Below are 57,011 nucleotides of genomic sequence, written 5' to 3'. Positions count from 1 at the left end.
GACCTGATTCGCGCGCATCACCTCTACCCTATCCTGCTGCCCCTGATCCTGATCGGCGCCCTGAGCAAAAGTGCGCAATTCCCCTTCCACTTCTGGCTGCCCCACGCGATGGCGGCGCCGACACCGGTTTCGGCTTATCTGCACTCGGCGACCATGGTCAAGGCCGGGGTGTTTCTGCTCGCGCGGCTCTGGCCGTCGTTGTCCGGCAGTGAAGAATGGTTCTACATCGTCAGCGGCGCAGGGGCTTGCACCCTGTTGCTTGGCGCGTACTGCGCGATGTTCCAGAACGACCTCAAGGGTTTGCTGGCCTACTCGACCATCAGCCACCTCGGCCTGATCACCTTGTTGTTGGGACTTAACAGTCCGCTGGCCGCCGTGGCCGCCGTGTTTCACATCCTCAACCACGCCACGTTCAAGGCCTCGCTGTTCATGGCCGCCGGGATCATCGACCATGAAAGCGGCACCCGTGACATTCGCAAGCTCAGCGGCCTGATCAAGCTGATCCCGTTCACCGCCACCCTGGCCATGGTCGCCAGTGCCTCGATGGCCGGTGTGCCGCTGCTCAACGGCTTCCTGTCCAAAGAGATGTTCTTCGCCGAAACCGTGTTCATCAACGCCACGGCCTGGGTCGAGATGACCTTGCCAATCGTGGCGACCATCGCCGGTACTTTCAGCGTCGCCTATTCGCTGCGCTTCACCGTTGATGTGTTCTTCGGCCCGACCGCCACCGACCTGCCCCACACCCCGCACGAACCGCCACGCTGGATGCGCGCGCCGGTGGAGTTGCTGGTGTTCGCCTGTCTGGTCGTGGGGATTTTCCCGGCGCAAGTGGTCGGCCCGTTGCTGTCCGCTGCGGCCCTGCCGGTGGTGGGCGGCACCTTGCCGGAGTACAGCCTGGCGATCTGGCACGGCTGGAACGCGCCGATGATCATGAGCCTGATCGCCATGTCCTGCGGCATCGTGCTTTACCTGCTGCTGCGCAATCAGCTCAAGCGCGGGCGTTTCAAATACCCGCCGATCATTGGGCGTTTCAACGGCAAGCGCCTGTTCGAACGCAGCCTGGTGGTCATGATGCGCCTCGCCCGTCGGCTGGAGCGGCGAATCAACACCAAGCGCCTGCAAACCCAATTGTTCCTGGTGGTCCTCGCGGCGGTGTTCGCCGGATTGATTCCGATGCTGCACAGCAGCCTGAGCTGGGGTGACCGGCCGAAGATTCCGGGCTCGATCGTGTTCGTGACCCTGTGGCTGCTGGCGATTGCCTGTGCCCTCGGCGCGGCTTGGCAGGCCAAGTATCACCGGCTCGCCGCCCTGACCATGGTCAGCGTCTGCGGCCTGATGACCTGTGTCACCTTTGTCTGGTTCTCGGCGCCGGACCTGGCATTGACGCAACTGGTCGTGGAAGTGGTGACTACGGTGCTGATCCTCCTCGGTCTGCGCTGGTTGCCACGGCGGATCGAAGAGGTGGCGCCCCTGCCGAGCACCCTGCGCAAAGCGCGCATCCGCCGGATCCGCGACTTGCTGCTGTCGAGTGTCGTCGGTGGCGGCATGGCGTTGCTGGCCTATGCGATGCTGACGCGCCAGACGCCCAACCACATTTCCTCGTTCTACCTCAGTCGCGCTCTACCCGAAGGCGGCGGCAGCAACGTGGTCAACGTGATGCTGGTGGACTTCCGTGGTTTCGATACCCTCGGTGAAATAACTGTGCTGGCCGCCGTGGCCCTGACCGTCTTCGCCCTGCTGCGCCGCTTCCGCCCGCCGAAAGAAAGCCTGCAATTGCCGGCTCAGCAACGCCTGCTGGCACCCGACGTCGTCACCGACCTGGTCAACCCGCGCCATGCCAGCGACACCGCGCTCGGTTTCATGATGGTCCCGGCGGTGCTGGTGCGCCTGCTGTTGCCGATTGCGGTGGTGGTGTCCTTCTACCTGTTCATGCGCGGGCACAATCAACCGGGTGGCGGTTTTGTCGCCGGGCTGGTGATGTCGGTCGCCTTCATCCTGCAATACATGGTTGCCGGCACCCAGTGGGTCGAGGCACAAATGAGCCTGCGACCGTTGCGCTGGATGGGCACCGGCCTGTTGTTCGCCACGATCACCGGGCTCGGCGCGATGGCAGTCGGGTATCCGTTCCTGACCACCCACACCTGGCATTTTGAACTGCCGGTGCTGGGCGACATTCACATCGCCAGTGCGCTGTTCTTTGATATCGGCGTGTACGCGGTGGTGGTCGGGTCGACGCTGTTGATCCTCACCGCCATCGCTCACCAATCGGTCCGGGGTCACAAGACCGCTGCCCTGCCCAGATCCGTCGCCACCAAAGGAGCCGTCTGATGGAAGAAGTCATCGCAATCGCCATCGGCGTGCTCGCCGCGTCCGGCGTCTGGCTGATCCTGCGGCCACGGACGTTTCAGGTGGTGATGGGCCTGTGCCTGCTGTCCTACGGCGTCAACCTGTTCATCTTCAGCATGGGCAGCTTGTTCATCGGCAAGGAGCCGATCATCAAGGACGGCGTGCCCCAGGACTTGCTGCATTACACCGACCCCTTGCCGCAAGCGCTGGTGCTGACCGCGATCGTGATCAGCTTCGCCATGACCGCGCTGTTTCTGGTGGTGTTGCTGGCCTCGCGCGGCTTGACCGGGACCGACCACGTCGATGGCCGGGAGCCTAAAGAATGAATGCGATGACGCACCTGATCGCCGCACCGATTCTGCTGCCGCTGCTGACCGCCGCCCTCATGCTGATGCTCGGTGAGAAACACCGCCCGTTGAAAGCCAAGATCAACCTGTTCTCCAGCCTGCTGGGCCTGGGGATTTCCGTGCTGTTGCTGCAATGGACGCAAGCCACTGGCGTGCCCGGTTCGATCGGCGTCTACCTGCCGGGCAACTGGCAGGTGCCATTCGGAATCGTGCTGGTGGTCGATCGCCTGTCGGCGTTGATGCTGGTGCTGACCGGGATCATCGGCGTCAGTGCCTTGCTGTTCGCCATGGCCCGTTGGGACGGCGCCGGTTCGAGTTTCCACGCGCTGTTCCAGATTCAGATGATGGGCCTTTACGGCGCGTTCCTGACGGCGGATCTGTTCAACCTGTTCGTGTTTTTCGAAGTGCTGCTGGCGGCCTCCTACGGCCTGATGCTCCACGGTTCGGGCCGGGCGCGGGTGTCCTCGGGCTTGCATTACATCTCGATCAACCTGCTGGCGTCGTCGCTGTTCCTGATTGGCGCGGCGCTGATTTATGGCGTCACCGGCACGCTGAACATGGCCGACCTGGCGCTGAAAATCCCGCTGGTGCCGGAAGCCGATCGCGGCCTGCTGCACGCCGGCGCGGGGATTCTCGCGGTTGCGTTCCTGGCCAAGGCAGGGATGTGGCCGCTGAACTTCTGGCTGGTGCCGGCCTATTCCGCCGCCAGCGCACCGGTGGCGGCGATGTTCGCGATCATGACCAAGGTCGGCGTCTACACCTTGCTGCGCTTGTGGACCTTGCTGTTCTCCGGCCAGGCCGGGGCGTCGGCGTACTTTGGTGGCGACTGGCTGATTTACGGCGGCATGGCGACCATCGTCTGTGCCGGCGTGGCTATCCTCGCCGCACAACGACTGGAACGCATGGCCAGCCTGAGCATTCTGGTGTCGGCGGGGATTCTGCTGTCGGCCATCGGCTTTGCCCAGCCGAACCTGATCGGCGCGGCGCTGTTCTATCTGGTCAGCTCGACCCTGGCGTTGAGCGCGTTGTTCCTGTTGGCCGAGCTGATCGAGCGCTCCCGTTCGGCCAATGAAATGCCGCTGTTCGACGACGGCGACCTGCTTCCACGGCCGATGGAATCCCTGCAACCGCCCAAAGGCATCAACCTCGATGACGAACAGAAAGCCGTGGTCGGCCAGGTGATTCCCTGGACCATGGCCTTCCTTGGCTTGAGCTTTATTGCCTGCTCGCTGCTGATTATCGGCATGCCGCCGTTGTCCGGGTTTATCGGCAAACTCAGCCTGTTGAGTGCCCTGCTCAACCCGTTGGGGTTGGGCAATAGCACCGATGTGCCGATATCGAACGCGGCGTGGGGCTTGCTGGCGTTGCTGATCCTGTCCGGGCTGGCGTCGTTGATTGCCTTCTCGCGGCTGGGCATCCAGCGTTTCTGGACACCCGAAGAACGGCCATCACCGTTGCTGCGACGCTTCGAGTGCGTGCCGATCATCGTCCTGCTGGGGCTGAGTGTTGCGCTGACCTTCAAGGCCGAATCGCTGATGCGCTACACCCAGGCGGCCGCTGATGCCTTGAACAATCCGCAGCAATACGTGATGGCGGTACTGGGCACGCGTGTGGTGCCGAGCCCGGAAGCCAGGGCGGCGATGCTGGAGGTGCAGCCATGAAGCGTCTGTTTCCGGCACCGTGGTTGTCCCTGGCATTGTGGCTGTTGTGGCTGGTGCTGAACCTGTCGATAAGCCCCGGCAACTTGTTGCTCGGCGCGGTGCTGGGGTTCTGCGCGCCGCTGATGATGCGCAAGCTGCGGCCGCTGCCGATCCGCATTCGTCGACCGGGGGTGATCCTGCGTTTGTTCTTCCTGGTCGGTCGTGACGTGCTGGTGTCCAACCTCGTCGTGGCCTGGGGCGTGCTCAATGCCGGTCGCCGTCCACCGCGCCCGCGCTTCATCAAGGTCCCGCTGGACTTGCGCGATGCCAACGGCCTCGCGGCACTGTCGATGATCTGCACGGTGGTCCCCGGGACGGTCTGGTCGGAACTGGCGCTGGACCGCAGCATTCTGTTGCTGCACGTGTTCGATCTGGAGGATGAAACGCTGTTTATCGAACACTTCAAGGCGACCTACGAGCGCCCCTTGATGGAGATCTTCGAATGAGCGAATTGCTGTCGAACGCGATCCTGCTGAGCCTGTTCATCTTTTCGCTGGCGATGATCCTGACCCTGATTCGCCTGTTCAAAGGCCCGTCGGCCCAGGACCGGGTTCTGGCACTGGACTACCTGTACATCATCGCGATGCTGATGATGCTGGCGCTTGGCATTCGGTATGCCAGTGACACTTACTTCGAGGCGGCGCTGCTGATCGCCCTGTTCGGCTTCGTCGGCTCGTTTGCCCTGGCCAAATTCCTGCTGCGTGGCGAGGTGATCGAATGAACGCGGAACTGTCTCTGTGGGTTGAAATACCCGTGGCGATCCTGCTGGTGCTCGGCAGTCTGTTTGCGCTGATCGGCGCCATTGGCCTGGTGCGGATGAAGGATTACTTCCAGCGTATGCACCCGCCGGCACTCGCCTCGACCCTGGGGGCGTGGTGTGTGGCGCTGGCCTCGATCATATATTTTTCGGCGCTAAAGTCCGGGCCGGTGCTGCATGCCTGGCTGATTCCGATCCTGTTGTCGATTACGGTGCCGGTGACCACATTGCTGCTGGCGCGGGCGGCGCTGTTTCGCAAGCGCATGGCGGGGGATGATGTGCCGGCTGAGGTGAGTAGTCGGCGCACAGAAAGCGGGAGTTAGTTCGGAAGATTTGTGTTGGATGTCAGGGCCTCTTCGCGGGCAAGCCTCGCTCCTACAGGTTTTGGTTCGATCACACGTTGGTGATTTCCCACGATCCTGTAGGAGCGAGGCTTGCCCGCGAAGCTTTTCAGATCCAGGCAACAGCCAACAACCCGGCCCCCAACACCACACACAGCGGCGAATAAGCCCAGGTGTCGAGTCGGGCAAACTTCGAATCCTTGACCTGCTTGAAAAACCCAACCAGATTCGAATCGCCGATCGCCCGGGCAAACATCAGCATCGCAATGGCGCTGATTACCCATTGCAGCGACCAGTGATGCACCGTCGGCAAATACAGGCCGACCCGCAGGCATACCAGCATCGCGATCAACAGCAATCCCACCGCGACCAGCAACGTGGCAAACCCCGACGGCTTGAAGGCCGGCCTGGATTCCCCTCCCCCCTCTGGCGATATTCGCGGGACCGCCGCCTCGCTACCTAACTTGCCACCTGCCGCCCAGTACAGGTGGATCAGGCTGATCAACAGGAAGATGGCAGCCATCCATTGCGCGATCAATAGGCTCATGTTCAGACATCCAGCGTGAAATGTCGCAGCAGGATGAACTTCATTGAACGATTTTGTAAGGGTATTCGTCATCGACGATGATAAAGTGCCGCTCCATGAAACTCGCCCGAACTGATCGCACATTGATGGCATGGATGCTTTATTGCTGCGTCCTGTTCAATGTGTTCGCCTGCAGTATCGGTCACGGGCAAATGGTCGGGATGCAGCTCAACGGCATCGGCGGCCCGTTCTGTTCGGTTGATCCGGCGACCCAGGCGCCAGTTTCCTCGAACTCCTCGGACGACAACCTGCCGACCCTGTCCAAAGCCTTTGGTTGCCCGCTGTGTTCCACCGGTGGCATGGGCCCGGCGCTCAACTCCAGCCTGACCCTGGCGATACTCCCGGAGCAGCACAGCCCGCCTCTGGCTGTCATCGCCAACGCTGACCTCCCCGCCCGTTTCACCTGGCCGTCGGCCAATCCTCGCGCTCCGCCTGTCGCCTGAATTTCTTCGCCTTTCCCGATCAGCCCACTGCGCCAACGCGTGGCGTTCGCCCGTGCGCTGTTTCTTAGCCAGGAATTCAGGATTCATCGATGAAACATGCTTCTTTGTTAGTAAGCCCTTTGCTGGCCAGCCTGTGCGGCTGCCTGTCTGTTAACGCTTGGGCGCAATCCACCGTCGACCTCGCACCGATTACCATTGATGGCGAAGCGACGACCGAGCCAGGGCTGAGCCTCGATCAGTCCAGCGGCATGGCCTCGCGTCTGGGCCTTAGCGTGCGGGAAACCCCGGCATCAGTCGCCATCGCCAACCGCCACGACATCGAGCGCCACGGCGCGCAAAACTTCCAGGACGCCGCCAACACCTTGCCGGGTGTCAACGCCAGCGCACCGCCGGGTTTCGGCGGGTTCGTTTCCTACCGCGGTTTCACCAGCGGTCAGATCACACAGATGTTCAACGGCATCAACGTCTCTGGCGGCCTCGCCCGGCCAGTGGATGCATGGATATACGATCGGGTCGAACTGGTGGGTGGCCCGTCGTCGCTGATCAATGGCGCCGGCTCCGTGGGTGGCTCATTGAACTACGTGACCAAACTTGCGACCCGAGAAGAGCAGGCGGTCGAAGGTCGTGTCAGTTACGGGACTTATGACACGACCGAGACCGCGTTCGGCCTTAACCACGCACTCAGCGAGGCCGGGGATGATGTGCAGCACTACGCGCGGCTCGACGTCAGCCACAACACCGGCAATGGCTACATCGACCGCCAGGAGCGCGATGCCTGGAGTGTCGCGTTTTCGCTGCTCAGCGACCTGACGCCCAACCTGTCCCACACCCTCGCGCTGGAATATCAGGACGAACACGAAGACAGTCCTTACTGGGGCACACCCGTGCTCATTCCCAAGGCGGGCGAGCTGAAAATCGACAAACACAATCGTTTCAACAATTACAACGTTGAAGACGGGCGGTACGAGCAGCGCACGATCTGGGCTCGCTCGATCATCGACTACCAGATCACCGACAGCACCACCCTGCGCAACACGCTTTACCACCTCGACAGCCAGCGCGATTACCGCAACCTGGAAACCTATCAGTACAACGCCGACAACAGCGCGGTGAATCGCTCCACGGCGTATCAGGTCCGGCATCAGGGCGAACAGAACGGCAACCAGTTCGAACTGCGCCACGACAACACGCTATTGGGTCTGGAGACCACCTGGTCTGGCGGTTTCGAGTACAAGGTCAACCAGACCACCAACTCGCCGTTGAACGTCAAAGGCGCAAGCACCGTTGACCCGAATAACTTCCAGCCGGGGCACTTCTACGACATTCCCGGCACCCGACCGGGATTTGTCAGCGACAAGACCAACGAGGTCACCACCAAAGCCCTGTTCGCCGAAAACCGCCTGGCGTTGACCGACAAACTGGCGTTGCTGACCGGCCTGCGTTACGACGATATCGACCTGGACGTGACCAATCACCGGCAAGTGACCGCCAGCAATCCCCGCCATTTGAAACGCAGCTGGGAGCCGGTGACGGGAAGGGTCGGCCTGACCTACCAGTTCATTCCTTCCGCCAACGTCTACGTGCAATACAGCACCGCCGCCGAACAACCCAACGGCACGCAGGATTTCGACGTGTCCACCGGCAAGCAATGGGAAGTCGGCAGCAAGTTCGATTATCTGGACGGGCGCGGTTCGGCAACGGTGGCGGCGTACACGATTGAGCGCAAGGATTTCGCAGTGACCGATCCGCTGGACCCGACCCTCAGCATTCCAGTGGGTCAGCAGACGTCGAAGGGGATTGAATTGGCCAGTTCGTTGCAAATCACCGACAAGCTGTTGGCCGAGGGCAACTTCGCGTGGGTTGACGCACAGTACGACGCGTTCACCGAGAAAAATGCGGCGGGCGTGGTGGTATCACGCAAGGGCAACACGCCGACCAATGTGCCGGACCGGGTCGGCAATGTGTGGCTGACCTATGACTTCGCACCGCAGTGGCAAGGGGGTGTCGATGCGCGCTATGTGGCCTCGGTGTTTGCCGACAGCGCCAACACCATGACGGTGCCGTCGTACACGCTCTACGGCACGTTTCTCCGTTACGAGGTCGACCGCCATACCACCGTCACCGGCCGAGTGCGAAATCTGACCAACGAGGTGTATGCCGAGTTTGCGCATGTATCGCCGGCGTATTACCTCGGAACACCGCGTACGTTTGAGCTTGCGGTGCAAACGCGTTTTTAACCCTGTACATCTCTTGTGGCGAGGGAGCTTGCTCCCTCACCACAATAGTCACTGGAGACTGGCGGAGACTTTATCCGCCACATCCTTCGGCACCCATGCCTGCCAGACATCAGGATGCGCCTTCATGAACGCCTCCGCCGCTTGCCGTGGCGGGGTGTGTTTTTCGCTCATTTGGGCCAGTGCCTTGTTCAAGGGGTCGATCGGAAAATCGACCTTGCTGAAGAAATCGGCAATCTGCGGGTACTGCTTTTGAAAAGGTGTGGACACGCCAATCGACAGCTTCGAGGCCAGCGAGCGAGTCGGTTTCGGATTAGGGTTATCAGCGTCCGTCAGGGTTTTCCAGGCTTCGGCATCAAAGGGCGGTTCCTCCAGCTGAATCAGCTTGAAGCGCCCAAGCAACGGCGTCGGTGACCAGTAATAAAACAGCACAGGCTTGCCACGACGGATCGACGAACTGATCTCTGCATCCAGCGCTGCACCGGAACCGCTGCGGAAATTCACATAGCTGTCGTTCAGGCCATAAGCCGTGAGTTTCTGCTTGTTCACCACTTCCGATGTCCAGCCAATCGGGCTGTTGAGGAAGCGTCCCTTGCCCGGGCTTTCCGGATCGCTGAACACATCCTTGTACTTGGGCAGGTCGCTGACACTGCGCAGATCTGGAGCCAGTGGCTTGATGCCCTTGGCCGGGTCGCCCTTGATCACATATTCCGGCACCCACCAGCCTTCAGTGGCACCCTTGACCGTGTCGCCCAGGCTCACGACCTTGCCCTCGGCTTCAGCCTTGACCCAGACCGGGCTGCGACCGGCCCACTCCTCGCCAATGACCTGAATGTCATTGTTGGCCAAGGCGGTTTCCAAGGTAATGGTGGTCCCGGGCAAGGTGTCGGTCGGCAGGCCGTAGCCCTTCTCGACGATGATCCGCAGGATGTCGGTGATCAGGCTGCCACTTTCCCAGTTCAGGTCGGCAAAATGGATCGGCGCCTGGGCAGCGGATACCGGAATGGGTGAACTCAATACACCCAATGCGGCCAGTGCACCAACCAACAACCGTCGAAATCCTTTCATGCTTTTGCACCTCGTGCTGTTCACAGCAAATAGCAGGATGGCCTGACAGAAGACCGCAAGCCTCTGAATACTCAGTCAACTGACTGTAGTAGAGGTTCCTGCTTTCGAGAGGGGCGATTCAATTTTCGGAAGTTTCCTGCAAGCGTGCCAGCTCTCTTCTGACCATGCTGGCGTAAGCCGCCGGGCGCAGCGTGTAAATCTGTGACGCCACCCACGTCAGCCAGCCTCCCTGCAGAACAGCCTTGTGCTCGAACAGCCGTCGGGCTTCGAGGTGCGCACTGGCCTGGTTCTGTTCGTGGAAGTCGGCGCGGGTCAGGGTCATTACTCGCTGGCCTTGAACGTGATCAGTTCGCCTTTGCGCCACTTGGCGGCTTTGGCGGTCACGGCTTTCAGGGTTTTGGTCAGGCCTTCCTGCAGCTGCTGGTGGGCGGCGAAGACCATCACCACGCTATGGCCTTCCTTGAACACAATCGCGTGACCCTCTGCGGTGGTGACAAAGGCGTAATCGCCCAGCCCGTAAACCGTCAGTTTGATTTCACGGAACTTGATGTCGAGCTTGCCGCCTTCACGACTGGGCAGAACCGAAGCGCTGAAATGATCGCCGACCTTGAGCTTCAGCCCTGGCTTGTCGTCGACCACCAGCGCCTCTTCGGTGTCGATCTCGGCAATGTAAATGCCTTCAGCGTTCTGTTCGGTGATGTAAACGAAACGTGACTGAAACTGTTTAACCAGCTTTGCGCGCAAATCACCCAGCACGAACAAAGCATGCATATCGAGATTACTTACTGCCAAGGAAACATCCCCACATCTGAAATGATGCCGCACGCAGAAAAAGCGCACAGCAGAAAAAAGCGGCCATGCCGAAGTGTTGCCGTAAGACCCGGGTTGAAATCCTGAGCCGAGCAGAGCGCTCATGCCTCGCGAGGTCAGTGAGATTACTGGAATATCACTCGCGCCGTCCTCTGTGAAAGTCGTCAGATGTTGAAGGAAAAAGCCCTTCTCACAGCCAGAGGAAACCGGATTACCAACTTTAGGGAAAAAACTCTTTAAAAAAAGCACTTTTCCGACATATCGCAAATAAAAAATTGCTTTAGATGAACACCGTTCGCTAACCAGTGCGGGTGATTCTAGAGCAGCGATGCTCACCGAGACTACCCAAAACGATGTACACACGTCGGTAAAACAATGAAAAGGACTTCACATGTGCACCATGACCCACTTCGCTTCCCCCCAAACAACGCGCGCAAACAGTTACGCCCCGTTGCACCCGGCGGTGTTCCAGCCGCATGAATTGCAGCCTGAAAGCCTGCTGCTGCCACGCTTTCAGGTGGTGCTGGCCGGTAATGCCTTCTTCCATATCAAGGAAATTTCTACGGGTCGTGTAAGAGGTTTCCGTGGCTGCCATAACGAAGCCTGCGCACTTGCCCGCTCACTTGAGTCTCGCATCTGACGCGTTCGCCTGCCTTCATGCCTATAGACGTTTCGTCATGCCGGCGACTTAACTCAGCCGCCGGCAGGCAACTACTGCCATACTGCCCGACCAATGAAATTCGTCCCCAGGACGGACGGCATTCAACACAACAATATATTTCCAAGGGAAGGCAGCTACGTGACGGAATTTGATATCGGTGAATTTTTTATCCGGGGCGAAGCCAGAGAGGTCGAAGGCGAATTCCAGGCAGTCATTGTCATGCGTGCCAAACCACCGTTGACCACGGTGACGTATCACCAAGTCGAGAAGGATCGCTGGTTCAAGACCTCGGACGTCGCTGCCATCGCCGCCAAAGAAGCTGCCCAGGCTCTGAAAACGGCTGTCGATGAAGGTGCATTGAAAGCCTGATCGTCGGATTTGCCGTCTATGCTCTCTCCTGCTTCCCCACATCGCAATCGAACTCCTGAAGCGCGGCCCGCTCAGATGCCATGAAGCCGCACCTCAGATCGCGACCCGCAAGGAGATGAAGATGGATTCACCTATACACGACTTGAAAGGTTTGTTCGACCAGCTCGGTCTGGACTCCAGTCAGAAAGCCATCGATGAATTCATCGCCAGCCATTCACCTTTGGCCGACGACAAGAAACTCATCGATGCGGAGTTCTGGACGCCGCAACAAGCCGGCTTCCTCAAAGAACAATTGCGTGAAGACGCCGATTGGGCGCGGGTGGTCGACGACCTGAACCTGCGCATGCATCAGATTCACTAGCCCGCCTGTCTTCCGTCAGCGATAAACTTGTGGCGAGGGAGCTTGCTCCCGTTGGACTGCGCAGCAGGCCCATCTTGGGGCCGCTACGCAGCCCACCGGGAGCAAGCTCCCTCTCCACAGTTGAGTTTCAGGCTTGCTCACCGGTTATCATGTTGAGCATCTAGCGAGGACTTTGCGGTTTGTACCCCAACCGCAACCCACCCCAATGCCGCCCCTTGAGCATGATCGGCACCGAAAGGTCGTGCATCAGTTCGCCTGTGTCGCGGGTGTAAGTCTGCAACAACACCGGCTGTTGATGGCTGCCACAGCGGATGCCGGTGCGGTCGGCAAATTTGCGCTTGGTGCGGTTTTGGACCGTATCGACCTGCGCATCGCCGGTCAGCGGTTGGCTGAAGATTTTGTTATGGGTGGGCACGTAACCCTGCTGGGTACAGGCGATGGCAAACACCAGGCCTTCATGGCGCGGCAGCAACGGTTCCTGGATGGCGGGCAAGACCTGATCGGTGTAACGATCAAAACGCGTCTGAAACTTGGCCGGGCTGGTGTTGGGGATCGCCTGGTAATTGCGATCAAACAGATCATCGAGGCTGACACGGCCCTGATCAATATCCGCTTCGAAGCGCGCGGCAATCTGGCTGGCGCCTTCGCGGGCAAGGTCATAGATGCGTTGGTGGTAGTCATCCAGCCCGACTTCGGCCAGACGCTCGCTGATGGTTTCGGCCTGACCTTCCATTTGCACCGCAGCCTGGGCCAGGCGCTGGGTCTGTTGGTCGCTGATCGCCAGGTCGCTGCGCATCTGTTCAATGGCATGGAACAGGCTGTCGAGTTGTTCGCGGTTGGTGTCCGCCCCCTTGGCGATTTCCCCAACCTGATGCTCGACGCCGGCAGCCAGGCGCGCGATGTTTTCCAGGTGCTGGCCGGTGTGCTCGACCTGCTTGACGCCGATGTCGAGGTCACTGGACAGTTGGCGGATCTGCTCCACCACCTGCGCCGTGCGTTGCTGGATATCGGCGACCATCTCCCCGACTTCGCCAGTCGCCGTCGCCGTGCGCGCCGCCAGTCCGCGAACCTCATCCGCCACCACCGCGAACCCGCGACCATGTTCCCCGGCCCGAGCCGCTTCAATCGCGGCGTTCAAGGCCAGCAGGTTGGTCTGACTGGCGATGGACTGAATCACCAGGGTGACCCGTTGAATATCGTCGCTGCGCAGGCTCAGGGCTTCGATCAGTTCACGGCTGTTATTGGCGCGCTGACTGAGCTGATGCATACGGCTGATGGACTCGATCAGTTCCGTGCGCCCTGCTGCGCTGCTCTGATGAGCTTCGCTGGCGGCACTGAGGGCTTCGCGGCTGAGTTTCGACGTGGCTTGTTCGGTCCCGATCATCACTTCGGCGTTGCTGACGATTTGCGCCGCCGCGTCGAGTTGCGATTGCAGTTTGTCCGCCAGTTGCTTGACCGAAAAGGCCACGCCTGCGGCCGACAAAGCGTTATGGCTGGTGGTGTAGGAAAGATCGCGAGTCAACTCGGCGATGGCGCTGGCGCCGTCGGCGGGCGCTGCTTCGGGCGTGGCGCGCGAGCGCAGGCGAGGCAGCCAGATCACCAGCACCGCCAGTGGCAGGCAAAGGTAAAGCGACCAGCCACCCAACGCCATGCCGCACAGCAAGAGCATCAGGGCGATGCTTTGCAGCGTTGGCGTCAGCCAAAGGTTTTTCGGCAAAAACACTGGTGCAGGCACTGCCGCAACCAGAGATCCGTCTCTCGTCATCTTCGTCACCCCAAGGCTCTTCTAATTGTTGTGCATGCATTAAACGCCACCACAAGGCCATTATCTATGGTCCATTAGTAGTGGGCGTTGCAGCAGATCAATAGAAGTGCCTGAGGTTTTCGCAGACGGCAAAAAGCATCGCGGGCAAGCCTCACTCCTGCAGGTTCATCGTGAACCGTGGGAGCGGGCTTGCCCGCGATGCGGGGCGCTACGAAATCAGGCCTGACGCTGGTGCTTGTCGATCTGTTCGTGACGCTCTTGAGCTTCGATGCAGTACTTGGTGGTCGGGCTGATCAGCAGGCGTTTCAGACCGATGGCCTCGCCGCTGTCATCGCACCAGCCGAAGCTGTCTTCTTTGATGCGTTCCAGAGCCTGTTCCAACTGAGGCAGCATGCGCTGGTCGCGATCGATCGCGTTCACCAGCCAGGTGCGCTCTTCTTCGACAGAAGCAGCGTCGGCCGGATCGGCTGGAGTGTCCAGGCTCTCGATGGCGATGCGGTTCTGTTCGATGCGCTCATGGGTTTCGACTTTCATGTTCTGCAACAGCTCATAGAAAAAAGCATGTTGCTCGGCATTCATGTAGTCATCCGCCGGCATGGCCAGCAACTTGTCCTTTGTCATTGATATCTCTATAAAAAAACGTGCATTAAGGCGAATTAGGGAGCGTTCCGGTGGACCAGGTCTGGCCATCGGAAAGGCGCCGTTTATTCCAAGCGCCACCCGGCACTCAATTTACGAGGGCCGGCAGTCTAAGGCCGACTTGAGGCCTCAGCAACTGAAAAGACAGCGAATTTGTCCGACAAAGCCCGGAAAGTGCTCTATGGCAGCCTCTGCGGTGGTTATCGGAGTGCGTTTATAGCAAGAAATTCAATCGAGCGGCTGTATAGAGAAGACAAATGGTTGCGCCACGCGGGTCAGGCGTGGCGCATTGGCTGTCGGTTCTACGACTCAGCGCTTGAGTTTACGCTTGTTGCGGTATTGGTCGATCACCACCGCCGCCACAATAATCAGTCCCTTGATGATGTCCTGAATATACGCATCAACACCGACAAAGGTAAACCCACTGGCCATCACTCCGAGAATCAAGGCACCGATCACGGTGCCGGTAATGCGCCCGACGCCACCGGCCAGGCTGGTGCCGCCGATGACCGCCGCGGCAATCGCGTCCAGCTCATAAGACATGCCCATCCCCGCCTGCCCGGTCGCGGCACGCGCCGAGGCCACGACGCCCGCCAGGCCGGCCAGCAACCCGGCGATACTGTAGACGATCACCAGATGACGCTTGACGTTGATCCCCGAGGTGCGCGCCGCCTGCATGTTGCCGCCGATGGCGTACGTGTACTTGCCGTACTTGGTGTAGCGCAGGGCGATGTGAAAGATCACCGCGACCACCAGGAAAATGATCACCGGCATGGCGCCATGACCGATGGCCGTGTAGGAATCCGAGAGCATGCTCACCGGCTGGCCTTCGGTGTAATAACGCGCCAGGCCTCGCGCCGAGACCATCATGCCGAGGGTGGCAATGAACGGCGGAATCCCGGTGATGGCAATGATGCTGCCGTTTATCGCGCCCGCCAGCAGCCCGACGCCAAGCCCGGCGATCACTGGAATCCACACGGGCAAGTCGGTCAGTGAAGGAAACACCGCCCGGGCGAAATCCGAGGTCTGGGCCAGACTCGCAGCGATCATCGCTGACAGCGCCAGCACCGAACCGGAGGACAGGTCGATCCCGGTGGTGATGATCACCTGGGTCACGCCAATCGCCAGCAGGCCGATGATCGACACTTGCAGGATCATCAGCACCAGGCGCTGGGAGTTCATCAGGAAGCTCTGGTCGCGCACGATCCAGCCAAAGACTTCGAAGACCAGGCCGATGCCAATCAGCACCAGGAAGATACTCAACTCGGTCGGAAAGCGCCGACGACTCTTGACCGGTGCCGTTGCTGGCTTGTTTTCCAGTATCGCGTTCATAACCATTCACCCTTCTAATGAATTCCGGCATCGACTACATACCTGTGGCGAGGGAGCTTGCTCCCGCTCGAGTGCGCAGCGCTCGCCAGTTCTACGGTATGTTCGAGACATTGGGGCCGCTTCGCAGCCCAGCGGGAGCAAGCTCCCTCGCCACAGAATCCCGGTTCACCCTTGGACCCTGCTCACCCTTGGACTCTGTTCGCCCTTGACTCAATGGCGTACGGACATGCCCGAGGCCAGTTGCATGACTCGTTCCTGGGTCGCTTCGCTGCGGTCGAGGGTGCCCATCAGGTCGCCCTCGTGCATGACCATCACCCGGTCGCTCATGCCGAGCACTTCCGGCAGCTCCGAGGAAATCATGATCACCGCCATGCCTTCGCTGGCGAGGTAGGAGATCAGCCGGTAGATCTCGGCCTTGGCGCCGACATCGATGCCACGAGTCGGTTCGTCGAGGATCAGGATGCGTGGATTGGTCATCAGCCAGCGCGCCAGCAAGGCTTTCTGCTGATTGCCGCCGGACAAGGTGTCGATGCACTGCTCAAGCGACGGGGTTTTGACCCGCAGCTTCTTGCACATGTCTTCGCACAAGACCCGCAGGGCTTTCTGCTGGATGAACCCGTGGCCGGCGTAATGCGGCAGCACCGCCATTTCCATGTTCTCCAGCACCGACAGGCACGGGAACAGGCCGCTGAGCTTGCGATCCTCGGTCAGCAAGGCGAAGCCCTTCTCGATCGCCATGTGCGGATCGCTGATGCGCACCACCTGGCCGTCGAGGCGAATCTCGCCACCGTCGCTCGGAGTGATGCCAAAAATCGCTTCGGCAACGTTGGTGCGGCCTGAGCCCATCAGCCCGGCGATGCCGAGGATCTCGCCCGCATGCAGGTCGAAGGACACCCCTTTGAAAATGCCGTCGAGCTTGAGGTCGCGCACCGACAGCAGCAGATCGCCAATCGGTTTTTCGCGCACCGGGAACAACTGGCTCAACTCGCGGCCGACCATCATAGAAATCAGGCTGTCGCCGTCCATGCTGTCAGCCCGTTGCAAGCCGATGTAGGCGCCGTCGCGGAACACCGCTACTTCATCGGCGATCTCGAACACTTCGTTCATTTTGTGGGTGATGTAGATGATGCCTTTGCCCTGGCTCTTGAGGTCGGCAATGATCGAGAACAGGTGGGTGACTTCCTTGTCGGTGATGGCCGAGGTCGGTTCGTCCATGATCAGGATGTCGGAGTCGTAGGACACCGCCTTGGCGATCTCGACCATCTGCCGCTCGGCGATGCTCAGGTTGCCGACCTGCTCCTCCGGGTCGAGGTTGATCCGCAGGCGTTCGAGCAGTTTCGCAGTGCAGCGGTGCATTTCGCGGTGGTCGATCATGTGCAGGCTGTTGAGCTGCTCGCGGCCGATCCAGATGTTCTCGGCGATGCTCATGTGCGGCATCAGGTTGAGTTCCTGGTGGATCATTGCGATCCCGGCCTGCAGCGCGGCCAGCGGCGTATCGAACACCACCGGCTGGCCGCGAAGGCGCAGCTCGCCGGCGTCCGGCTGGTAGATGCCGGCGATGATTTTCATCAGGGTGGACTTGCCCGCACCGTTCTCGCCCATCAGCGCCAGGACGGAGCCGGGGCGCACCCGCAGTTGCACATCCGACAACGCCACCACACCGGGAAAACCCTTGCTGACGTTTATGATCTCCAGCAGGTACGGCTCATCGACAGGTGTTGCGGTTGGCTGGATACCCACCAACGGGGTGCTCGAAGCAGTCGCTGAAGCGAACATGATCAGGTACTCCATCAGCAAGGTCGCGGTGGCAACCTTGCGTGCTTATTGTTGTTATGGGGCGGACGGGCTATTTGAACGTGTCGACGTTTTGCGGCGTGATCAAGCGGTATGGCACCCACACGGCCTGTTCAACCGGCTCGTTTTTGGCCATTTTCACTGCCGTGTCGATGGAGCCGTCGGCCTGACCTTTCGCATCCTGGAACACCGATACCGCCAGACTGCCTTTCTTGATTGCGTTCAAGCCGTCCGGCGTACCGTCGACACCCGCGATCAGCACACTGCCCTTGTCGACGCCGGCCTGTTGCAGGGCCATCGCGGCACCAATGGCCATTTCGTCGTTGTTGGCCACCACTGCATCGAACTTGCGGCCCTGGGTCAGCCAGTCGTTGACCAGGGTCATGCCTTTATCCCGCAGCCAGGTGCCGGTCTGTTCTTGCTCGATCTTGATGTTCGGGTATTTGGCCAACACCTCTTTCACGCCCTTGGTGCGGTTGGTGGTGGAGTTGTTCGCGAGGTCGCCCAGCAGAATCACGATGTCGCCCTTGCCGCCCATTTTGTCGGCCAGGTATTGCATCTGCATTTCACCGGCTTCCAGGTCGTTGGAGGCCACCGTGACCACGCCTTTGGGCAGTTTTAAGTCATCGGGACGACGGTTGACGTAGACCAGCGGGATGCCGGCCTTGACGGCGGCTTCGGTGATTTTTTTGGTGGCGGCGGTATCCACCGGGTTGACCACGATGGCATCGACTTTCTGGCTGATGAAGCTTTCGACCTGGCTCAACTGCTTGACCACGTCGCTGCGCGCATCTTCGAATTGCAGCTGCACGCCGTCGGGGTAGGACTTGGCTTTCTTGTCCATGGATTCGCGCAGGTAGGTCAGCCAGGTGTCATCGAACTGGGACATGCTGACGCCGATCTTCATGTCGGCGAGTGCAGCGCCACTGGCGAACATCAGGGACAAGGCCAGTGAGGCAAAACGGATCTTGGTCTTCATGAAAAGTCTTTCTCCACATTCTTGTTGGTTTTATGGATGAGGCGTGACGATTTTCAGTAAGCAGGCAAGCGGGAAAGCTGTGAAAACGAGCGAGAGGCAGTTCGCTGGAAATGACTTTATTGGAATATTATTTCTATATCAACTCATTTTAGAATTTTATTCTGATTTTGTTCCATGGCTCTCAAACGGGCTCAATTCCACGACCTGACGCCGTTCGAAACTCAAGCGCGCAGCGTCTAGAACGCGGGTGGTCGCCAGTGCATCACGGGCTTCGACAGGCAGTGGGCCACCGCTCTGTAACGCGGTTTGTAGCTGCAAATAGAACTGATTCCAGCATCCGCGTTCCGACGGCACCCGCTCACGCACTTCGCCCTGTTCAAACCAGCCCCAGCGGCGATGCTCTTCCCCGCCCCAGCGCGCACCCTCGGATTTCGGCGATAGCCCGGCGAGCGCTGAAGCTTCCTGCCCATCCAGGCCATCGACGCTGTAACAACCTTGGGTGCCGGTCACGCGAAAACGCGGGCCTGGGGTGTTTTGCAGGCAACTGCCGCCCAGGTGCGAGATCACTCCGTTGGCGTGGGTCAGGGACACAAAGAAGCCGTTGTCGAAGGCCTGGTCTTTTTCCAGGTAATCCAGTTCGGCGTACACCCGGGTCACCGGGCCGAACAGCAGCAACGCCTGATCCACCAGGTGGCTGCCCAAATCGCGCAGGAAGCCGCCGCCACTGCTGTTGTTCACCGATTGCGGCGAGTAACGCTCGATCCGCGACTCGAAACGGGTGACACGGCCCAGAGCGCCGGACTCGATGAGTTTGCGCACGGTGAGGAAGTCCGAGTCCCAGCGACGGTTCTGGTAGACGCTGAGCCGCACGCCCTGGCGCTCGGCCATGGTGATCAGGGTTTGCGCTTGCTGCGCATCGGCGGCAAACGGCTTGTCGCTAACCACCGCCACGCCGTGTTCGATGCCGTCGAGCACCAGCGCCGGTCGGCCCTTGAGCGGCGTCGACACCACCAGCACATCGATTCCGGCTTCGACCAATTGGCCGATGCTGTCGAAGGCCGGCACGCCGGGGTGTTCGGCCGCCAGCAATTGTCGGCGTTCCGGGGAACGGGTGACCACGCCCACGAACGTCGCCGCCGGCAGGCTGCTGATCAGCGGAGCATGGAAAAACCGGCCGCCGTGGCCGTAACCGACAAGTCCGATGCGCATGAAAATGTTCTCCTTATAAATAGCTGCCGGATATACACGCCCCCTGTGGGAGCGAGCCTGCTCGCGATAGCGGAGTGTCAGCCGACATTAATGTTGAATGTGCTGGCGCTATCGCGAGCAGGCTCGCTCCCCCAGGCGACGGTGCTCAACCGTAGAAGCGGGGGCGGTCAGGGAGTGTGACTTTGACGATCGCTCCGCTGTTTTGTGCTTCGATGCAGGCGTCGGCAGCGACGGCGGCAGCGAAGCCATCCCATGCTGACGGGCCTCCGACCTGCCCCGCTCGCACGCCATCGATGAACGCCTGCAACTCCACGTCATAGGCCGCGATGAAGCGATCCTTCCAGTCCATCAAAATCGCGTTCGACAACTTCGCGCCACTGCGCAGTTGAACCTGCGAAGGCTCCGGCAGTTTGGCGATGCCGGTCTCCCCCACCACTTCGCACTGGATGTCGTAGCCGTACTGGCAATTGACGAACACTTCGACGTCGATGCGTGTGCCCTTGGCAGTCTCCAGCAGGACGATTTGCGGGTCTTTCAAATGCGCGAGGGCCTTGCTGCTCTTGCGTGGGAACACCACTTGCACGGACACGTAATCGTCATCGAGCAACCAGCGCAGCACGTCGAGTTCGTGGATCAGCGTATCGGTGATGGCCATGTCGGTCTTGTAGTTCTCGCCCACGGTCGGGTTGCGGTGCGCGCAATGGAGCATCAACGGTTCACCGATCTGACCGCTGTCGATCACCGCTTTGAGTGCGCGATAGCCTTCGTCATACGGCCGCATGAAACCGACCTGCACCAGGCGCTTGCCGTGGGCCACTTCGGCCTCGACGATGTTGCGACAGCCTTCGGCGGTGACGGCCAGGGGCTTCTCGCAGAACACCGGTTTACCCGCCGCAATCGCCGCCAACACAAACGCTTCGTGGCTCGGGCCCCAGGAAGTGACGAGGATCGCTTCGACTTCTGGCGCGTTGATCAGCGCCAGGCCGTCGGGGTAGACCTCGGCGGTCAGATTCAGGTCGGACACGACTTTGGCCGCTTGCTGCAAATTGATGTCGGTGACGGCGACCACCTGGCTGTTGAGCAAGGTCTGGCTGCAACGACGGATGTGGTCCTGGCCGATGGCCCCGGTGCCGATGACGCCTAACTTTAATGACATGTAAGGACTCCTTATTGTTCGATTCAGGGCAATCAGTACTGACGGGCCTTGGCCAGTCGTTCATTGAGGGTCTTGGCTACCGCGTTGGTGCGGGCGCTGGTGGAGACTTGCGCCACGCCGACCCGCCACCACGACAGGTAGCCATGAATCATGGTCTTGGGCAGGACCTTGATGTCGATCAGCGTCGACACGGTCTGCAAACGCGCATCCGCCAGCGCGGCTTTCAGCTCGTCAGCGGTGTTCACTTTGTAAGTCTTGCAGCCATAGGCCGCCGCGCTCATGGCGAAATCCACCGGCACAAAGCCGCCATCGAGCTTGCCGGTGTCCGGGTTGCGGAAACGGAACTCGGTGCCGAAGCTGTCCATGCCGTTGCCCATCTGCAAGTTGTTGATGCAGCCGAAGGTCATGTTGTCGAGCAGGACCACGTTGATCTTGCGGCGCTCCTGGATCGAGGTCGCCAGCTCTGAGTGCAGCATCATGTAAGAGCCGTCGCCGACCAGCGCATAGACCTCGCGCTCCGGCTCGGCGAGTTTCACGCCCAGTGCGGCGTTGACCTCGTAACCCATGCACGAATAACCGTACTCGACGTGATAGGTGTTCACGCCCTTGCTGCGCCAGCTGCGCTGCAAGTCACCGGGCAGACTACCGGCGGCGGCGACGATCACGGCGTCATCGTCGAGGGTTTCGTTGAGCACGCCGAGCACGCGGCTCTGGGTCAGGCACGAGCCGGTCAGCTCGATGAATTCGCGCAGGACCGCCGGGTCCATGTGGTCGTTGATTTCCGGGGAGAAGTCTTGAGTCTGGTACTCGATCTGATAGAGACGATCGACCTCCTCATCCAACTGAGCCTTGGCCTGACGCGGTTGATCGCCCCAGCTGGAACGGTAATCGCCCAGTGCTTCGGTCAGCGCCAGCAAACCGGTTTTCGCATCCGCCAGCAGTTGCACGCCATCCAGTTTCAGGGCATCGCACGGGCTGATGTTGAGGTTGAGAAACTGCACGTCCGGATGCTGGAACAGGGATTTCGACGCGGTGGTGAAATCGCTGTAGCGGGTGCCGATACCGATGATCAGATCGGCGTCTTTTGCCAACAGGTTCGCCGCCAGGCACCCGGTTTCGCCAATCCCGCCGACGTTCAGCGGATGGCTGGACACCACCGCGCTCTTGCCGGCCTGGGTTTCGGCGAAGGGAATGTCGAAGCGCTCGGCAAACGCCTGTAACGCAGCGTTGGCCCCGGAGTATTTGACCCCGCCACCGCAAATGATCAGCGGTTTGCGCTTGCCTTTGAACAGCGCCAGCGCATCACCCAGCATCGCGTCGGTGGCCGGACGACGTTCGATGCGGTGCACGCGTTTTTGCAGGAAGTAATCGGGATAGTCGTAGGCCTCGCCTTGCACGTCTTGCGGCAAGGCCAGGGTCACCGCGCCGGTTTCGGCAGGGTCGGTGAGCACCCGCATGGCGTGGATCGCCGCGGTCATCAACTGCTCGGGACGGTTGATGCGGTCCCAGTATTTGCTCACGGCCTTGAACGCATCGTTGGTGCTGATGCTCAGGTCGTGGAACTGTTCGATTTGCTGCAACACCGGGTCCGGCTGGCGGCAGGCGTAGACGTCGCCGGGCAACAGCAGCAAGGGAATGCGGTTGGCGGTGGCCGTCGCGGCGGCGGTCAGCATGTTCGCAGCGCCCGGGCCGACGGATGAGGTACAGGCGTAGATTTTGCGCCGCAGGTGTTGCTTGGCGAAACCGATGGCGGCGTGGGCCATGCCTTGTTCGTTGCGGCCTTGATGAACGATCAGGTCACCGCTGTCCTGCTCCAGGGCTTGCCCCAGGCCCAGCACGTTGCCGTGGCCGAAAATGGTAAAGATCCCGGCGACGAATTTGCTCTGGACCCCGTCGACCTCGATGTACTGGTTATCGAGGAATTTCACCAGGGCCTGGGCCATGGTCAGTCTTGTTGTGGTCATAACTGATCCTTCAATACACGCAGAAAACTTGTAGGAGTGAGCCTGCTCGCGATTGCGCAGTGTCCGTCGACATTGATGCTGCCTGACACTGCGCAATCGCGAGCAGGCTCACTCCTACAGGGGTTCTTCATTAGCCTTGGGATTTTTGTAGGTGATTCATGCTTGCGCCGATGGCCTGCTCGATGTTGGCCAGGCCATGGACGCTGTCGGCAAACGGCTCGAATGACAGGTAGCCGCTGTAACCGCCGCTGAGCAAGGTGTCGATCTGTGCGGCATTGCCAAGAATGTCGCCCTCGCCCACCAGCACGCGATGGCCGTCGCGTATCGTCGCCAGCGGTGCCTCGGCATCCTCGACGCCGGAGATATGCACCAGCCCGGTCAGCGCGGGGAAAAACTCCTGCTCACACGCCAGGTGATGGTGAAAGGTGTCGTGGACGAGCCGGAACACATCCAGCCCACCGACAACCTTGATCGCTTCCACCGCCGTACGTTTAAGCCGCAGCGAGCATTCTTCGAAACCCAACGGCTCGATGAAACCGAGAATGCCGTGATCGCGCAGGATCGGCGCCAGTTCACTCAAGGCGGTGCGCAACCCTGAAGCGCGCTCGGCTTCGCTACGAGTATCCGCGCGATCATTCAGCGGGCACATGACCAACCCCTGCGCGCCGCAATCACGAGCATAAGTCGCCAGTTTCAAGGCCAGCGTCCGGCGCTCGTCATTCCACACATCAAACGGGTACAGCGCGTTGATCGACAGCACGCTGATGCCTTGGGCCGCGCACAACTCGCGGACGCGCTCGGGCGCGGTGCCGTCTTCTATCTCGACACCCTTGAGGTCATTGCGAATCTCGATGGCGTCAGCCTTGAGGGCCACCGCCAGGTCGATGAACGCGGGCAGGGACAAACGTGGGGCGACCATACGGTTCAGGGCGAAACGCAGGGGTTTGCTCATTATTGTTATTCTCCGCACAGGTGAATCACTTGGCTGTCGGCATGCTGAATTCAGGGCCCTTGGCGATGCTGTCGGGCCAGCGTTGCATCACGCTTTTGTAGCGGCTGTAGAAACGGATGCCTTCTTCGCCATAGGCGTGATGGTCGCCGAACAGCGAGCGCTTCCAGCCGCCAAACGAGTGCCAGGCCATGGGCACCGGAATCGGTACGTTGATGCCGACCATACCGACCTTGATAGTGCGTGCAAACGCTCGGGCGATGCCGCCGTCACTGGTGAAACACGACACGCCGTTGCCGAATTCGTGGGCGTTGATCAACGCCACGGCGCTGGCGAAATCCGGGACGCGGACGATGCCCAGCACCGGGCCGAAGATCTCTTGCTGGTAAATGCTCATCTCGGTAGTGACGTGATCGAACAACGTCGCGCCGACGAAGAAGCCGTTCTCCGCCCCCGGCACCTTGAACCCACGACCATCGACAATCAGCTGCGCGCCCTGCGCCACGCCCTGGTCGATAAAGCCTTCGACCTTGGCCTTGTGTTCGGCCGTCACCAACGGCCCCATGTCGCTGTCACCCTGCATGCCGTTGCCGACCTTGAGTTGATCGATGCGCGGCAGCAGTTTGGCAATCAGTTGGTCTGCAACATCGCCCACCGCCACGGCAATCGAGATCGCCATGCAGCGCTCGCCGGCCGAGCCGTAAGCCGCGCCGATCAAGGCGTCTGCGGCCTGATCCAGATCCGCGTCGGGCATGACGATCATGTGATTCTTCGCCCCGCCCAGCGCCTGCACCCGCTTGCCGCGCGAGGTGGCTTGCTGGTGGATGTACTCGGCAATCGGCGTCGAGCCGACAAAGGAAATCGCCTCGATGTCCGGGTGTTGCAGCAGCGCATCGACCGCTGTCTTGTCGCCCTGAACCACGTTGAATACGCCGTCCGGCAATCCGGCTTCGGTCAGCAAACGGGCCATCAGCAAACTGGCGGATGGGTCGCGTTCGGAGGGTTTGAGAATGAAGCAGTTACCGGTAACCAGCGCCAGCGGGATCATCCACAGTGGCACCATCACCGGGAAGTTGAACGGCGTGACACCGGCGCACACGCCCAGCGGCTGGCGCAGGTTCCAGTTGTCGATGCCGCCGCCGATGTTGTCGCTGAATTCGGTTTTCAGCAGGCTCGGCGCGCCACAGGCGTATTCGACGATCTCGATGCCACGGGTGACTTCGCCCTTGGCGTCGGAGAACACCTTGCCGTGTTCGCGGCTGATGATTTCGGCCAGTTCGTCGTGATGACGGTCGAGCAATTCCTTGAACTTGAACATCACCCGCGAACGGCGCAAGGACGATTGCTCGGACCAGGCCGGGAATGCTTTCAGGGCCGAGGCAACGGCATCGTCCACGGTCTTCGAACTGGCCAGCCCGACACGCGCTTGTACCTCGCCGGTCGCCGGGTTGAAGACATTGCTGAACCGCTCGCTACCGCTGTCTTGCACGTGACCGTCGAGGTAATGGCCGATGACCGGGGCGTCGCTCATTGTTCTTGTTCTCCGTTCGAATAGTGGAATTCAGGCTTTTTAGATCAGAGATCAAGCAGCCAGCTGTGCTGCGGATCGTTGTGGAACTGCCAGACCCGTTTCGGGCCGGCCATCACGTTCAGGTAATACGACTCGTAGCCGTAGGGCACGCTGACCGGGTGATAGCCCTTGGGCACGACCACGAGGTCGCTGTTTTCCACGGCCATGGCTTGATCGATGCTGCGGTCGTCGGTGTAGACGCGCTGGAACACGAACCCCTGGGGCGGGTTGATCTGGTGGTAATAGGTTTCTTCGAGAAAGCTCTGGTGCGGCAAATCGTCGGTGTCGTGCTTGTGCGGCGGGTAGCTCGACGAGTGTCCTGACGGCGTGCGCACTTCCACCACCAGCAGCGAATGGGCGGGCTCGGTGTCCGGCAGGATGTCGCAGACGTAACGGGTGTTGGCGCCCTTGCCGCGCACGCTGCGTTTCATGGTGTCGGGTTTGATCAGCCGTGGACCGAGGCCCTTTTCGGCTGAGCCCGGTGCGGCGCAGACGGCGATCTGAACATCGCTCAACGCGACGACCTGGGCCTGACTGCCCGGCGGCAAGTACGCAGCGAACGGCGATTTGTCTTCGAACACCGACTGGCGATCGCCGAGGTTGTCCCAGTCGAACGCCCCCTGCCCCGGCGCTTCGCCCTTGATGCTGACCCGGCCGCTGAGCAGCACCAGGCACAGTTCTTTATCGCCCGCCGCCAGCGGCAAGGTTTCGCCCAGGCTTAGTCGGTAGGCAGCGAAGCCGACGTATTCCAGCTCACCTTTGCCCAACTCGACCATGGTCCGGCCACGGGCATTGCTTTTGACCAGCAGGCTCATAGCGCAACCCTCTCGTCGAGCAACGCACGCAAGGTGTCGTAGCCTTTTTTCGCGTAGACGTAACTCGGCGCCACGGCCGGGTCTTGCTCAGCCTCGACCACCAGCCAGCCGTGGTAATCGTTGGCCAGCAACACATCGAGCAGCGCGGCAAAGTCGATGTCGCCATCGCCGGGCACGGTGAACGTGCCGTTGATGATGCAGTCCGGAAAGCTCCACAGGTTGTTGCGCGCCAGTTGCACCACCGGTTTGCGCACGTCCTTGAAATGCACGTGGCAGATGCGTTCGATGTGTTTGCGCAAGACGTGCAACGGCTCGCCGCCGCCCATGTAGCAATGGCCCGAATCGAACAGCAGACCGACTTCGCTGCCGGTCAACGCCATCAACTTGTCGATGTCGGCCGGGGATTCGACGTAAGCGCCCATGTGGTGGTGATAGGCCAGGCGCACGCCTTGGGACAGGGTGAAACGCGCCAGTTCGGTGAGCTTGTCGGCGTATTCCTGCCAGGCCTGTTCGGTGTGGAAACGCGGGCGTTCAACCAAGGGGATGCGCTGGCCCTGAATCGAGTCAGCCACTTCGCCGTAAACCAGCACCTTGGCGCCGTTCTTCGCCAGCAACTCGACGTGACTGCCAATGGCGTCGATTTCTTCGGCCACGGAACGGCGCGCCAGACGGCTGGAATACCAACCGGACACCAGCGCCAGATCGTAAGGCCGCAGCACGTCACCGACGCCTTTGGCATCCTTGGGGAATTTGCCGTTGAGTTCAAAACCTTCGTAACCGATCTCCTTGCCTTCGCTCAACGCGGTGCTCAACGGCGTCTCGCCACCGAGGGACGGCAAGTCGTCGTTGCTCCAGGAGATCGGGTTGATGCCAATTCGGATAGCGGGCATGGCTGCACCTTTTTGTTGTTTTCTAAATTTCCGTTGAGTCTGAGGCCGACTTCGCGGGCAAGCCTCGCTCCTACAGATCAACGCGGCTTCCCGTAGGAGCGAGGCTTGCCCGCGAAGAACGATAACGCGGTGTCACGTCAGGCGCGGGCCGTGCGCCAGGCGTCGATGAGTTCGACGAAGGTACCCTGCACCTGAGCAATCAGCGCCTCATCATCGATTTCACCGGCCAGCCACGCGCGGCTCGGTTCCTGGAAGATCGTCCTCCCCACCGCGAACCCGCGACAGGTCTGGCTCTGGCTCGCTTGCTGAAACCCTTCGGCCAGTGCCGCTGCCGGCGCATTCAGCCCCAGCAACACCACGCCCCGGCAATACGGATCTCGCTCCTGAATCAACTCATCAAGCTGCTTCCACTCCTCGGCACTCTGCGCTTCGATCTTCCACCACGCCGGGTAAATCCCCAGGTTGTAGAGGCGTTTCAGCGCGCGATACAGCACGTCCGGATGGGTCGACGGATGATCCTTGGGCGGGATGATTTCCAGCAGTAGTTCATGACCGCTGACCTGGGACGCCTGATACAACCCCTTGATCTGCGCTTCCTGTTCCAGGCGCAGCAACGGCTCATCATCAGGATGAAATTGCACCAGGCACTTGATGATCTGCTCTTGCGGCCAGGCGATCAGGTTGCTGCCGATCGAGCGCCCATGTTCGAAGGCCAACGGCCGCGAGCCCTGCACTTCCACTGGCCGCGCCACCCACCAGCCACGACCGGTGGCGGCGTTCAGCGAGTCCTGGCCGAAACGCTGATCGGCCAGCAAGCCGACATCCGCCTCGATCCCTTGCTCGCGCAAATCCGCTTCGACCCGCTCCACGGCTTTGATAAAGAGTTGCTTGAGTTCGCAGATGGCGTTGAGGTCGCGACCGCCCTTGTGCGCCAGCTCCACCAGTTGCCCACGGTGATCAAAGGCAAAAATGAACAGCTGCTTCCACTGTTTGCGCGGCACGCTGACCTGATGCAGACGCTGCAGCACTTCGTCCTGATCCGGCCGGGTGATCGGCACCGGGCTGTTGAACAGGTAATCGAGTTCGGCCCGGGTCGGCATCGCCGGGGCGCAGGCATGGCGCGACACCACCAGACCGCCGCAAGCATTGGCCAACTGGCAGCAGCGCTCATCGCTGGCATCCTCCAGCCAACCGCTGAGGAAACCCGACATGAATGCATCGCCGGCCCCCAACACGTTGAGCACTTCCACCCGAACGCCGGGGTAAATCGCCCCGTCTTCAAGCCGCACCGGAATCACCCCGTGAATCACCGTGCAACCCTGCGGCCCGAGCTTGACCACCAGCGTTGCGTCGCTCAAACGCCGAACATTGCGCAACGCCGTGAGCAAATCCTCGGAACCGCCCGCAATCAAAAACTCTTCTTCAGTGCCGACAATCAGGTCAAAACGCGGCAGGATTTTCTGCACATGCTGGCTGACGTTCTGATCGGCAACAAAGCGCGTCTCCCCATCAGCCTTGCCCGCCAGCCCCCACAGCACCGGGCGATAATCGATATCCAGCACCCGTTTGACGTTGTGCTTCTCGGCGTAATCCAGCGCCTGGATGCTCGCCTTATAGACGCCGTCGGTGGAGAAATGGGTGCCGGTGATCAGCAAGGCTTTGCTGGAGGCAATAAAGGCTTCGCTGATGTCCTCGGCCCGCAGCGCCATGTCGGCGCAGTTTTCGCGGTAGAAGACTAAAGGAAAGGTTTCGCGGTCCTTGAGACCGAGCAGGACCATGGCGGTCAGGCGTTCCGGATCGACCTTGACGCCGCTGACGTCACAGCCTTCACGCGCCAGGGATTCCAGGAGGAACCGCCCCATGTGGTCGTCCCCTACCCGGCTCAACATCGCCGATTTCAGGCCCAGTCGAGCGGTGCCGAACGCAATGTTGGCGGACGATCCCCCAAGGTATTTGGCGAAGCTTGAAACATCTTCCAGCCGCGCCCCGACTTGCTGCGCATAGAGGTCGACGCCAAGGCGCCCCAGGCAAATCAGATCCAATTGACGCCCACTGGCAAAACGAGTCTGGCCCATGCTGGCTCCTGTTATTTTTATCAGCCTGCGTTCGGGGCGATGGAAGCGCCGAACGCTCTTGGTGGGATGCAGACTAAAACGACCGGGACCGAACAATCAATAATTATTCCAAATAATTTTTACGTGGAATATTTTTTCCAATAAACTTTTACAAAAGCATTCCAGACACAGTGCATCGTTTCAGCAAACCGCACGCCAGCCGCAAGCTCAAGATTTTATTCCGGCCTACCCTGTAGACTGCGCACAGCCAACCTATTGTCAGGGGCCGACACACCAGTCAGCCCTATAAGAACAAGCCAGAAGGATTCCCTATGTCCCGCACCGATCAGCCGGCTACGACCGAGAGCACGCCCGACAGCGATCTCGCCAGCCCCCCGATCAATGCCGAGCGTCTGTTGCAGCTGATCACCAACGAATACGAAAGCCTGCCGCGCCAGCTCAAACGCATCGCCAGCTACATGAGCCAGCAAAGCGACCGGATCATGGTCGACCGCATCAGCGACATCGCCCGCGAGTGCGAAGTCCACCCGTCGGCCATCGTGCGGTTCTCCCAGCGTTTCGGGTTCAGCGGTTTCAGCGAAATGCAGGCCCTGTTCCGCGAGGCGTACACGCACAAAACCACGCCGGTTCAGAACTACCAGCAGCGCATTCGCAGCATGATCGCCAACAAATCGCAGAAAGCCAGCGGCGGCGACCTCGCCCGCGAGTGCATCGACGCGACCCTGTCCGGCATCGAACGGCTGGGGCTGGAACTCGATGACCAGGCCTTCGACAAAGCTGTGGACCTGGTGGTCAACGCCGACAACATCTACGTGGTCGGCGTGCGCCGCTCGTTCGCCGTCGCGGATTACCTGGTCTACAACCTGCAACACACCAACAAGCGCATCCATCTGGTCTCCGGCCTCGGCGGCAGCTACCGCGAGCAGATGCGCAGCGTGCGCGCCAATGACCTGGTCATCGCCATCAGCTTCACGCCCTACGGCAAGGAAACCCAGCACTGCCTGCGCATCGCCCAGCACAACCAGGCGAAAACCCTGATCATCACCGACAGCAACCTCTCGCCCCTGGCCAAACGCGCCAACACCGTGCTGCTGGTCAACGAAGGCAGCTCGTTCGCCTTCCGCTCGTTGAGCGCGACGTTGTGCCTGTGTCAGGCGCTGTTCATCGCCGTGGCCTATCGACTGGAATTGAAGGTCGACGAGATACACGAGCAAGTCGGTTTCGAAGATTAACCAAGGCCGTTTGCAGGTCGCCGAACTTCAACTAAGGTAGTCCATCCCGACATGGACACCTGAAGGAGCGGCTCAATGAAACTGATCGGCATGCTGGATTCGCCCTACGTGCGGCGCGTGGCCATTTCCGCCAGACACCTGGGCATCGACCTGGAGCACGAGTCGGTTTCGGTGTTCCGCCACTTCGAGCACTTCCAGCAGATCAACCCCGTGGTCAAGGCGCCGACCCTGGTGCTGGACGACGGCGAAGTGTTGATCGACTCGACCCTGATCATTGACTACCTAGAAGCCCTCGCCGGCCCTGGCAAAAGCCTGATGCCCGACGACCTCAAGCAACGACTGCGCGCATGGCGCCTGATCGGGCTAGGACTGGCGGCGTGCGAAAAGTCTGTTCAGCTTTACTACGAACGCAACCTGCGCCCCGCCGAAATTCAATACCAGCCGTGGGTCGAGCGCGTCGAAGGGCAACTCGCCGCAGCCTATTCAGCGCTTGAACGCGAGCTGGAAAAACAGCCTCTGGCAAACGGTGCCTTGATCGAACAAGACGGCATCACCCTCGCCGTCGCCTGGAGCTTCACCAACCTGGTGACACCGGACCAAGTCGACGCCTCACGCTTCCCGCGCATCGCCGAATTCACCGCGCAGGCGGAAAAGCTTGAGGCCTTCATCAGTACCCCGATAACCTGACCGGCCCCCTCGAACGGACCCGACCATGACCGCCGCCGAACAGCCTGCCCCGGCGCTGCACGACGGGTCCGCTAGGCACTTTCTGCGACTGGCGACGAGTACGCGGGATAATCGATGTAGCCATGCGCGCCCCCGCCGTAGTAAGCCTCCCTTCCCGCTTCGGCCAGTGGCCAGCCATGGCGCAAGCGATTGACCAGATCGGGGTTGGCTATAAACGGCCGGCCAAACACCACCAGGTCGCTTAATCCTTCTTCGATGGCCTGCTGCGCGGTTTCAAGGGTGAACCCGCCCGACACCATCAAGGTGCCGTCGTAAGCGGCGCGGAAGTCTTTTTGAAAGTCCGGCGTGCCGAGATGGCTCGCATGCAAGTAGGCAATCTGGCGTTGGGACAATGCTCCGGCCAGAGCGAGCCAGGTGGCCTCTTCGCCATCGAACGGGTGCAGGTCCGCCAAGTGGGCAAAAGGCGACACGCGCACACCCACCTTCGCACTGCCGATCTGCGCACTCACCGCATCGACCGTCTCAAGCAGCAATCGCAGGCGATTCGCAATCGGCGCACCACCGAAACGGTCTTCACGTGTGTTGAAGCCGCCGTTGATGAACTGTTCAAACAGATAGCCGTTGCCGGCGTGAATTTCGACGCCGTCAAAACCTGCCGACAGGGCATTGGCCGAGGCCAGGCGAAAGTCTGCAATGACCTGCCGAATCCCCTCGGCATCCAACGCCACGGGCGCACTCACCGGAACTTGCGCAGGCTTGCCGTCGCTGTCGTAAGCATGCACCAACGTTTGACTGGCGGGCATGGCCACAGGCGCGACAGGCGAGCGTCCCTCCAACAAGGAAAAATGCGAGACGCGCCCCACATGCCAGAGCTGGAGGAACATGCGTCCCCCGGCTTGATGAACCGCATCAGTCACGCGCTTCCAGCCTTCAATTTGCGCTGCGCTGTGGATCCCCGGGGTGTACAGGTAGCCACGTCCCTGTGGAGAGACCTGCGCGCTTTCACTGATGATCAGGCCGGCTCCGGCGCGCTGGGCGTAGTAGGTCGCCATGTCTTCAGACGGCACGGTGCCCTCGACGCGAGCGCGGGTCATCGGCGCCATGACGATGCGATTGGGCAGCACCTGATCCGCGAGGTCGTAAGAGTCGAAAAGTGATGACATGAGTAATTCCTCCGCGAGATCTCAGGCATGTGACGGGAAGTACGGCAGAACGTACTCGCCGAGTTCGTCGAGGATTTCGCCATAGGGTTGACGGCTGACCTTGGGGTTGAGCGCGATATGCGAAACACCGGCAGATTGCGCGTGCTCCAGGTAATTGCGCAGGCCGTTGCGCCCTGCCCGGAAGCCACCCTGGATGCGCTGGAATGGCTGATCCGGGTTGTCGCTGAGGTCGAAATAGCCGCCCAGGCCCAATGGTTTGAAAGCGTTGCGGTTCTCCGCCTCCTGCACGGCGGCGTGCCAGCTCTTGCCCAACGCTGCCAACCGCTCCGGGCTTTGGACGCCAGCAAGATAGCCATCAAGGTGCTGAGCCAACCATTCAACGCTCTGTTGCGCCTGGCCGACAGCAATTGACGGGACGCGGCCATACGGCGCTTTCGGCACCAGGTCCAGGTTTCCGTGTGAGCCACCGAATCGCTCGGAGCGGAAACGCGGAAAGCTCTGCTCAATCAGGGTTCGAAACACCGAAAAGGCGTCACGGTAGCGATCGCCACGGGATTCATAATCGATGCCCAGCATCGGGTAATCACTGTATCGATCACCCGAGGACAGCCCCAATACCAGTCGACCTTCACTGAGTTGATCGAGGGACGTCGCTTGCTTGGCCAGATACATCGGATCACGGGTCGGCAGCACAATACCCGTGGTGCCCAGGACAATGCTGCGGGTGGCGGCGGCCAGGTAACCGATGTAGACCAGCGGCTCAAAGATCTGCGCCACATCACCATAATCCGGGTCGTAGAAAGGTATGTCGCGCATCCATAAGGCACCAAAGCCAAGCGCTTCGGCGCGTTGCGCCATCTCCACGTGATCACGCATGGTCGGCGCCGGTCTGCCCGGGTGGGTTTCGAGCGGCAAAATCAGGCCAATCGTGAGCGCCTGCGGTTTAAACAAGCGTTGAAACCCGGGATGGCGCTCAAGCGAAGGATGGGCGGTCGGTAAAGTGGCAGGTTGAGCTGGCGGCGAGAAGTGTGTGGCAGTAGTCATGATGGCAGTCCCGTGAGTGACGATGACTGACATATTTATTGATTCCCCAGGCTGGATAAACAGCAGTTAGCGCCCCTTACACGGTCCGCTGAGTCCCCAATATCGCTATCTTTCCCACGGCACGCCTGTTTCCCAACGCTCGATCAACAGGTCAATAAACCTGCGAACGCGGGGGGACAGGTGACGCTTGCTGGTGTAGACGACTCTGATGGGATCAGGAGGTGCGCGATAGGGTTTCAACACTTCCACTAACGTGCCATCGCGCAGGTCGTTACCCGTAATGTAGGTCGGCAGATGAATCAGGCCGATGCCTGCCAGCGCCGCTTCTCGCGTGGCTTCTGAACTGTCGATGTTCAGTCGCCCCGGCTGTTCGTAGAGATGAAGGCCGGCAGGTGTCTGGTAACGCCAGACGGTCGGCCGCTCGCCACTGAACAACGCGATGGTGTCATGCCCGACAAGGTCAGCGGGCGTTTGCGGCACGCCGCGTTGGGCCAGATAAGCAGGCGATGCACACGTCGCGAATTGCTGCCAAGCCACGGTACGGGTGAATAATTGGGAGTCATCTTTGGGCATGCCAATTCGTATGGCGATGTCGATGCCCTCCTCGACCAGATCAACAAAGCGATCGGTAAACCAGACATCCGCCCGCAGTTCAGGCCACTGCTTCAGATAAGCATCCAGAATCGGCAGAATGTGGCGCTGACCAAAGGACAGCGGTGCCGTGAGCTTAAAAGTCCCGGTGGGCCGCCCACGACGCAAGGCCATGGTCGCTTCCACTTCATCCAGATCTTCGAGAATCTGACGCCAGCGCTCATAGGCGACCTGCCCCTCGTCAGTCAGACTCAGTTTGCGCGTCGTGCGATTGAGAAGCCGTGCGCCCATCCGGCTTTCCAGGCGAACTATGCTTTTCCCCACCGCCGACCGGGTCAGGCCAAGAGAAGCCGCCGCAGCGGTAAAGCTTCCAGCCTTTACGGCGCAGACAAATGCAGCGATGTCACCCAATCGGTTGGCTTCCATGGTTTAGCTCTACTCCAGGACTTGCATAGAGTGTATGCGGAGCATGAGGCCCATGAAGTTTCCTGCTCATTTATCAATAGGACTGGATCATGTTCCTCAAGCGCAAATGATTTGACCCGTGAGCCCGCCACTATCACGGAATTCGCCGCGCAGACAGAAAAGCTTGAGGCTTTCATCAGTACCCCGATAACCTGACCGGCCCCCTCGAACGGACCCGACCATGACCGCCGCCGAACAGCCTGCCCCGGCGCTGAAGGAAATCTTCAACGCCGAACGCCTCAAACACATCGCCACCGAAATGACGGCGGTCTACCCGGCCTTCAACGCCAAAGCCTTCCTGAAAATGGCCAACGACGGCCTCGCCGACCTGTCGATCATGCAACGCATGGCCCGCGTCAGCGAATGCCTGCACGCCGTGCTGCCGCTGGATTACGACGAATCCCTCGAAGTGCTACGCGCCCTCGCCCCCCGCCTCAACAGCGGCTTCGTCAGCATCTCGCTGCCACATTACGTGGCGATGTATGGCACGCATGACTTCGAGCAATCGATGGACGCGCTCAAATACTTCACCGCATTTGGCTCGGCAGAATTTGCGATCCGGTATTTTCTGCGCAGCGATCTGCAACGGTCATTGGCGCTGATGCAGGCATGGTCCCGGGATGAGAACGAGCACGTGCGGCGCCTGGCCAGCGAAGGCAGTCGGCCGCGTTTGCCATGGTCGTTTCGGTTGGAACAGATTCAGAGTGATCCGACATTGGCGGCGGCGATTCTCGACAACCTCAAGGCAGATGACAGCCTTTACGTGCGCAAGTCGGTGGCTAATCACCTGAATGACATCACCAAGGACCATCCGGAGTGGGTGCTGGACTTGATTGAGGGGTGGTCGCTGGAGAACAAGCACACGGCGTGGATTGCCAAGCACGCGTTGCGCAGTTTGATCAAGCAGGGGAATCAGCGGGCGTTGGCGATTATTGGGGCCAGCGGTAAGGCAGAGGTTGAGATTGTTGGGGTGAAGGTGGAGCCGGCGGTGATTCGGTTGGGGGAGAAGATTACGTTGTCGTTTGCGGTGAAATCCACGGTGGCGGAGAGTCAGCGGTTGGTGATTGATTATGCGATTGATTATGTGAAGGCCAATGGCAGCACTTCGGCGAAGGTGTTCAAGCTGAAGGCGTTGACGTTGGCTGGTGGGGTGACTGAGCGGGTTAGTCGTGGGCAGCAGATCAAGGAGCTGACCACTCGGAAGCACTATGTGGGATTGCATGTGGTGCATATTTTGGTGAATGGCGAGCGTCTGGCCAGCACGTCATTCAAAATTCTTGCCTGAGACATGCTGCTCTTCTGTGGGAGCGAAGCTTGATCGTGATGGCGCCAGGCCAAACCTGCCGTGTTATCGCAAAAATCAAATCTTCCATTTGCGCCGTCCGCTTAGTATCGGGTGCAGGGCTTAGCAAAGGGCAGCAATCGCCCCCCAAGCGGTCGTAGGCGTTCAGACGATAAGAGTTGGAACCGTACCCCCAGAGCGCAACCGTAGATTAAACTCGACTTTTGGGTTTCAAGGATAGGTGAAGGCATGGCAAGTGAGTTTCACTACCCTCCTGAAGTGTTCAATTTGCTGGTGGATACAATTCCACTACTCTTCCGTGGCAAAAAAGACGTCGTTCTCTTTTTCCAGGGTGCGGGTGTCTCTCAAGAAGATCTTAGGGAAGTCACCCGCATCGTCAGCACCAATCGCAACGCCATCAATAAATATGAGATCGTTCGCAACGTACTCACAAAGGTAAATGCACGAGGCGATAGTGGCCTGCGCGCGCGCCGCGAAATCATAAAGCGCGTCACCGAGTTCGATAACTTCGATACCTGTTGGGATAGCGACCGGCTCAAGGCCAAGGGCCTTGTGTCGGAACTGGGTAAGACCGTTAACGTCAAGGACTCCTTCACGCGTATGAAGCAAGAGCGCGATGCGGAGCGGGGTCAGGTGGTTTCCCGTCAACGTGCGGAACAGGCAGCGGCGGCCGAAAAGCGCACCAAGATCGAGGACGTTGCCAAAAGGCTTTTCGCCTTGTTCGCAATGGACGATAAACCTCATGAAAGAGGCAAACTGCTCGAAGCTGTGCTGAATGACTTATTCAAGGCGTACGGCATCCTTGTTCGTGAAGACTTTCGTCGAAAAGACCCAGACACCAGCACCGTCCTTGAGCAGATAGACGGAGTGATCGAGCTTGATGGGACGATTCATTTAGTTGAAATGAAATGGCTCAACGGGCCGGTAGGTATTGGAGAATTTTCACCACACCTAAGCCGATTGTTCATGCGGGCGAACGCGCATGGCATTTTCATTGCTACAAACGGGTATACGGAGTCCGTTCTGACTGAATGCAAGAATGCGTTGAATCTCAAAACGATCTTTCTATGCTCGTTACGGGAGTTCGTAATACTTCTCCAGCGGCAAGCTGATCTAGTGGGATTCCTGAAAACAAAGTCCCATGCTGCTATCGTTGACAAAGTCCCATACTTAGAGATTTTGGTATGACTCCAACTGAGCAAACGAGAGGACGGATTTATTTTTTTAAAAAAAAATTATTAATAACTTAGGAGTGGCAATCAGTACGCTTGACACCGCTCGCCTCGCTCACTGGATTCGCAAAAGCTACGCTTTTGCTCGCCTATCAGCTTAATCGTAAGTTCTTTGAGGACCCTCACATGACAAGAGTAGTGACAAAAGATGACTGCCTAGCAGAGATTAACAGATTTTTTAAGTATTACTCAGTCTACTGCCAAAGCCCAGACCCGGACACTGTAAGAGAAGTCCTTGCTTCTATTTACAGCATTAACGACAAAGTAAGAAAGGCTGGTTATCCAGATTTTTTTGACAGCGATGAGTTCCTTGCAATTAAAGCTATTCGTAATTACGCAATTCACCAAGCCGAAATCCACAACAAAGCTAGAGCATTACCAATGCAGTCTACGGCCCCTATAAAGGCTGACCTGAGCATTCTTTGCTTAATACCTAAAGATGTGATCGAGGCGGTTTGTGAAAATACAAATTTAGCAGGAAAGACCGCCATTAAAAACGCATGTGTTTATTACAGAAGTTATGTAGATATTTATCCATGCATTTTCAATTTTGGGGTTCAGCTTTTTCTATACACCGAAAGAAACAGCTTGGAGGTTAGCACTAACGAGTACCGAGCATTTAAGAATTCTATTGAGTTTGAAAGAAAGAATAATTACCCACATCACGTGAAGGGGGGGTTTAGCTTGCCTCATGGAGGAGATGTGAATGAGTTTATTGAGAGCAGCCTTCACTCTATAGAGGAAAAAAATGAGCTACAAAATGCACTATACTCAGAAAAAGATGGGATGTTCACTTTTAAGGGCTTCAGCTGAATACAAGTAGTGGAAAAAGGGACGAATCTGTTTTCCGAAGAAAAAATAAATTCATCCCTTTTTACACCTTTTTTACTCATGGACTAATTCGAAAACCGTGCTTAGCTAGATATACGATGCAAACCTATGCTGCTCATCTCTAGTGCCTAAGAAACGCGTCAGCTACCATTCCAGTGATAGGCAACCATAAACTTCAATATCTCAACCTCAGTAGAGGTATCGAAATACTCAACTACCTCTCGCAAACGTTGGTGTCCTCACACCTCCTCGACGTTTGATTTTAGCTGCAACCCTGAAAATATCAGGCATATTAATTTTGTCTTCTGCTCGATATTCCACTACACCAATATTTACGAGCGCTTCAAGTAGAAGCTCTTCCTTATTTGGTCCTGGCTCAAGCAACTCAACCGGGCCAGGCTGCTCAGTGTTCAAACTGTTAACGGAGTCGACCGTTCCCCTTTCCGCCCAGCGGGTAATGAAGGAACGTGGCGCACAAGGAACTTCGAGCCCTGCTAGATCGTCGAGTACTCGACGAATCCATGGATAGTCTTCAGATAGTTGGTCAACACGTATTGCAGAAGCCGATTGCACACCCTCCCTAATGCCATGGTGATCTATCACTGTATGCAAAGGTAGTTGCCTAGATGTTGCTGCGCGCTGAAGCGTAACCAAAAAGCTCCGAGGAGTAGTCTCATGAAATGCGTCAGCCAAATGATCTATGATCCAGGTATAAGTTCTTCCTCGCCTATGGTCGGTCCCCATATACTCCCCAGCAATCAAACTAAACGCACTTCTCTGCTCAGCCGATTCATTTAGTCTAGAATATGGCCGAAGAGGTTTCCCCGTTACTGCTTTGTAGATTTTTGCAAAAACTTTCTGAGAGGCAACATCATTGGTCAACTGCTGAAAGAACAAGCCATACAGATCTGTCGAAAACCAATTTAGCTCTATACGCGCTGCTTTAATTTTCGACGCATCAGGAAAGTTAAATATAGCACTATCCTTAAACTGGTCGGTACGCATAAATACTTTAGCGCGCATACTTGTATAACCTTGCATACTCAATGTCAGCGCTAAAACTCCACGTGTTAGGGGCCGTATGGCCTCCCAAGACTTCCCGAGTCTATCAAGCGCGTCAAATACTAGCAAAAACCTCTTATTGTTCCGAGTGTAATAATTGTCAGCCTTGATAAGAAGCGCTTCGCATTTTCCTGGATAAGCATTGACCCAGTCGACGAGATCATCAAAATCACTTTTGATACGCAACTTCGCATACTTGGCTACGGCCTTTAGTAACACCGCTGTCCAGATCACCTCAGGATCAATATTCCGGTGCAACAAAGCACTCAACACCCTAGGTGATGGCGCCACACCAGATAGTTCAGCCGCGCTTTGATGGAAACCTAGCTCAACATCTGCGGAAGCCATCGCGTCAAATGAGTTGTTTTTTGCAATGGATTTTCGAATAGTTGAGTTCGCCAAAGCACCTGACCATACACTCTTCCCGGTCCCCCTATTCCCCACAACAAGTGGCCTTTCGAAATCTAAAGCGTCTTTGTGACCCATCGGAACATAAATTTCGGCAATAGGTAGCGCTCGTGCCGCACTCGATGCCGATTCTGGCTTGAACGCCGAAACAACATCTCTAATTGCCCTAATCTCATAATCTTCTAGTTCCATTAATATCCTAGCCTCTCACAAAGCTGCTCCAAGAACACTCCAAAAACCGGCAAAACAAAATCTTCTGAGTTTTGAAGGCCATTCTCATCCAAGGGATTATATTCATAGAAATTTTCGGACATTAATATCGGCCAGGCATAATGGGGTGCCGTAGGGTCATCTAGATCAAAACCAAACGCCTCTGTAAGTCCTTCAGCGGCCTCCTCCCCATCTAATTCGTCATACAGATACGAGCTAAATAGTTCCCATGACCGGTCTCTGAACCGTTTTAAGCAATTTTCCGAATCTAAAGCCTTAGCATGAACAACTTTAAGCTTATATCGCCAGTCCTCTGGCGAAACCGCCTCGGTTTTATGTCGAGCAAGGTGGGCAAGAAAGTACGTATAACCATCCCAAGTTTGCGGGGTATCGACACCAAAAAATAAAACATCCGCGCCGAGTCCTTGAATTGTGGCGGCGGTACTTTCATTTAACCCAGCTCTCGCATCAACAAAAATAACATCGTAGTTATGCCCGTTGCAAAGCTGGAGTATCAGTTCTCTAGTTTTATCTAGAAAAGAAATTGCCCCGCCATCAGCATCTACGACTTCGAGATATGCCCTCGATATTTTCCCAAGTACATTTTGCGGTGATACCTGGCTACTCAGACCTGTAGCAGGAACAATAGTAAACGAACCGCCAGATTCATCCTGATACGCCACTCGACACATATCACCCATAAATTCCGGGTTTATTACAGTCCTTCCAAACTCCACGTAGAAATCTAGGGCACCATAAGACGGAAGCTCGCTTTTATCAAGGAACATACCCCCAATACCTGGGGCTTCTAAATCCAAATCAATAGCAAGTACAGCTTTCCCTTTTCTAGCTAAATGGACAGCTGCAACGGAAAGTGCTGTAGACCTACCGACACCACCTTTTAGACTCGAAAAAACTACAATTTTTGGGGCTCCAGGTATTGGCTGCTGAATACTCCTCACCCAATCGCCACCGACAATACGTCTCTCAACGTACCGAACATAATCCTGATAGCCATCGGGACAGATGACGAATTCGAACTTATCATTCAACTTATCTGCTAGAGATGAGTCAAACATTTCTTCGGGTGTAAGTATCGGTGGATCGGTAGCGTAAACCCCAAGCACACTAGAGAGCTTACTGGATAACATCTCTTTAAGCTCAGGAACCATAGCCTCGCGCAACACTACAGTTATAAATCCCTCTGTATCTCGGAGTAGTAGATTTTCAGCAAAGAAGCCTTCTCCACACACTTCTACAGCAATCTGCAAAGTTAGAGGTAAAACATCATCGTACCGAACAACGCGCACTTCATCTACCACAACTATCTCCTTAACTTTGCAGCGAACATCAGCGAGCGCGCCTGCCCACGCCATAGCTCGTAGTTTTGCCTAGTAACAGTACCATCTTCGGAGTATCTGCTACCTACTTTCCAATCTTGCATAAAGACGGGGCTTTTTATTATGGTGTAAAGCCCGTAATGCAACCGTTGATTAAGATGACGTTTAGCCACATTAATCAATTCCGGAAAATGCCCATGAAGACTATCGATATCAGCGCGTAAAGAAAGTACCGCGTGTTTTATAGCACACTCTGCACAAAACCCGATCAGGTGGCCCGCACCATCTAAACGTTCCGACACCGCAAGTGTGTCGGCGTCGCCATAGTGACGTACAGCGGCAGCGGCAAATTTTTCTTCCATAAGTGCACTCCGTTAATTGATCCCGCTTGCCTCTGTATGCTCGAACGCTTGAATTCTTAGCTTTGCATTCTGCCGGATCAGTTGAAAAAAGTCCTTAGATCCACGCATAAATGCTAATGATCCACATCATTTACCCCCCAAAGCATACTCACAGTAATAGAAATACGCAGCCTTGGCGTTTGGGCCACCCCTCATCGGCGCCTCTCAAATCGGGCAGAGAGGTGGCTGTCGCCTACTGGACAGCCTCTATTTAGTGACAGTTAAATGACCCGCTTTAACTGAGAACCACCCAAAACTCAACGTCTGCTTTTGGCCGATCGAAGCCGATATTGATCCGATTTCGCCCGAAAGCTTTGGCGTCACGCATGCGGATGCCCACTTATGAATCTCCCCTCTGTGACGCCGGCCTACCCGACCGCCACAGAGGGATTGCCCTTACTCCTTCACTTCAACCTTATCCAACGCCTGATTCACCGCCAATTCCCCCAACATCACCACCTGCGTAATCCCCAGCAGCGTTTTGCGATGCGAGTTATCCAGCAACGCCGCAAAATTGCTGAGCATAGTAGTCGCCGAGCCCAGTGATTCGCTGGCGTTGGCCAGCAGGGATTCGGTGTCGTATGCCGGGTTGGCGAGGAACATGGGTTCGGGTTCGTGGGTGCTGGCCATGATGTTGGCACCTGGATTGAGGTAGTGGTCGAGGGCGCGTTCGGCGGCTTCGTGGAGTTTTTTGGAATCGAGGGATTCGTAGGGGGATGCCGGATTGGTGTCTGGTGGGTTGGGTGTTGGTTTGATCATGGTGAAACCTCTAGCGCGAATATTTCAAGGAACCATCACTCTCTCGCTACCAAACGGAGGGTGGCGGCCATACGCGGGTTGGTAGACCGGTCGCACTAGAACCCGGCGCCCACAAGTGGGCCCCACGCATGACCACCATGAACGCAAAGTCTTGTGAAACCGACTGCGTAAAGGTGAAGCCATGAGTCTAGAACGATCCGGGCTACCAAACCCGATCACTGTTTTTCAGTGACCCCGCCACGATAGAACCCGTGTCCTAGACGCACAAGCCGGCGGATTCTGGCGTACGCGTAGGTAATGACGCAAGGCGTTGTAGGCCTTGGGACGTAACACTGAGTGTCTTTAAACGTGAGCCTTGAAACCTGTTTAAGTGCATCAACAGTCGAGCAAAACATCCGAGCCTGGATCTGGGGCGTCAGGTCTGACGCCATCGCGAGCAGGCTCACTCCTACAGGGGATTGTGTCGGCCTGAACGTTCGGGGCGAGTTTGCCTCTACTTGATGGGATGACTGGACCGGACCGGCCTCAGATCATGGATTGAATTTCAAATGCCGATTTCACCGGAAATTTGAGGTGGCACGGATACGGTTGCCGACGGACTCTCCCCTTTGACGAACGAACCGACCGCCACAAAGGGGTTTGGACTTACTCCTTCACCCCAACATCACCAACCGGGTAATTCCCAACAACGTCTTGCGGTGCGAGTTATCCAGCAACGCCGCAAAATGGCTGAACATGGTCCTAGCCGAGCCCACTGATTCGCTGGCGTTGGACAGCATGGATTTAGTGTCGTTAACGACTCGTCCAAACCCAAGGGGCTGCTTTGGGTCGATCTCCGTCCTCCACGACCGGCAGTCTTTTTCAAAAAGTTTTCTGAATGTAATCGGTTGTCCTCCAGCTGAGTGACTCAAACGCAATACAAGTTCACAACAGCCTTTGCTGACCGCACACGTGCAACCCACACAAGAAAACGCAGCAGCTGTCGCCCTCGATATTTAGCTGAATGGGGTCGGCTTTTATTGTGCGGCCGCACCTCCACCACTGCATATGAGCTGCTTTTAGGGGCCCGCGACACTTTAAACCTTCCAGTTCGCACGGCTGATCGACGGCAATAACATTCATGGGATGCGAGGGTTTCGCATACGTGACCGGGTAAGGATTGCCGAATTTCACATAGTCTTAAAGACTAGTCAGTAGTCATACGGACTAATATTTGTGTTGTACATATGACGACATGAATTCCTATCTAATTGATATATAAAGAATAAAATATTGGCATGCTTTATGGATTGTTTAGGGAAATGAACCCGAAGCAGGAATACGCCATGTCTCGTTCTATCCTCCTACCTTTCACCCTCTTCTTGTTGCTCTCGCCCGTGTGTATGGCCGACCAGGTCGTTCGTGAGGTGCCTGATACCACCGCCGGCAAGGCCGTCGGTGTCGTGACCGGGTTGATGGTCGGTGCCGTGGGTGGCCCCGTTGGAGCACTGATCGGTGCCGGCGCCGGATTCTTTGCCGGCAGCTCGGTTCAAGAAGCAACCGGCCTCACGGAAACCGCTTACGAAGTGAAAGACACCCAAGGCGAAATCAGCACCGTTCGCTCGCCCAATGCTCGCTTCGAACCGGGTCAGCAAGTCACTCGGAAAGGCCCGCGCCTGATACCTCAGGACAGCTGAAACCGCCATCGCCACGAACTCCTTTTTAGGATCCGCTCATGGGTCGGATCCTCTTTTTTCTCAGTATGCCCCTCAGTCAGTTGACTGATTTATCACGACTAAAAATAGAGGTGCCTAAGCCGTGGGTGCGCCGAATTCGAATTCGCAGCAACAACTTTTCAATCATTTCAGGGGAAACACAATGCAAGCCATCAACGCCAAAGTCTTGAGTGCACTGGAAAACGTCATGGTTATTTCCACCACTGACTTGCAAGGCAACATCACTTACGTCAATGACCTGTTTTGCAAGCTTACCGGGTACACCAAAGAGGAATTACTGGGCCAGCCACATAACGTGGTGCGCCATCATTCGGTGCCAAAGAGCACCTACAAGCAGATGTGGGACACCATCAAGAAAGGTGAGATCTGGACCGGCGTGATCCCCAACGTTGGCAAGGGCGGCGGCCTGTACGTGGTAGATACCACGGTGCAGCCGCTGTTTGATGAACAGGGAAATATCGTCGAGTACATCAGTATCCGCAGGGTAATCAACGACTTGATGAGTGACTTCGAAGCACTGGAGTTTTCCAAGGAGCAATTCGACGAACATTACGACAGGTAACCGTCATGACAGACGTAATCGAACGCATTGTGATCGGTTACGGCTCTGAGTCCGGCAATGCACGCGGGTTGACGCAACGCTTATTGCGTCTGCCCTGTCTGCAGCCGTATGAACTGGCCGTGCAGGATCTCAACTCGCTGAACCTCGACAAACTGACGCCTCGTGACGTGTTGATCATCGTTTGCAGCTCTTTCGGCGACGGTGATCCGCCGGGAAATGCCGATCGTTTCATGGATCAACTGAATGCTTCGCCATCCCTGAACGGCCAGCCCTACGCGATCTTCGGGCTGGGCGACACGGCTTACCCGACCTTCTGCGGTTTTACCAAAAGCCTGGATGCCGCACTGCTGCAAAAACAAGCCCGCCCGTGGATCACCCGCGTGGACGCCGACACCGATTTCGACGGTTTTTTCGACATCTGGTGCGCAACCCTTGCAGCAGTGCTCAAGGGTGATCGGCGTGCCGGCAGCACCTTGAACCTGCAAGTCACCGCCTATGGCGAAAACGCCGCGTGGCCGGCACGCGTCATCTCTCGCACCCGGCTGAACACCACGGCGCCTTACGCCTGGCAGATTCGCCTCGACATTGAAGGCAGCGGCATCAAGTACCGTGCGGGTGACAACCTGTACGTGCTGGCGCAAAACGATCCGCAACTGCTAGCGCAAATCAGCCAATGGTTCGGCCGCGAAGAGGCCGCCACTTTGCTGGCTACCAAGGAGCTACGGCAGCTGGGCAAATCGCTGCTGCGCGAACTTGCTCGGTGCAGTCAGCACGACACCTTGAAAACCTTACTGAAAGTCAGCAACCGCAAGGATCTGGAAGTCTATCTGTACGGCAAGGATGTGCTCGACGTGCTGGACGATTTCTGTGATCCCGCGCAGCTGAGCCTGGAAGATTTGATCGAATGGTTGCCCGACTGTTTGCCGCGCGCCTATTCGATTGCCTCTCATGACAACCCCGGTTACGTGGACGTGTGCATTCGCGAAATCGCTTATGACATGGCGGACCGCTCGCGCACCGGCACCGCGACCGGGCACCTCACCGGGGAGCATCCCAGCGCCCGGGTATTTGTCCGCAGTAATCCGCGCTTTCACCTGCCACGCCAGGTCGGACACCCGGTAGTGCTGATCGGTACCGGCACCGGCATCGCGCCATTGATCGCGCTGCTGGAGCAGATGGAGCAGCAAAACAACCCTCTGCAAACCTGTCTGATCTTCGGGGACCGGCGCCGTGAAGCGGATTTCCTCTACCAGTCGCGCCTGGAAAATTGGCAAGCCAATGGCGTGCTCGATCGGGTGATTACCGCGTTCTCCCGGGACTCGCAAACCCGTTACTACGTGCAGGACGCAATGCTTGAACACGGTGCTTACTTGTGGGGAATACTGAACCTGGGCGCACATCTGTATGTGTGTGGCAACAAAAATAATCTGGAACGCGCCATCGAGCAGGCCCTGAAGAGCATCGCAATGAACTTCGGCCAACTGGATGAGGACGACGCGCAGGCCTTCGTCGACGAGTTATCAGCCGAAAATCGCCTGCACAAGGAAGTGTATTGAGCCTATGAAGCGATGCCCGGCAACGGACGCCGAGCCCAGTGACTCGCTGGCGATGGCCAGCAGGGATTCTGTATCGTACTTGGGGTTGGCGAGGAACATGGGTTCGGGAAACCAGGAACCCGGCAGACCGTGAGGTCTCCCGCACAAAGCCGCCATTTCAAGGACCTGAATGAGCGTCCTGTGACAGGGCTATGCGACTGGCATTCCGGCGGGCTTGCAGACCCGATCACTGATGAGCAGTGACAGGAATCAAGTTACCGACGGGGCCCTAGACGCACAAGCCGGCGGATTCTGGCGTACGCGTAGGCAACGACGCAAGGCGTTGTAGCCGTTGGGACGTAACACTGAGTGTCTTTAAACGTGGGGGCTCAAACATGTTTAAAACAGTGGATATCGAAGTGGGAGTTTTTGGCTGGAGTTGATGGCGTCTGGGATGACGCCATCGCGAGCAGGCTCACTCCTACAGGGGATTGTGTTCGGCCTGGGGGCTCGGGGCGGTAATGAGCGCGTCCGGTGTCTGGTTGGCACCGGGCTTGGGATTAACGCTGGCGCTGGTTGATGGGATTGTTGGATCGGCCGGGCAGCATGCGGGTCAGGGTGTTGTCGCGGACCCAGTAGTGGTGAAACAACCCCGCCGCCGCGTGCAAGCCGATCAGCCAGTAACCCGCGCTGCCCAGCAGTTCGTGCCAGTACTTGAATTGCTTGGCCAGGTCCGGGTCTACCGCGACCGGCGATGGCAGGTAGAACTCGAAATAAGGCATCGGTTTGCCGCCGGCGGACAGCATCAGCCAGGCCAATAACGGCGTGGCGATCATCAATACGTACAACGCCAGGTGCATGAGGTGCGAAACGCCGGTCTGCCATTTGGGCAGTGCCGGGGTGATCGGTGGCCGAGGCGTCAGGCGACCGAGCAAACGCACCCACACCAGGGCGAAGATGCTTAAGCCGAAGAGGCCGTGCAGCCCGAGAAACATGGCTCTCAACGGTTGGCCCTTGGGCAGCAGGCCTTTGATTTCGATGCAGGCGTACACGCCGACGAACAGTGCCAGCATCAGCCAGTGCAAGGTGATCGAGAGTTTTCCATACCGATGGGTCATTGATTCGCGGGTCATAACGGGCCTCATGAATGTCATTGCCGGCGGCCGAGTCATTCGTGCGGCCGGGGTGCGGTGTGTCAACGCACCGACGGGGCACACCCTGCCCGCGAAGTCTTAAGGCAATCTGAAGACAGCGGAAGATGATCTTTTTCTTACCTTCAGATTCCGTTAAGAAATGGCTTCGATACTTCTCCCACACTTACTCGGGAGGCGTCTTCCAATGCCTGACTTTGAATGGAATATTCCTCTACCCCTACGCTTCGGCCAGGCCGAAGCTCCGCCGATGAACCTGGCCAGGGCGTTACCGGACGACGTCGAGCGCCCGGTCTTTGAAGCCTTTATTCAGCAACGTTTTCGTAAAGCCCATGGCGCCGACATTCGTCATTTCATGCCGGAGCTGTTTGGCATGAGTGATGCCTCCGGTTCGCTGTGTGCGGTGGCCGGTGTGCGCATGGCCAATGCTGAGTCGTTGTTTCTGGAACGTTATCTGGACGAGTCGATCGAGCCGCTGATCAGCGCTGCGGCGGACCGCCCGGTGGATCGTGCCGGTATCGTCGAGGTCGGCAATCTGGCCGCCAGTGACACCGGCAGTGCGCGGATGAGCATCATTGCCATCACTTACTTGCTGGCCATGGGCGGCCTGGAATGGGTGGCGTTCACCGGCAACATCGGCTTGGTGAACAGCTTTCATCGCCTGGGCTTGAAACCGGTGACGCTGTGCGCGGCCGACCCTGAGCGGCTGGGGGACGAACGCCAGCACTGGGGCAGTTATTACGAGAGCAAACCTTGGGTGCACGTCGGCAACATCCGCGCCGGTTTTATTCATTTGCGCAACATCGGGATGTTCAATCGCCTGGGTTTGCCGACATCCCTTGAGGAATCCAGCCATGTCGCCTGAAACCGAGCGTTTCAAACAGACCTTGCGCAGCCATGCCGAGCGCAAGACCAGCGCCATCGCGTTGTGGGGTGATCATCAGAAGGTGGATTACGCCACGCTGTATGCCGAGGTGGTGTATCGCCAGCAACGGCTGCGCGATGAGCAGGTCAAGGTGATTGCGCTGGCGTTGGACAATGGCGTCGAAGCGATGCTCTGGGACCTGGCCGCGCTGTTCGAAGGCCTGACTTGCCTGACGTTGCCGCCTTTTTTCAGCCCCGCTCAGCGCGCCCATTGTCTGGAACAGAGCCAGGCCGAACGGGTGATTGCCGAACCTGCACTGGACGACGAGTTGCAAACGGCCGGTTACGAGAAAAACGGTGAGTTCTGGCGCCGCACCTTCAGCGGCCCGAACCGTATGCCGGAAGGGACCGCCAAACTGACCTTCACCTCGGGCACCACGGGCACGCCCAAAGGCGTGTGCCTCAGCGCCGAGAGCCTGTTGACGGTCGCTCGCGAACTGAATCAGGCGAGCAAACCCGTCGATCCGCAGCATCATCTGGCGTTGTTACCCTTGGCGATTTTGCTGGAAAACCTCGGTTGCTACGCCGCGCTGTATGCCGGGGCCACGTTGAGTTTGCCCAGTCAGAAAACCCTGGGGATTCAGGGCGCCAGCGGTGTTGATGTGCCACGGCTGCTCGGTTGCCTGGCCACCCGGGCGCCCGAGAGTCTGATCCTGGTGCCGCAGTTGTTGCAGATGTTGGTCAGCGCCGCCGAGCAGAAAGCCTTCAGCCCTTACTCGTTGCGGTTTGCGGCGGTGGGTGGCGCGCGGGTGGCCGAGGAGTTGCTGCACCGCGCGCAACGCATCGGCATCCCTGTTTACGAAGGTTACGGCCTGTCGGAGTGCGCCTCGGTGGTGTGCCTCAATCGCCCCGAAGCGCGCCGTCTCGGCAGTGTCGGCCGGCCCCTGCCCCACGTCACGATTCGCCTGGCCGAGGACGGCGAGGTGCTGGTCAAGGGTTCGACCTTGCTCGGTTATCTGGGAGAGGCGCCGCACACCGATGAATGGTGGCCGACCGGCGATCTCGGCGAGTTTGACCCGGACGGTTTTCTCTACCTCAAGGGTCGCAAGAAGCATCAATTCGTCACCAGTTTTGGGCGCAACGTCAACCCGGAATGGGTCGAGGCTGAATTGACCCAGCGCCGCCATATCGCCCAGGCCTTCGTCTACGGCGAAGCCATGCCGCACAACCATGCACTGCTCTGGCCCCATCGCCCGGACTGCACCGACGCCGAACTGGCTGCCGCCGTCGCCGAGGCCAACGAGGCCTTGCCCGGTTATGCGCAGGTCCATCAGTGGACCCGTCTCGATCAACCGTTCACCCCCGCCAATGGCCTGCTTACCGCCAATGGCCGCCCGCGCCGTGACGCCATCATCGAGCATTACCGGGCGCAACTGACTGAATCTGTACTTTCCGAGGAATCCGCATCATGAGTTTTTTCGACACGCTGCAAGAAGCCACGCAACACGAACGTCATGAACTGTTCAACCTGCCGGTCATCCGCGATGCCCTTGAGGGCAAGGTCAGCCTGGAAAGCTACCGGGCCTTCCTGGCGCAAGCCTATTACCACGTGCGCCACACCGTGCCGTTGATGATGGCGTGCGGGGCGAAATTGCCGTCGCGCCTGGAATGGCTGCGCAAAGCGGTGTGCGAGTACATCGAGGAGGAATACGGTCACGAGCAGTGGGTGCTGGACGATATCGAAGCCTGCGGCGGCGACCGCGTTGCCGTGCGCGACGGTCGTCCGAGCCTGCCGATTGAATTGATGGTCAGCTACCTCTACGACCTGATTGCCCGCGATAACCCGGTCGGCCTGTTCGGCATGGTCAACGTGCTGGAAGGCACCAGCATTGCCCTGGCCACCCACGCCGCCGGCAGCATCCGCGAGCGCCTGGCGTTGCCGGAAAGCGCCTTCAGTTACCTGAGTTCCCATGGCTCTTTGGACATTGAGCACATGCAGACTTATCGCCGGTTGATGAATACCCTCGACGATCCGGACGACCAGGCTGCGGTGATTCAAGCCTCCAAAGTGGTGTACAAACTTTACACCGATATGTTCCGCGGCTTGCCGCGTGACGGGGAGGCCCTGCATGAAGTTGCATGATGCCCGCGTGGTGCTGACCGGCGCCAGCGGCGGTATCGGCCTGGCGATCGCCACCGCGTTGTGCGCCAGCGGCGCCCGGGTGCTGGCGGTGGCTCGGCACCAGGAACCGCTGCGGCCTTTGCTTGAACGCTATCCGCAAAACCTGTGCTGGGTCGGCGCGGACCTGACCGTGCTGTCCGACCGACGCAAGGTGCTGACCGCAGCCGAATCGATTGGCGGGATCAACCTGCTGATCAACGCCGCCGGGATCAATCACTTCGCCATGCTTGAGCAGCTGGAGGACAGCGATATCCACGCCATGATGGCCCTTAACATCAGCGCGCCGATTTGCCTGACCAAAACCCTGCTGCCGCTGCTCAAACAAGCCGAGAGCGCGATGGTGGTGAACGTCGGCTCGACTTACGGCTCCATCGGTTACCCCGGTTACGCCAGTTATTGCGCCACCAAGTTTGCCTTGCGCGGGTTTTCCGAGGCCCTGCGCCGGGAGTTGGCGGACACCCGGGTCAGCGTGCTCTACGTCGCCCCGCGCGCTACCCGCACCAGCATGAACAGCCCGGCGGCGCAGGCGTTGAACGATGCGCTCAAGGCCAACGTCGACGATCCGCAAACCGTTGCCGCCGCGGTGATGCACGCGATTGCCGGTGACCGGCGCGACTTGTACCTCGGCTGGCCGGAGCGCTTTTTTGTGCGCCTGAACAGCCTGCTGCCCAATCTGGTGGACCGTGGCTTGCGCAAGCAATTGCCGCTGATCCGTCGCCTGAGTCAGAAGCCCGACAACGAGACCCTCAAACCATGAAGAAGATCATCGCTTGCCTGCTGCTGGGAGCCCTGAGCCAGAGCGTCTGGGCACTGGAACCCGCCGATAAGCAACGCCTCCAGGGCATCCAGCAAAGCTGGGCGCACATTCAATACGAAGTCCCGGAAGCGCAACGCACCGCTGCGTTCGAGAAACTGGCAGGCCAGGCATCCGCGTTCACTCAGGAACGTCAATCGGTGGCCGAAGCCTGGATCTGGTCCGGCATCGTCAACAGCAGCTGGGCCGGTGCCCAAGGTGGCCTCGGTGCGCTGAGCAAGGTGAAGGCCGCGAAAGCCGATCTGGAAAAAGCCATGACGCTGGACCCCAAAGCCTTGCAAGGCTCGGCCTATACCAGCCTCGGCGCGTTGTATGATCGCGTCCCCGGCTGGCCCATCGGTTTCGGTGACTCGGACAAGGCCGAACAGTTACTCAAACAGGCCTTGCAACTGAACCCGGAGGGCATCGATAGTCTGTACTTCTGGGGCGATCACCTCTACCGTCAAAAACGTTACAGCGAAGCCCGCAGCGCGTTGCAAAAAGCCCTGCAGGCCGCCCCGAGACCAGGCCGTGAACTCGCCGACGCCGGGCGACGCAAAGAGATCGAAACGTTGCTGGTGGACGTGAACAAGAAACTCAACTGACAGGAGTCCGTGTGCGCTTATTACTGATTGAGGACGACGTGGCCCTCGGCGAGGGCATCCATCAAGCCCTGGGCCGCGAAGGTTATACCGTCGATTGGCTAAAGGACGGCACCAGCGCCTTGCACGCGCTGCTCAGTGAAACCTTTGACCTGGCGGTGCTCGACCTCGGTCTGCCGCGCATGGACGGGCTGGAAGTGCTGCGCCGCTTGCGGGACAGCGGCTCCAACCTGCCGGTGCTGATCCTCACCGCCCGGGATGCGACCGAAGACCGCATTGCCGGGCTGGACGCCGGGGCCGACGATTACCTGGTCAAACCCTTTGATCTGGCGGAACTCAAGGCTCGCCTGCGGGCCTTGTTGCGGCGCAGTGCCGGCCGCGCCCAGGTGCTGATCGAACACGCCGGCATCAGCCTGAACCCCGGCACCCAGCAAGTCAGTTACCTGGGCGAGCCGGTGGCCTTGACGCCCAAGGAATATCAGTTGCTCCACGAATTGCTCTCGCCGCCGGGCCGGGTCATGACCCGCGATCATCTGATGCAGTTGCTGTATGGCTGGAATGAAGAAGCCGAAAGCAACACCCTGGAAGTGCACATCCATCACCTGCGCAAAAAATTCTCCACCGACCTGATCCGCACCATTCGTGGTGTCGGTTACCTGGTGGAGGAGCGCCGATGACGTCGATCCGGCGCCGCACGCTCACGCTGATCATTGGCCTGATGCTGGTAGGGCTAGCGGTGATCAGCCTGTTGAACCTGCACGACAGCAATCACGAAATCGCCGAAGTCTACGATGCCCAACTCGCGCAAAACGCCCGGCTGTTGCAGGGGGTGATGCGCATGCCGATGGCGAGCAAGGAACACGCCGATCTGTATCAGGCCTTCAACAAGGCGCTGGGCGAGGCCGAGCCGAGGGTCGATGGCCATCCCTATGAAACCAAGATGGCTTTTCAGGTCTGGACCCTCAACGGCGAAGTGCTGGTGCACACGGCCAGTGCGCCCTCCTTCAGCGCGCCACCGTCGACACCCGGCTTCAGCGACGTCGTGGACCTCAACAACCGCCATTGGCGTGCGTTCCTGTTGGTAGACAAACAGAACGGTCTGAGAATCTGGGTGGGCGAACGGGACGACGTGCGTTCGGACCTGGTGGACCGGATCGTGCGCCATACCTTGGGGCCCAATGTACTGGGCAGCCTGATTCTGGCGGCGATGATCTGGTTGGCCATCGGCTGGGGCCTCAAGCCGCTGGAAGACATGGCGGCGACCTTGCGCGCGCGGCACAGCGGTTCGCTGGAGCCTCTGCAACTGACGCCGTTGCCCAGTGAACTGGAGCCGATGCAAGCGGCGCTCAACCGCATGCTCGCGCAGATTCAGGAAGTGATGGGCCGCGAGCGGCGCTTCATCGCCGATGCCGCCCACGAAATGCGCACACCGCTGGCCGTGCTGCGTGTGCATGCGCAAAACCTGCTGGAAGCCGGCACGGAACAGGAGCGCCGTGAATCCCTGGAATTCCTGATCGCCGGCGTCGACCGCACCAGCCGCCTGGTCAATCAATTGCTGACCATGGCCCGCCTCGAACCCAAAGCCATCGCACCTGTACAGCAACGCATCGACCTGGCCGCCACCGTGCGCGACAGCCTCGTGCAGCTCACGCCGTGGTTGCTGAGCAAGAACCTTGAGCTGGCCTTCGACGTCACCGATCGCCCCTTTGAAGTGGTGGCCGACGCCGCCGCCATCGACATCGCCTTGAACAACCTGATCAGCAACGCGGCAAACTTTTCCCCGGAGCATGGGGTCATCACGGTGCAACTCAGTCAGGCGGACGGCTTCTATTCGCTGAGCGTCGAGGACCAGGGGCCCGGCATCGACGAGGCGGATCGCGGGCGGTTGTTCGAACGCTTCTACAGCCGTGGCAATGCCCATGGCGCGGGTTTGGGCCTGACCATCGTCAACACCATCGCCACCCGGCTGGGCGGACGCATCACCCTGGCCAATCGCCCGGAAGGCGGCTTGCGCGCCACGCTGTCGATTCCCGACAGCCAACCCCGCGACCCACTACAGCGCACCACCCGCGAGTTGCCGCCGAATGTTTGAGTGATCCCGGCAGAATGCGGTGAGCCAGCTGGCGCCATCGCGAGCTGGCTCACTCCCACAGGAGTCTATGCTGACCACAACACTCGCGAACGACGCAGAACCCATGTAGGAGTGAGCCTGCTCGCGATGGCGGTGGCACATCCAGCCCCCCTCTCACCGCCATTCCACATTGCAGCCGTTTACAGCGGCCTCACTTTTTAACACCCGCCAAATAATGCGCCACCAACGCATTGGCATGGCCATGCCCCATTGCATGCTCATCCTTCAGCAAAGCCACCATTTCCATATGCTTCTTGCCGCTCACCGTCCCGAGCAGCTCCAGCCAATGGTTGATGGGCTGGCCGTACTTTTTCTCGATGGACGGGAAGTACGACGCCGGGCCTTTCACTTTTGTCTCTTCGCTCATGCTGCACGCTCCCTTGTTCGCGACGGAGTGTCGGATGACGCTCCTTGTCTTCATCCCGAATTGAAGACCAGGACAGCTGCGCAGTCCAGCGGGAGCAAGCTCCCTCGCCACAGGGGTTGTGTTGGTTGCTTCGTTGCTTGGCTGATCAGAGTGTTGTGATGGGCTGCCTGGCTATCCCATCAACAACCCCTGCTCCGCCTCGCACAACTCCACCACGTAATCCCACATCACCCGCAATCTCACCGACTTGTGCAATTCCCGCCGCGTGCTGATCCAGTAGCTGCGCTCAATGCTCTCGTCCGGAAACAGCGGCACCAGTTCCGGATCGGCGCTGGCCATGTAGCACGGCAGCACTGCGATCCCCAATCCCGAACGTGCCGCCTGTTGCTGGGCGATGACGCTGGTGCTGTGGAACACCACCTGCGGGTTGCGGCAGAAGCTGTTGAGGAACATCAGTTCCTGGCTGAACAGCAAGTCGTCGACGTAGCCGATCCACGCGTGGCGGCCGAGGTCTTCGCGGCTGTGCAGCGGCGGTGCCTTGTCGAGGTAGGCCTGGCTGGCGTAGAGCGCCAGGCGATAGTCGGTGAGTTTGCGCGTGACCAGCATGTCGGCGGCCGGGCGTTCAAGGTGGATGCTGATTTCGGCTTCGCGGTTGAGGATGCTGACGAAGCGCGGCACCGCCACCAGCTCCACTTCCAGTCCGGGGTAGCGTTCGAACAGGCCGTTCATGCGGCTGGCGAGGAACATGATGCCCAGCCCTTCGGTCACGCCAACGCGAATCTTACCCAGTGGTGCCGTGGACTGGGTGATTTCCTCTTGCGCCAGCAACGCGACGTTTTCCATGGCTTCGGCGTGCTTGAGCAGCGCTTCGCCGGCCGGGGTCATTTCGTAGCCCTGGGCATGCTGGACAAACAGCGCGGTGCCAAGGCTCTTTTCGATGGCCTCGATGTGTCGGGCGACGGTGGCGTGGGTGGTGTTCAAACGGCGGGCGGCGGTGAGCAAGCGCCCGCTGCGTTGCAATTCGAGAAAAAACCGCAGGTCATTCCAGTCGAACATGAGTCGTCCTTGGGGCTACGCTGTTTGAGGCTGTCTGAAAACGCACAGCGGCTGCGCAAAAACTAACATTCTTTTGACGAAAGCTAACAACTAGGATGACCAACAACAAGAACAACAATATGAGGTCAGGGATGCAGACTTCCCTTGATGAATTCGACTACATCGTGGTCGGTGCCGGGCCGGCCGGTTGTTTGCTGGCCAATCGGCTGTCGGGCGACCCGCAACACCGCGTCTTGCTGCTCGAAGCCGGCGGCCGCGATAACTATGCTTGGATTCACATCCCCGTGGGTTACCTGTTCTGCATCGGCAACCCGCGCACCGACTGGTGCTTCAAGACCGAAGCGCAACCCGGCCTGCAAGGTCGCGCCCTGAGTTACCCGCGCGGCAAAGTGCTGGGCGGCTGTTCCTCGATCAACGGCATGATCTACATGCGCGGACAGGCGGGCGACTATGACGGCTGGGCCGCTGACGGCAATCCGGGCTGGCGCTGGAACGACGTGCTGCCGCTGTTCAAGAAAAGCGAAAACCATTTTGCCGGCGACTCGCAATTTCACGGCGCCAGCGGCGACTGGCGGGTCGAGCGTCAGCGGCTGTCGTGGCCGATTCTGGATGCGTTCCGCAGTGCCGCCGAGCAAAGCGGCATTGCCAGCATCGATGACTTCAACCAGGGCGACAACGAAGGCTGCGGCTATTTTCAGGTCAACCAGAAGGCCGGGATTCGCTGGAACGCGGCCAAGGCGTTTCTCAAGCCGATCCGCAATCGCGCCAATCTCACCGTGCTGACCGACGTCGAAGTGGACCGCGTGCTGCTGGAAAACGGCCGGGCTTCGGCGGTCAGTACGCGTTATCAAGGCCAGGCAAAAACCTTCAAGGCGCGCAAGGAAATCGCGCTGTGCGCAGGCTCCGTCGGTTCACCGAGCATTCTGCAACGCTCCGGCATCGGCCCTCGCCCCCTGCTTGAAAAACTGGGGATCGGTGTGGCCCATGAGCTGCCGGGCGTGGGCGGCAATCTGCAGGATCACCTGCAACTGCGGCTGATCTACAAACTGGAAAACGCCCGCACCCTGAACCAGATCGCTGGCAGCGTGTGGGGCAAGATGGGCATGGGCCTGCGTTATCTGTACGACCGCAGCGGCCCGCTGTCGATGGCGCCGAGTCAGCTGGGGGCGTTTGCCCGGTCAGGGCCGGAACAGACCTCGGCCAATCTCGAATACCACGTTCAACCGCTGTCGCTGGAACGCTTCGGCGAACCGCTGCACGCCTTCCCTGCTTTCACGGCGTCGGTTTGCGACCTGAGGCCACAGAGTCGCGGACGGGTGGAGATTCGTTCCGCCGATCCGCAGGACGCGCCGCTGATTCAGCCCAACTATTTAAGCCATCCAGAGGATTTGCGGGTCGCGGCTGATGCCATTCGCCTGACCCGGCGTATCGTCGCCGCCCCGGCCCTGCGAGCGTTCAAACCCGTCGAGTACTTGCCCGGCGATAGCTTGCAGACCGAAGAGGAACTGCACGAAGCCGCCGCACGAATTGGCACGACGATTTTCCATCCGGTGGGCACCTGCCGCATGGGCAATGATGTGCAGGCCGTGGTCGATGCCGAGTTGCGCGTTCACGGGATTCCCGGACTGCGCATCGCTGATGCCTCGATCATGCCGCGCATTACCTCGGGCAATACGTGCTCGCCTACGCTGATGATTGCCGAAAAGGCTGCGCTGATGATCCTCAACCCCAGCACAAGGAGCCTCAACCCGCAGAAGGAACTGCTGAGCAACCCACTGTAGGAGCGAGGCTTGCCCGCGAAGAACGATGACGCGATGTGTCAGGCCTGATGCCTTCGCGAGCAAGCTTCGCTCCTACAAAGATCGACGTACACCCGGCTTTATGGAGCAACCCACTGTAGGAGCGAGGCTTGCCCGCGAAGAACGATGACGCGGTGTGTCAGGTCTGACGCCTTCGCGAGCAAGCTTCGCGCCTACAAAGATCGACGTACACCCGGCTTTATGGAGCAACCCACTGTAGGAGCGAGGCTTGCCCGCGAAGAACGATGACGTGGTGTGTCAGGTCTGACGCCTTCGCGAGCAAGCTTCGCTCCTACAAAGATCGACGTACACCCGGCTTTATGGAGCAACCCACTGTAGGAGCGAGGCTTGCCCGCGAAGAACGAA

At 58.8% G+C, this 57,011-nt stretch carries 54 protein-coding genes and 1 pseudogene (1 of these 55 running past the window's edge); 27 read left to right on the top strand and 28 right to left on the bottom strand.

Annotated features, from left to right (window positions below; all coding sequences use genetic code 11):
* The 6 genes in view from FBY01_RS27690 to FBY01_RS27665 are tightly spaced (each overlapping or abutting the next) and all read left to right on the top strand, a layout consistent with a single transcriptional unit that may run on beyond the window.
* Positions 1-2,328: the 3' portion of a monovalent cation/H+ antiporter subunit A gene (locus FBY01_RS27690; protein WP_145310298.1), read on the top strand. The gene continues 591 nt to the left of window position 1, outside the view; the window shows 2,328 of its 2,919 coding nt (coding positions 592-2,919); its start codon lies off the left edge, out of view; its stop codon occupies positions 2,326-2,328.
* On the top strand, positions 2,328-2,672 hold the full coding sequence (locus tag FBY01_RS27685; RefSeq protein WP_007986256.1) for a Na+/H+ antiporter subunit C: 345 nt from the start codon (positions 2,328-2,330) through the stop codon (positions 2,670-2,672). The genes FBY01_RS27690 and FBY01_RS27685 overlap by 1 nt, the downstream gene beginning before the upstream one ends.
* Complete coding sequence (locus tag FBY01_RS27680) at positions 2,669-4,354, top strand: monovalent cation/H+ antiporter subunit D (RefSeq protein ID WP_145310300.1); 1,686 nt, start codon at positions 2,669-2,671, stop codon at positions 4,352-4,354. Before FBY01_RS27685 ends, FBY01_RS27680 begins: the two co-directional genes overlap by 4 nt.
* Positions 4,351-4,839, top strand: coding sequence for a Na+/H+ antiporter subunit E (locus tag FBY01_RS27675; RefSeq protein ID WP_145310302.1), 489 nt, complete (start codon positions 4,351-4,353; stop codon positions 4,837-4,839). The genes FBY01_RS27680 and FBY01_RS27675 overlap by 4 nt, the downstream gene beginning before the upstream one ends.
* Positions 4,836-5,114 carry a K+/H+ antiporter subunit F gene (locus FBY01_RS27670; RefSeq protein ID WP_007935991.1) on the top strand — a complete coding sequence of 93 codons (279 nt, stop codon included), beginning with the start codon at positions 4,836-4,838 and terminating at the stop codon, positions 5,112-5,114. Before FBY01_RS27675 ends, FBY01_RS27670 begins: the two co-directional genes overlap by 4 nt.
* Entirely contained in the window at positions 5,111-5,473 is a 363-nt protein-coding gene (locus tag FBY01_RS27665; RefSeq protein ID WP_010459660.1) for a Na+/H+ antiporter subunit G, read from the top strand. The genes FBY01_RS27670 and FBY01_RS27665 overlap by 4 nt, the downstream gene beginning before the upstream one ends.
* Positions 5,474-5,600: 127 nt before the next feature.
* Here FBY01_RS27665 and FBY01_RS27660 read toward each other — a convergent pair whose 3' ends face one another.
* Positions 5,601-6,038, bottom strand: coding sequence for a DUF3995 domain-containing protein (locus FBY01_RS27660; RefSeq protein WP_077749713.1), 438 nt, complete (start codon positions 6,036-6,038; stop codon positions 5,601-5,603).
* 95 nt (positions 6,039-6,133) lie between these two features.
* Between FBY01_RS27660 and FBY01_RS27655 the strand changes: the two genes are divergently transcribed.
* Together FBY01_RS27655 and FBY01_RS27650 are read left to right on the top strand one after the other, a co-directional pair.
* Positions 6,134-6,520: a DUF2946 domain-containing protein gene (locus FBY01_RS27655; RefSeq protein WP_077749714.1), complete on the top strand. Its 387-nt coding sequence runs from the start codon at positions 6,134-6,136 to the stop codon at positions 6,518-6,520.
* Positions 6,521-6,609: 89 nt separating this feature from the next.
* Entirely contained in the window at positions 6,610-8,757 is a 2,148-nt protein-coding gene (locus tag FBY01_RS27650) for a TonB-dependent siderophore receptor (protein ID WP_145310304.1), read from the top strand.
* 48 nt (positions 8,758-8,805) lie between these two features.
* Here FBY01_RS27650 and FBY01_RS27645 read toward each other — a convergent pair whose 3' ends face one another.
* The 3 genes from FBY01_RS27645 to FBY01_RS27635 all read right to left on the bottom strand — a co-directional run bounded on the left by FBY01_RS27645 (position 8,806) and on the right by FBY01_RS27635 (position 10,614).
* Positions 8,806-9,822: an ABC transporter substrate-binding protein gene (locus FBY01_RS27645; RefSeq protein ID WP_010459651.1), complete on the bottom strand. Its 1,017-nt coding sequence runs from the start codon at positions 9,820-9,822 to the stop codon at positions 8,806-8,808.
* 118 nt (positions 9,823-9,940) lie between these two features.
* The gene (locus FBY01_RS27640; RefSeq protein ID WP_010459649.1) at positions 9,941-10,144 is read right to left on the bottom strand and encodes a hypothetical protein; all 204 of its coding nucleotides are present in this window, start codon (positions 10,142-10,144) and stop codon (positions 9,941-9,943) included.
* Positions 10,144-10,614: a hypothetical protein gene (locus tag FBY01_RS27635; protein WP_042932119.1), complete on the bottom strand. Its 471-nt coding sequence runs from the start codon at positions 10,612-10,614 to the stop codon at positions 10,144-10,146. Before FBY01_RS27635 ends, FBY01_RS27640 begins: the two co-directional genes overlap by 1 nt.
* 409 nt (positions 10,615-11,023) lie before the next feature.
* Between FBY01_RS27635 and FBY01_RS27630 the strand changes: the two genes are divergently transcribed.
* From FBY01_RS27630 to FBY01_RS27620, 3 genes are all read left to right on the top strand, one after another.
* A complete protein-coding gene (locus tag FBY01_RS27630) occupies positions 11,024-11,272 on the top strand; it encodes a hypothetical protein (protein WP_145310306.1) in 249 nt (82 codons plus the stop codon).
* A gap of 159 nt (positions 11,273-11,431) precedes the next feature.
* Positions 11,432-11,662, top strand: a complete 231-nt coding sequence (locus FBY01_RS27625) for a hypothetical protein (protein ID WP_010459643.1) — start codon at positions 11,432-11,434, stop codon at positions 11,660-11,662.
* Positions 11,663-11,783: 121 nt separating this feature from the next.
* Entirely contained in the window at positions 11,784-12,023 is a 240-nt protein-coding gene (locus tag FBY01_RS27620; RefSeq protein WP_010459641.1) for a DUF2789 domain-containing protein, read from the top strand.
* A gap of 160 nt (positions 12,024-12,183) precedes the next feature.
* Here FBY01_RS27620 and FBY01_RS27615 read toward each other — a convergent pair whose 3' ends face one another.
* From FBY01_RS27615 to iolC, 13 genes are all read right to left on the bottom strand, one after another.
* Positions 12,184-13,407, bottom strand: coding sequence for a methyl-accepting chemotaxis protein (locus FBY01_RS27615; RefSeq protein WP_370655171.1), 1,224 nt, complete (start codon positions 13,405-13,407; stop codon positions 12,184-12,186).
* Between the two features lie 597 nt (positions 13,408-14,004).
* A complete protein-coding gene (locus FBY01_RS27610) occupies positions 14,005-14,409 on the bottom strand; it encodes a TraR/DksA family transcriptional regulator (protein ID WP_010459637.1) in 405 nt (134 codons plus the stop codon).
* A 327-nt stretch (positions 14,410-14,736) separates the two neighbouring features.
* Positions 14,737-15,759, bottom strand: a complete 1,023-nt coding sequence (locus tag FBY01_RS27605; protein WP_145310308.1) for an ABC transporter permease — start codon at positions 15,757-15,759, stop codon at positions 14,737-14,739.
* A gap of 210 nt (positions 15,760-15,969) precedes the next feature.
* On the bottom strand, positions 15,970-17,535 hold the full coding sequence (locus tag FBY01_RS27600) for a sugar ABC transporter ATP-binding protein (RefSeq protein ID WP_145310310.1): 1,566 nt from the start codon (positions 17,533-17,535) through the stop codon (positions 15,970-15,972).
* Positions 17,536-17,605: 70 nt separating this feature from the next.
* Entirely contained in the window at positions 17,606-18,532 is a 927-nt protein-coding gene (locus tag FBY01_RS27595) for a sugar ABC transporter substrate-binding protein (RefSeq protein WP_010459630.1), read from the bottom strand.
* 156 nt (positions 18,533-18,688) lie between these two features.
* Complete coding sequence (locus FBY01_RS27590; protein WP_145310312.1) at positions 18,689-19,741, bottom strand: Gfo/Idh/MocA family protein; 1,053 nt, start codon at positions 19,739-19,741, stop codon at positions 18,689-18,691.
* 145 nt (positions 19,742-19,886) lie between these two features.
* A complete protein-coding gene (locus FBY01_RS27585; protein ID WP_145310314.1) occupies positions 19,887-20,897 on the bottom strand; it encodes a Gfo/Idh/MocA family protein in 1,011 nt (336 codons plus the stop codon).
* Positions 20,898-20,929: 32 nt separating this feature from the next.
* Positions 20,930-22,861, bottom strand: a complete 1,932-nt coding sequence (gene iolD, locus FBY01_RS27580; RefSeq protein ID WP_145310316.1) for a 3D-(3,5/4)-trihydroxycyclohexane-1,2-dione acylhydrolase (decyclizing) — start codon at positions 22,859-22,861, stop codon at positions 20,930-20,932.
* A 130-nt stretch (positions 22,862-22,991) separates the two neighbouring features.
* Positions 22,992-23,813, bottom strand: a complete 822-nt coding sequence (locus FBY01_RS27575; RefSeq protein ID WP_145310318.1) for a TIM barrel protein — start codon at positions 23,811-23,813, stop codon at positions 22,992-22,994.
* A 25-nt stretch (positions 23,814-23,838) separates the two neighbouring features.
* Positions 23,839-25,341 (bottom strand): CoA-acylating methylmalonate-semialdehyde dehydrogenase, encoded by a 1,503-nt coding sequence (locus FBY01_RS27570; protein WP_077749725.1) that lies wholly within the window; start codon positions 25,339-25,341, stop codon positions 23,839-23,841.
* Between the two features lie 44 nt (positions 25,342-25,385).
* The gene (iolB, locus tag FBY01_RS27565; RefSeq protein WP_145310320.1) at positions 25,386-26,195 is read right to left on the bottom strand and encodes a 5-deoxy-glucuronate isomerase; all 810 of its coding nucleotides are present in this window, start codon (positions 26,193-26,195) and stop codon (positions 25,386-25,388) included.
* Positions 26,192-27,085, bottom strand: a complete 894-nt coding sequence (gene iolE / locus FBY01_RS27560; protein ID WP_010459620.1) for a myo-inosose-2 dehydratase — start codon at positions 27,083-27,085, stop codon at positions 26,192-26,194. Before iolE ends, iolB begins: the two co-directional genes overlap by 4 nt.
* Positions 27,086-27,222: 137 nt before the next feature.
* Complete coding sequence (gene iolC, locus FBY01_RS27555) at positions 27,223-29,160, bottom strand: 5-dehydro-2-deoxygluconokinase (protein ID WP_010459619.1); 1,938 nt, start codon at positions 29,158-29,160, stop codon at positions 27,223-27,225.
* A gap of 311 nt (positions 29,161-29,471) precedes the next feature.
* Between iolC and FBY01_RS27550 the strand changes: the two genes are divergently transcribed.
* Together FBY01_RS27550 and FBY01_RS27545 are read left to right on the top strand one after the other, a co-directional pair.
* Positions 29,472-30,392, top strand: coding sequence for a MurR/RpiR family transcriptional regulator (locus FBY01_RS27550; protein ID WP_077749729.1), 921 nt, complete (start codon positions 29,472-29,474; stop codon positions 30,390-30,392).
* A gap of 75 nt (positions 30,393-30,467) precedes the next feature.
* Entirely contained in the window at positions 30,468-31,079 is a 612-nt protein-coding gene (locus FBY01_RS27545; RefSeq protein WP_010459617.1) for a glutathione S-transferase, read from the top strand.
* Positions 31,080-31,150: 71 nt separating this feature from the next.
* On the opposite strand, the gene FBY01_RS27540 is transcribed toward FBY01_RS27545, so the two are convergent.
* The 3 genes from FBY01_RS27540 to FBY01_RS27530 all read right to left on the bottom strand — a co-directional run bounded on the left by FBY01_RS27540 (position 31,151) and on the right by FBY01_RS27530 (position 34,303).
* Complete coding sequence (locus tag FBY01_RS27540; RefSeq protein WP_145310322.1) at positions 31,151-32,242, bottom strand: alkene reductase; 1,092 nt, start codon at positions 32,240-32,242, stop codon at positions 31,151-31,153.
* Positions 32,243-32,263: 21 nt separating this feature from the next.
* Complete coding sequence (locus FBY01_RS27535; protein WP_256664542.1) at positions 32,264-33,286, bottom strand: LLM class oxidoreductase; 1,023 nt, start codon at positions 33,284-33,286, stop codon at positions 32,264-32,266.
* A 105-nt stretch (positions 33,287-33,391) separates the two neighbouring features.
* Positions 33,392-34,303, bottom strand: a complete 912-nt coding sequence (locus tag FBY01_RS27530; RefSeq protein WP_077749733.1) for a LysR family transcriptional regulator — start codon at positions 34,301-34,303, stop codon at positions 33,392-33,394.
* 220 nt (positions 34,304-34,523) lie between these two features.
* Between FBY01_RS27530 and FBY01_RS27525 the strand changes: the two genes are divergently transcribed.
* The 3 genes from FBY01_RS27525 to FBY01_RS27515 all read left to right on the top strand — a co-directional run bounded on the left by FBY01_RS27525 (position 34,524) and on the right by FBY01_RS27515 (position 37,690).
* Entirely contained in the window at positions 34,524-35,627 is a 1,104-nt protein-coding gene (locus tag FBY01_RS27525) for a DNA alkylation repair protein (protein WP_145310326.1), read from the top strand.
* Between the two features lie 246 nt (positions 35,628-35,873).
* Positions 35,874-36,833 carry a restriction endonuclease gene (locus FBY01_RS27520; RefSeq protein ID WP_145310328.1) on the top strand — a complete coding sequence of 320 codons (960 nt, stop codon included), beginning with the start codon at positions 35,874-35,876 and terminating at the stop codon, positions 36,831-36,833.
* Between the two features lie 170 nt (positions 36,834-37,003).
* The gene (locus FBY01_RS27515; RefSeq protein ID WP_145310330.1) at positions 37,004-37,690 is read left to right on the top strand and encodes a hypothetical protein; all 687 of its coding nucleotides are present in this window, start codon (positions 37,004-37,006) and stop codon (positions 37,688-37,690) included.
* A gap of 228 nt (positions 37,691-37,918) precedes the next feature.
* Here the strand turns inward: FBY01_RS27515 and FBY01_RS27510 are convergent, their stop codons facing one another.
* The 5 genes and pseudogenes from FBY01_RS27510 to FBY01_RS31990 form a co-directional block, all read right to left on the bottom strand.
* On the bottom strand, positions 37,919-39,370 hold the full coding sequence (locus FBY01_RS27510) for a hypothetical protein (protein WP_145310332.1): 1,452 nt from the start codon (positions 39,368-39,370) through the stop codon (positions 37,919-37,921).
* On the bottom strand, positions 39,370-40,710 hold the full coding sequence (locus FBY01_RS27505) for a KGGVGR-motif variant AAA ATPase (protein WP_178113304.1): 1,341 nt from the start codon (positions 40,708-40,710) through the stop codon (positions 39,370-39,372). Before FBY01_RS27505 ends, FBY01_RS27510 begins: the two co-directional genes overlap by 1 nt.
* A 2-nt stretch (positions 40,711-40,712) precedes the next feature.
* On the bottom strand, positions 40,713-41,090 hold the full coding sequence (locus FBY01_RS27500) for a hypothetical protein (protein ID WP_145310336.1): 378 nt from the start codon (positions 41,088-41,090) through the stop codon (positions 40,713-40,715).
* 435 nt (positions 41,091-41,525) lie between these two features.
* A complete protein-coding gene (locus FBY01_RS27495) occupies positions 41,526-41,888 on the bottom strand; it encodes a DUF6124 family protein (RefSeq protein WP_010459606.1) in 363 nt (120 codons plus the stop codon).
* 653 nt (positions 41,889-42,541) lie between these two features.
* Positions 42,542-42,679 (bottom strand): annotated as a pseudogene (locus FBY01_RS31990) (DUF6124 family protein); the annotation flags it as partial.
* Between the two features lie 534 nt (positions 42,680-43,213).
* Between FBY01_RS31990 and FBY01_RS27490 the strand changes: the two are divergent.
* From FBY01_RS27490 to FBY01_RS27480, 3 genes are all read left to right on the top strand, one after another.
* Positions 43,214-43,564, top strand: coding sequence for a hypothetical protein (locus FBY01_RS27490; protein WP_042932121.1), 351 nt, complete (start codon positions 43,214-43,216; stop codon positions 43,562-43,564).
* A 181-nt stretch (positions 43,565-43,745) separates the two neighbouring features.
* Positions 43,746-44,165 carry a PAS domain S-box protein gene (locus FBY01_RS27485; protein WP_010459602.1) on the top strand — a complete coding sequence of 140 codons (420 nt, stop codon included), beginning with the start codon at positions 43,746-43,748 and terminating at the stop codon, positions 44,163-44,165.
* A 5-nt stretch (positions 44,166-44,170) separates the two neighbouring features.
* Entirely contained in the window at positions 44,171-45,721 is a 1,551-nt protein-coding gene (locus FBY01_RS27480) for a sulfite reductase flavoprotein subunit alpha (RefSeq protein WP_145310339.1), read from the top strand.
* Between the two features lie 539 nt (positions 45,722-46,260).
* Here the strand turns inward: FBY01_RS27480 and FBY01_RS27470 are convergent.
* Positions 46,261-46,833: a cytochrome b gene (locus FBY01_RS27470; RefSeq protein ID WP_145310343.1), complete on the bottom strand. Its 573-nt coding sequence runs from the start codon at positions 46,831-46,833 to the stop codon at positions 46,261-46,263.
* A 205-nt stretch (positions 46,834-47,038) separates the two neighbouring features.
* On the opposite strand from FBY01_RS27470, the gene FBY01_RS27465 reads away from it, so the two are divergent.
* The 7 genes from FBY01_RS27465 to FBY01_RS27435 are packed head-to-tail and all read left to right on the top strand — an operon-like array spanning position 47,039 to position 53,384.
* Complete coding sequence (locus tag FBY01_RS27465; RefSeq protein ID WP_042932122.1) at positions 47,039-47,716, top strand: thermostable hemolysin; 678 nt, start codon at positions 47,039-47,041, stop codon at positions 47,714-47,716.
* Positions 47,706-49,187, top strand: a complete 1,482-nt coding sequence (locus tag FBY01_RS27460) for an AMP-binding protein (RefSeq protein ID WP_145310345.1) — start codon at positions 47,706-47,708, stop codon at positions 49,185-49,187. The genes FBY01_RS27465 and FBY01_RS27460 overlap by 11 nt, the downstream gene beginning before the upstream one ends.
* Entirely contained in the window at positions 49,184-49,858 is a 675-nt protein-coding gene (locus tag FBY01_RS27455; RefSeq protein WP_145310347.1) for a TenA family transcriptional regulator, read from the top strand. Before FBY01_RS27460 ends, FBY01_RS27455 begins: the two co-directional genes overlap by 4 nt.
* Positions 49,845-50,654: an SDR family oxidoreductase gene (locus FBY01_RS27450; protein WP_010459589.1), complete on the top strand. Its 810-nt coding sequence runs from the start codon at positions 49,845-49,847 to the stop codon at positions 50,652-50,654. The genes FBY01_RS27455 and FBY01_RS27450 overlap by 14 nt, the downstream gene beginning before the upstream one ends.
* The gene (locus tag FBY01_RS27445; RefSeq protein ID WP_145310349.1) at positions 50,651-51,295 is read left to right on the top strand and encodes a tetratricopeptide repeat protein; all 645 of its coding nucleotides are present in this window, start codon (positions 50,651-50,653) and stop codon (positions 51,293-51,295) included. Before FBY01_RS27450 ends, FBY01_RS27445 begins: the two co-directional genes overlap by 4 nt.
* An 11-nt stretch (positions 51,296-51,306) precedes the next feature.
* Positions 51,307-51,969, top strand: a complete 663-nt coding sequence (locus FBY01_RS27440; RefSeq protein ID WP_010459585.1) for a response regulator — start codon at positions 51,307-51,309, stop codon at positions 51,967-51,969.
* The gene (locus FBY01_RS27435; RefSeq protein WP_010459583.1) at positions 51,966-53,384 is read left to right on the top strand and encodes an ATP-binding protein; all 1,419 of its coding nucleotides are present in this window, start codon (positions 51,966-51,968) and stop codon (positions 53,382-53,384) included. Before FBY01_RS27440 ends, FBY01_RS27435 begins: the two co-directional genes overlap by 4 nt.
* Positions 53,385-53,574: 190 nt before the next feature.
* Here the strand turns inward: FBY01_RS27435 and FBY01_RS27430 are convergent, their stop codons facing one another.
* Together FBY01_RS27430 and FBY01_RS27425 are read right to left on the bottom strand one after the other, a co-directional pair.
* Positions 53,575-53,790 (bottom strand): DUF4287 domain-containing protein, encoded by a 216-nt coding sequence (locus tag FBY01_RS27430; RefSeq protein ID WP_145310351.1) that lies wholly within the window; start codon positions 53,788-53,790, stop codon positions 53,575-53,577.
* 171 nt (positions 53,791-53,961) lie between these two features.
* The gene (locus tag FBY01_RS27425) at positions 53,962-54,846 is read right to left on the bottom strand and encodes a LysR family transcriptional regulator (RefSeq protein WP_010459579.1); all 885 of its coding nucleotides are present in this window, start codon (positions 54,844-54,846) and stop codon (positions 53,962-53,964) included.
* Positions 54,847-54,977: 131 nt separating this feature from the next.
* Here FBY01_RS27425 and FBY01_RS27420 point away from each other — a divergent pair, with 131 nt between their 5' ends.
* Positions 54,978-56,627, top strand: coding sequence for a GMC family oxidoreductase (locus tag FBY01_RS27420; RefSeq protein WP_145310353.1), 1,650 nt, complete (start codon positions 54,978-54,980; stop codon positions 56,625-56,627).
* Positions 56,628-57,011: the final 384 nt, after the last annotated feature.

Origin of the sequence: Pseudomonas sp. SJZ077 (assembly GCF_007993905.1) — a bacterium.
Classification (GTDB): Bacteria; Pseudomonadota; Gammaproteobacteria; order Pseudomonadales; family Pseudomonadaceae; genus Aquipseudomonas; species Aquipseudomonas mandelii.
Note: the sequence above shows the minus strand (reverse complement) of the source record. Positions and strands in the feature narration are given on the sequence as shown.

Bases quoted from the DNA above. Each gene is read 5' to 3' on its own strand.
- FBY01_RS27685 (WP_007986256.1), top strand. From the start codon at position 2,328: ATGGAAGAAGTCATCGCAATCGCCATCGGCGTGCTCGCCGCGTCCGGC.
- FBY01_RS27680 (WP_145310300.1), top strand. From the start codon at position 2,669: ATGAATGCGATGACGCACCTGATCGCCGCACCGATTCTGCTGCCGCTG.
- FBY01_RS27675 (WP_145310302.1), top strand. From the start codon at position 4,351: ATGAAGCGTCTGTTTCCGGCACCGTGGTTGTCCCTGGCATTGTGGCTG.
- FBY01_RS27670 (WP_007935991.1), top strand. From the start codon at position 4,836: ATGAGCGAATTGCTGTCGAACGCGATCCTGCTGAGCCTGTTCATCTTT.
- FBY01_RS27665 (WP_010459660.1), top strand. From the start codon at position 5,111: ATGAACGCGGAACTGTCTCTGTGGGTTGAAATACCCGTGGCGATCCTG.
- FBY01_RS27660 (WP_077749713.1), bottom strand. From the start codon at position 6,038: ATGAGCCTATTGATCGCGCAATGGATGGCTGCCATCTTCCTGTTGATC.
- FBY01_RS27655 (WP_077749714.1), top strand. From the start codon at position 6,134: ATGAAACTCGCCCGAACTGATCGCACATTGATGGCATGGATGCTTTAT.
- FBY01_RS27650 (WP_145310304.1), top strand. From the start codon at position 6,610: ATGAAACATGCTTCTTTGTTAGTAAGCCCTTTGCTGGCCAGCCTGTGC.
- FBY01_RS27645 (WP_010459651.1), bottom strand. From the start codon at position 9,822: ATGAAAGGATTTCGACGGTTGTTGGTTGGTGCACTGGCCGCATTGGGT.
- FBY01_RS27640 (WP_010459649.1), bottom strand. From the start codon at position 10,144: ATGACCCTGACCCGCGCCGACTTCCACGAACAGAACCAGGCCAGTGCG.
- FBY01_RS27630 (WP_145310306.1), top strand. From the start codon at position 11,024: ATGTGCACCATGACCCACTTCGCTTCCCCCCAAACAACGCGCGCAAAC.
- FBY01_RS27620 (WP_010459641.1), top strand. From the start codon at position 11,784: ATGGATTCACCTATACACGACTTGAAAGGTTTGTTCGACCAGCTCGGT.
- FBY01_RS27615 (WP_370655171.1), bottom strand. From the start codon at position 13,407: ATGATCGGGACCGAACAAGCCACGTCGAAACTCAGCCGCGAAGCCCTC.
- FBY01_RS27610 (WP_010459637.1), bottom strand. From the start codon at position 14,409: ATGACAAAGGACAAGTTGCTGGCCATGCCGGCGGATGACTACATGAAT.
- FBY01_RS27605 (WP_145310308.1), bottom strand. From the start codon at position 15,759: ATGAACGCGATACTGGAAAACAAGCCAGCAACGGCACCGGTCAAGAGT.
- FBY01_RS27600 (WP_145310310.1), bottom strand. From the start codon at position 17,535: ATGTTCGCTTCAGCGACTGCTTCGAGCACCCCGTTGGTGGGTATCCAG.
- FBY01_RS27595 (WP_010459630.1), bottom strand. From the start codon at position 18,532: ATGAAGACCAAGATCCGTTTTGCCTCACTGGCCTTGTCCCTGATGTTC.
- FBY01_RS27590 (WP_145310312.1), bottom strand. From the start codon at position 19,741: ATGCGCATCGGACTTGTCGGTTACGGCCACGGCGGCCGGTTTTTCCAT.
- FBY01_RS27585 (WP_145310314.1), bottom strand. From the start codon at position 20,897: ATGTCATTAAAGTTAGGCGTCATCGGCACCGGGGCCATCGGCCAGGAC.
- iolD (WP_145310316.1), bottom strand. From the start codon at position 22,861: ATGACCACAACAAGACTGACCATGGCCCAGGCCCTGGTGAAATTCCTC.
- FBY01_RS27575 (WP_145310318.1), bottom strand. From the start codon at position 23,813: ATGAGCAAACCCCTGCGTTTCGCCCTGAACCGTATGGTCGCCCCACGT.
- FBY01_RS27570 (WP_077749725.1), bottom strand. From the start codon at position 25,341: ATGAGCGACGCCCCGGTCATCGGCCATTACCTCGACGGTCACGTGCAA.
- iolB (WP_145310320.1), bottom strand. From the start codon at position 26,195: ATGAGCCTGCTGGTCAAAAGCAATGCCCGTGGCCGGACCATGGTCGAG.
- iolE (WP_010459620.1), bottom strand. From the start codon at position 27,085: ATGCCCGCTATCCGAATTGGCATCAACCCGATCTCCTGGAGCAACGAC.
- iolC (WP_010459619.1), bottom strand. From the start codon at position 29,160: ATGGGCCAGACTCGTTTTGCCAGTGGGCGTCAATTGGATCTGATTTGC.
- FBY01_RS27550 (WP_077749729.1), top strand. From the start codon at position 29,472: ATGTCCCGCACCGATCAGCCGGCTACGACCGAGAGCACGCCCGACAGC.
- FBY01_RS27545 (WP_010459617.1), top strand. From the start codon at position 30,468: ATGAAACTGATCGGCATGCTGGATTCGCCCTACGTGCGGCGCGTGGCC.
- FBY01_RS27540 (WP_145310322.1), bottom strand. From the start codon at position 32,242: ATGTCATCACTTTTCGACTCTTACGACCTCGCGGATCAGGTGCTGCCC.
- FBY01_RS27535 (WP_256664542.1), bottom strand. From the start codon at position 33,286: ATGACTACTGCCACACACTTCTCGCCGCCAGCTCAACCTGCCACTTTA.
- FBY01_RS27530 (WP_077749733.1), bottom strand. From the start codon at position 34,303: ATGGAAGCCAACCGATTGGGTGACATCGCTGCATTTGTCTGCGCCGTA.
- FBY01_RS27525 (WP_145310326.1), top strand. From the start codon at position 34,524: ATGACCGCCGCCGAACAGCCTGCCCCGGCGCTGAAGGAAATCTTCAAC.
- FBY01_RS27520 (WP_145310328.1), top strand. From the start codon at position 35,874: ATGGCAAGTGAGTTTCACTACCCTCCTGAAGTGTTCAATTTGCTGGTG.
- FBY01_RS27515 (WP_145310330.1), top strand. From the start codon at position 37,004: ATGACAAGAGTAGTGACAAAAGATGACTGCCTAGCAGAGATTAACAGA.
- FBY01_RS27510 (WP_145310332.1), bottom strand. From the start codon at position 39,370: ATGGAACTAGAAGATTATGAGATTAGGGCAATTAGAGATGTTGTTTCG.
- FBY01_RS27500 (WP_145310336.1), bottom strand. From the start codon at position 41,090: ATGGAAGAAAAATTTGCCGCTGCCGCTGTACGTCACTATGGCGACGCC.
- FBY01_RS27495 (WP_010459606.1), bottom strand. From the start codon at position 41,888: ATGATCAAACCAACACCCAACCCACCAGACACCAATCCGGCATCCCCC.
- FBY01_RS27490 (WP_042932121.1), top strand. From the start codon at position 43,214: ATGTCTCGTTCTATCCTCCTACCTTTCACCCTCTTCTTGTTGCTCTCG.
- FBY01_RS27485 (WP_010459602.1), top strand. From the start codon at position 43,746: ATGCAAGCCATCAACGCCAAAGTCTTGAGTGCACTGGAAAACGTCATG.
- FBY01_RS27480 (WP_145310339.1), top strand. From the start codon at position 44,171: ATGACAGACGTAATCGAACGCATTGTGATCGGTTACGGCTCTGAGTCC.
- FBY01_RS27470 (WP_145310343.1), bottom strand. From the start codon at position 46,833: ATGACCCGCGAATCAATGACCCATCGGTATGGAAAACTCTCGATCACC.
- FBY01_RS27465 (WP_042932122.1), top strand. From the start codon at position 47,039: ATGCCTGACTTTGAATGGAATATTCCTCTACCCCTACGCTTCGGCCAG.
- FBY01_RS27460 (WP_145310345.1), top strand. From the start codon at position 47,706: ATGTCGCCTGAAACCGAGCGTTTCAAACAGACCTTGCGCAGCCATGCC.
- FBY01_RS27455 (WP_145310347.1), top strand. From the start codon at position 49,184: ATGAGTTTTTTCGACACGCTGCAAGAAGCCACGCAACACGAACGTCAT.
- FBY01_RS27450 (WP_010459589.1), top strand. From the start codon at position 49,845: ATGAAGTTGCATGATGCCCGCGTGGTGCTGACCGGCGCCAGCGGCGGT.
- FBY01_RS27445 (WP_145310349.1), top strand. From the start codon at position 50,651: ATGAAGAAGATCATCGCTTGCCTGCTGCTGGGAGCCCTGAGCCAGAGC.
- FBY01_RS27435 (WP_010459583.1), top strand. From the start codon at position 51,966: ATGACGTCGATCCGGCGCCGCACGCTCACGCTGATCATTGGCCTGATG.
- FBY01_RS27430 (WP_145310351.1), bottom strand. From the start codon at position 53,790: ATGAGCGAAGAGACAAAAGTGAAAGGCCCGGCGTCGTACTTCCCGTCC.
- FBY01_RS27425 (WP_010459579.1), bottom strand. From the start codon at position 54,846: ATGTTCGACTGGAATGACCTGCGGTTTTTTCTCGAATTGCAACGCAGC.
- FBY01_RS27420 (WP_145310353.1), top strand. From the start codon at position 54,978: ATGCAGACTTCCCTTGATGAATTCGACTACATCGTGGTCGGTGCCGGG.